The organism is Burkholderia sp. SIMBA_062, from assembly GCF_046534765.1.
Taxonomy (GTDB): Bacteria; Pseudomonadota; Gammaproteobacteria; order Burkholderiales; family Burkholderiaceae; genus Burkholderia; species Burkholderia ambifaria.
This window is the reverse complement of the sequence record NZ_JAWRYD010000001.1, coordinates 1-57,671: the sequence shown is the minus strand read 5'-3', so window position 1 is coordinate 57,671 and position 57,671 is coordinate 1. Positions and strand designations below refer to the sequence as shown.

Below are 57,671 nucleotides of genomic sequence, written 5' to 3'. Positions count from 1 at the left end.
AAAACCCCAAGAACCTTCCGATTCTTGGGGTTGGAACTGCTGGTGGCCTGGGACGGAATCGAACCATCGACACGCGGATTTTCAATCCGCTGCTCTACCAACTGAGCTACCGGGCCAACGAAGAAGGCAAAGTATATCCAGCCCTGTTACTTTGCGCAAGTAGTTTTCGCAAAATATTTTACGCGGCGCCTTCCGACGGCTTCTTGCCGAGCTCGACGCCCAGCTGCTTGAGCTTGCGATACAGGTGCGTGCGCTCGAGGCCCGTCTTCTCCGCGACGCGCGTCATGCTGCCGTTCTCGCGCGCGAGGTGATATTCGAAGTACGCGCGCTCGAACGCATCGCGCGCTTCGCGCAACGGGATGTCGAACGGAATCGCGGCCGTCTGGCCCGCGAGGCCCAACGCCGCGGCCATGTCGTCGCCGAGCGTCGGCAGCGCGGCCGCGGACGCGACCGCCGCCGGGCCCGAAGCCTGGCCGGCGCCGGCCTTCGCCGCCGAGTTGACGGACACCGGCGCCGCGCCGCGCACGAGACCGTGCTCGACCGACTTCAGCAGCTTCTGCAGCGCGATCGGCTTCTCGAGGAAATCGAGCGCGCCGATCTTCGTTGCTTCGACAGCCGTGTCGATCGTCGCGTGCCCGGACATCATGATCACGGGCATCGTCAACAAGCCCTGCGCCGCCCATTCCTTGAGCAGCGTGACGCCGTCGGTATCGGGCATCCAGATATCGAGCAGCACGAGATCGGGCGCCTGATTCAGACGGTATTCCCGCGCGGCCTGCGCGTTCTCCGCCGCCTCGACGACATGTCCTTCATCGCTGAGGATTTCCGAGAGCAATTCCCGGATGCCCATTTCATCATCTACCACCAGGATGGTTGCCATTTACGCTGCCTTTGTCTGCACACTTGCTTTTGTCTTAGCGGGGGCCGTCCCGACCTGCGCGCCGGGTTCGGCGCCTGGCGTATCGCTCGCCATCTGCAGGAACAGGATCGACACCTGCGCACCCTCGACGGTCTCGCCGTGCATGCGATTGCGCAGATCGATCCGCGCGCCGTGCTCGTCGACGATTTTCTTGACCATGGCCAATCCGAGCCCCGTGCCCTTCGCTTTCGTCGTCACGTAAGGCTCGAACGCACGGGTCAGGATGCGTGCCGGAAAACCGGGCCCGTTGTCGGACACGGTAAGACGTACCGCGACGCGCGTTTTGCCCTCGGCGTCGGGATCGCCATATTCTACTGTCTTGGTTTCGATCAACACACGCGGATGCGCGACTTCCGCAACCGAATCCTGCGCATTCTGCAGCAGGTTGTGAATCACCTGGCGCAGTTGCGTCGCGTCGCCGCGAATCACCGGCAGCGACGGCGCGAGTTCGGCGACGATCGCGCTCTTGCCTTCGCCGACACCATACAGCCCGAGCACCTCGCTCGCCAGTTCGTTCAACTGCAGGTTGCCGAGCACCGCCGGCGGCGTGCGCGCATATTCGCGGAAGTCGTCGACCATCCGCTTCATCGCGGCCACCTGGTTGACGATCATCGTCGCGCCGCGCTTGAGCACGTCCGCATCGGGCGGCGCGAGCTTGTCGGACAGCTTCATCTGCAGCCGCTCTGCCGACAGCTGGATCGGCGTCAGCGGGTTCTTGATCTCGTGCGCGAGCCGCCGCGCGACCTCGCCCCACGCGACCGAACGCTGCGCGGAAATCACGTCGGAGATGTCGTCGAACACGATGACGTAGCCGGACGTCTGCGGGTCGTCGGCCTCCCCCTCGACCGTCGACACGAGGCGCGTGCCGCGCACGAGCAAGGTCAGCGGATCGGATTCGCCCGGCACGTCGACCGCGAACTGCTGCTGCCAGTGGCCGCGATCGCCACTGGCGCCGTCGGAAGCCGCCTCGCGATCGGCGAATGCCTTGCGCACCATCGCGCCGAATTCCGCGACGACGTCGATCCGGTCGAGCGCCGTGCCGATCATCGCGCCGAACGGCTGCCGGAAGATCCGCTCGGCGCCGCGGTTGGCCGTCGTCAGCCGGAACTGGCGGTCGAGCACGAACACGCCGGCGGTCAGGTTCGCGAGGATGCTCTCGAGATACGTCTTCGAATGCTCGAGCGCGATCCGGTTCTTCTCGACCGCGAGCCGCGCCTCGGACAGCTGGCGCGTCATCGCGTTGAACGACTGCGTGAGGAAGCCGAGCTCGTCGCGCGACTTGATCTCGCGCTTCGGCGTGTAGTCGCCTTCGGTGATCTCCTTCGTGCCCTGCGCGAGCAGGAACAGCGGCCGCGCGAGCTGCTGGCCGAGCGCGAGCGCGAGCATCATCGCGATGAAGGTCGCGAGGAACAGCGCGAGCGTCAGCGTGCCGATGTACATCTTGCGCAGCCCGGTGCGGCCGAGCGCTTTTTCCTGGTACTCGCGATAGGCGCGCTGCACCGCGTCGGCGTTGTGCGCGAGCGTGGGCGGCACCGGCTGCGTGAGCTGCAGGAACCGCTCCGCCGGCTGCAGCAGCGACGTCGACGCGTCGGGAATCGGCCGCACGACGCGCAGCCGCAACGCGCCCTTCGCGCCGTGTGCGCGCGGGTCGCCGTCGACTTCGCCCTCGATCGCCGCGTATGCGCCATGTTCGCGCGCCTGGCTCAGCATCAGCGGCGTGGGCAGGTCGTCCGGAATCAGCACGGCGAAATTGCCCGATGCCTGCGCAACGATGTGCAGGTCGGGCGCCGCACCCGAGCCGCCGCGGCTCGGCTCGACGATCGTCGCGTCCTGCACGCCGAACTGGTCGCGCAGGCGCAAGAGCGTGAGCGTCGTGCCGTTGGTGTTCGCATCGACGCTCGCGAGCTGGTCGGACATCATGCGCGCCTTCGTCTGCAGGTCGGACAGCGATGCGTCGAGCATCCCGCGGCCGAGGTTCAGGCCGGCCGTCAACGCGGTCTCGACGTTCACGTCGAACCACGACTCGATGCTGCGCGACACGAACTGGTACGACACGATGTAGATGATCCCGCCCGGCACCACGCCGACGAGCGCGAAGAACACCGCGAGCTTCGCGAGCAGCCGCGTGCCGAACTTGCCCTTCCTCAGGCGCACGACGATCATCCCGATCAGCCCGAGCACCACCAGCAGGAACACGAGCGCGACGATGATGTTCATCGCGTACAGCCACGAGTAGTAGCGGTCGAAGAACTCGGTGTTCGCGCTCGCGGCCGCGAGCAGCACGAGCAGCAGCAGCGCGGTGAGCGCGACGGTCGCCACGATGACGCGAACAAGGAGGCTCTTCCCGCTGGCCGCGCGGCGCACTTTATTTAGCACGTTCGGTCACCGTGAAGTTGAAGCGCTTCCAGTCCGAGCCGAGCGTCCAGTCGCGGTTGTTCACCGCGTCGACCTGGAACGGCTTCGGCATCAGCGCCGTATCGAGCTGCATACGCACCGAGGCCACGTAGGTTTCGCCGGCCCGCACCTGATTGCGATCGATCACGTGCCACGACGTGATGTGCCGGACGACCGCGAGCGCGTCCTTCAGCGACGGGAAGCCGAGTTGCAGCCCGCCCGTCGACACGCGGTATTCGCGCGTGAGCGGCTGGAACGACAGGCGGATCGTCTGCGACACCGACACCGGTTGCTCGTCGAACCAGTACCAGCGCGCGCGGCTCAGTTCGAAGTCGGTCGTGAAGTAGAGCGGGATGCCCTTGTTGACGGCATCATCGAGGTTCGGGTTCAGCTCGAAATCGAAGCGGGCATCGAGGCTCCAGCCGCTCCCGTCAGCCTGCAGCGATGCGCGCTGCACGGCGATCGACTCGGCGGCGCGCGCCGGCCGAACGACAGCCAGGCACAGCGCCAATGCGACCAACAGGACGGCCGCGAGCCGAAGTGGAAAAAGGTGTTTGATTGTCACCGTTTCTGAAACCGCGCGTAGAAAAATCCGTCGTGATCGGTGTTCTGGTCGAGTGCGCCGGCCGCTCCGGCGGGCACGCCGCCCGGCAGCAGTTGGCCGGGCGCGTCCAATCGTACCGCATCTTCACAGGCCGCTTCAAACCAGCGGGCCTGCAATTCGCCCTCCTCGGGAAAGATCGAACAGGTCACGTAGAGCAATTCGCCGCCCGGCTTCACGAGCGGCCACAACGCCGTCAGGATGCGGCGCTGTTCCGCGACGAGTGCCGCGATGTCGGCTTCGCGGCGCAGCCAGCGGATGTCGGGATGACGGCGCACGATGCCCGACGCCGAGCACGGCACGTCGGCGAGGATGCGGTCGAACGGCCGGCCGTCGTACCACGCATCCGGCGCGCCGGCATCGGCGACGCGCACGTCCGCCGCGAGCGACAGGCGCGCGAGGTTCTCGCCGATGCGCGCCGCGCGGGTCGCGTCGCTCTCGAGCGCGACGACGTCCGCGGCGGCCAGCTCGAGGATATGGCCGGTCTTGCCGCCCGGTGCCGCGCATGCGTCGAGCACGCGCATGCCGTCACGCGCGCCGAGCCATTCGGCGGCAAGCTGCGCGCCGGCATCCTGCACCGACACGACGCCGTCCGCGAAGCCCGGAATGCGATCGACCGGCAGCGCCGATGCGAGCCGCACCGCATGGCGGCCGATCGCGGTCGCGTCGATCCCGTTCGCGCGCAGCGTGTCGAGATACGCGTCGACGCTCGCGCGGCGCGCATTCACGCGCAGCGTCAGCGGCCCCTGGCGCTCGCCGGCCGCGAGGATCGCCTGCCATGCGTCCGGCCACGCGCGCTTCACCGCATCGATCCACCACGGACGGTAGTTCCAGCGGGCGACCGGATCGTCCTGCAGCGCCGCGACGAGCGCGTCGCGCTCACGCTGGAAACGGCGTAGCACCGCGTTCACCAGCCCCTTCGCGAACGCGAATTCGCGCCGCGCGCCGATCACGGTCACGGCCTGGTCGACGATCGTGAACGCCGGATACGCGGCCGTCTCCTCCGGATCGAGCAGCAGCGCGAGCGCGCCGGCAAGTACCGCCTGCACGTGCGCGGGCGGCGCCTTGCTGACGAGCCGGCCGATCAGCCAGTCCACGCTGCCGAGGCGACGCATCGTCCGGTATGCGACGTCCTGCGTCGCGCCGCGCGCCAGCGCCTGCGCGCCGGCCGGCATCTGCGCGAACACCGTGGCCAATGCCGCCGGCAGCGCGGTGCCGCGCCGCACCGCATCGACTGCCTGCGCGGCCGCGCCGAGCGCGAAGCCCAGCGAATCGGGCGCGAGACGCAGCGCGGACAGGCGCGCGGGGCGGCCGGAGGAAGACGGAGCGGAGGAACGGGTTCGTGTCATCGGAGCAAAATCGGCAAACGGGCGCCGCGAGCGGCGGGAACCGTGCGGCGCGTGCGGCCGCTGCGATTCCAAACCGCGCATTGTAGCGTGAGGCCATGCGGCCCCTTTACGGGACGCAAAATGAAACGCCCCGCAGCGCGAGGCGTGCGGGGCGAGTTGTCGAGCGCGACGCGACTTAGTCGAAGCGGCCGGTGCGCGCCATCTCCATCAGGCGCGCGATGCGCTCCTCGGTCGCCGGGTGCGTGGAGAACAGGTTCTGCAGGCCGCCGCCGTGCAACGGGTTCATGATCATCATCTGCGCGGTGGCCGGGTGCGCTTCGGCCGCCTGGAACGGGATGCCCGCCGCATAGCGATGGATTTTGTCGAGCGCGGTGGCGAGCGACTGCGGATCGCCGGAGATCTGCGCGCCGCCGCGGTCGGCCTCGAATTCGCGCGCCCGCGAGATCGCCATCTGGATCAGCGCGCCGGCGATCGGCGCGAGCAGCGCGACCGCAATCCCCGCGATCGGGTTGGCCGGACGGCCGTTTTCATCGCGGCCGCCGAAGAACATCGCGAAGTTGGCGAGCGCCGAAATCGCGCCCGCCATCGTCGCGGTGATCGTCGAGATCAGGATGTCGCGGTGCTTCACGTGCGCGAGCTCGTGCGCCATGACGCCGCGCATTTCGCGCTCGGACAGCACGCGCAGGATGCCCGTCGTCGCGGCGACCGCCGCGTGTTCCGGGTTGCGGCCCGTGGCGAACGCGTTCGGCGCGTCCTCGTTGATCAGGTAGACGCGCGGCATCGGCAGGTTCGCGCGCGTGGCGAGCTCGCGCACCATCCGGTAGAACTGCGGCGCCGTGTTCTCGTCGACTTCCTGCGCGTTGTACATGCGCAGCACCATCTTGTCGGAGAACCAGTACGAGAAGAAATTCATGCCGAGCGCGAACAGCAGCGCGATCGTCATGCCGCGGGTGCCACCGATCATGCCGCCGATCACGATGAACAGGGCCGTGATCCCGGCCATCAGCATCGCCGTTTTGACCCAATTGAACATACCCACTCCTTATCCGTCAGGGGACCCGCCGCATTACAGTGCGCGGCGGAAAATTGTAAGCGATTTGTTAGATAAGGTCTTGCGCGAAAAATTCAATCTCAGCGTTGCGATGTGGCAAGACGAAGGCCCAGGCCAACGAAAGCGCTGCCGACCGTACGGTCGAGCCACTTCTTGACGCCCGGCTTGCCGGAAAAGCGCTGCGTGACGCTGCCCGCGACCCAGGCGACGAGACTGGTCCAGACCGTGCTCATCGCGACGAATACCGCGCCGAGGGTCAGGAACGCCCAAGCCTTGTGCGGACTGTCGGCCGACACGAACTGCGGGAAGAACGACACGAAGAACAGCACGACTTTCGGATTCAGCACGTTGGTCCAGAAGCCCTGCATGAACAACTGGCGCAGCGGCTTTGCGGCCGTGCCGTGCGCGGCTTCGGCGCCCGACGGCTCGGCGGCGTGCCTCGCGATGATCATCCGCACGCCGAGGTAGATCAGGTAGGCGGCGCCGACCAGCTTGATCACCGTGAACGCGGTTGCCGATGCCGCCAGCAGCGCGGTCAGGCCGAACGCGCATGCGAGCGCGTGAACGCAGCAGCCGGCCGAAATGCCGAACGCCGACATCAGCCCCGCGCCGCGCCCCTGGGCGACGCTGCGGCCGACGATGTAGGCCGTGTCGGGGCCGGGCGTGATGTTCAGCAGGAACACCGCGAACACGAAGAAGCCGAAATGGGTGATGCCAAGCATGAAGACCTCGAAACCGAACAGCGCAGGGAAATTCTACGCGCGCCTGCCGCGCCGTGCGACTCGGCCGTTCGGCCAATTGCGCGCGGCCGGCAGGTCGGGTCGAATGACGCTCAGGCCGCGTCGGGCAACGCGAAGCGCTGGCCTGCGGCGAGCGGCGAGCCGGCCAGGAACTCGCGCGCGGGCAACCGCTTGCCGCCCGGCTTCTGCAGTTGCGTGACGCGCAGCGCGCCGCTGCCGCACGCGACGATCACGCCTTCCGGCGCAGCGTCGACGATCGTGCCGGGCGCCGCATCGCCGCGCGCCGCCACGGGCTCGGCCGCCCAAAGCTTGATGGCCGCGCCGTCGAGCGTCGCGACGCCGCCCGGAAACGGGTCGAACGCGCGCACCTGGCGCGCGAGCACGTCGGCCGGTTTGCGCCAGTCGAGCGCCGCTTCGTGCTTGCCGATCTTTTCCGCATAGGTCACGCCGTCGGCCGGCTGCGGGGTGGCGGGCAGCGCGCCGTCGCGCTCGAGCCGCACCAGCGCGTCGACGATCAGCCGCGCGCCGTCGGCGGCCAGCCGGTCGTGCAGGGTGGCGGTCGTATCGTCAGGCGCGATCGCGACGCGCGCTTCGTCGATCATCGCGCCGGTGTCGAGGCCGACGTCCATCTGCATCAGCGTGACGCCCGTCTCGGCGTCACCGGCCTCGATCGCGCGGTGAATCGGCGCGGCGCCGCGCCAGCGCGGCAGCAGCGACGCATGGATGTTGATGCAGCCGGCGCGCGGAATGTCGAGCACCTCCTGCGGCAGCAGCAGGCCGTACGCGGCGACCACCATCACGTCGTGCGGGGTCGTGCGCAGCAGTTCGATCGCGTCGGCCGCCTCCGCCGGGTACTTGCCCGCGCGGCGCAGCGACGGCGGCTGCGCGACGGACATCCCGAGCTCGACGGCATAGCGCTTCACGGCGCTCGCCTGCAGTTTCATCCCGCGCCCGGCAGGGCGATCGGGCTGGGTGAGCACGAGCGGCACCGGGAAACCGGCCTCGTGGATCGCGGCGAGTGCGGCCGCGGCGAATTCCGGCGTGCCGGCAAAAATCACGCGCAACGTATGGGTCATGAAAGCGTTCGGGAGCGGGGCTTGGCGAACGCGCGTCACATCGCGCGTTCGAGTTTCTTCATCTTCGTCTTGATGCGGGTCTGCTTCAGCGGCGACAGGTATTCGACGAACACGCGCCCCATCAGGTGATCCATCTCGTGCTGCACGCACACGGCCAGCAGGCCCTCGCAGTCGAGCTCGAAGGCCTCGCCCTGCTCGTTGAGCGCACGCACGCGCACGTGGTCCGGGCGCTCGACCTCGTCGTAGATCCCGGGCACCGACAGGCAGCCCTCCTCGTAGATCTGCTTCTCGTCGCTCGACCAGATGATCTCGGGATTGATGAACGCGCGCAGCTCGTTCTTCTCCTCGGAGATGTCGATCACGATCACGCGCTCGTGCACGTCGACCTGCGTCGCCGCGAGGCCGATGCCCGGCGCTGCGTACATGGTTTCGGCCATGTCGGCGACGAGCTTGCGAATCCGGTCGTCGACCTTGTCGACGGGTTTGGCGACCTTGTGCAGCCGCTTGTCGGGGTAATGAAGAATGTTCAGCAATGCCATGGTGTGCGGTATTCGGTGGAGCGGCGGGCCGCATCGGCCATCCGGCCGGCTGGCGCCACTGCCGGGATGCAATGAAGATGAGGCGGACGCGCGGCATATCAACGCCGCAGGTCATGCCTCCTGCAAATGGCCGGACGCCCGTGGCGCGCGGCCCTGTCGAGTATTTCGGATGATGAAAATTTTATCATGGCGCCACGCTGTCCGCTGGCCGTCGCATTCGAGGGGAACCTCATGTCGCCGCAAGCGTTGACCCCTTCCGCGCTGCGCGCGTGGCTGCAGCTCGCGCATGCACCGGGCCTCGCGCCCGCCGTGCTGCACGCGCTGCTCGAGGCATTCGGCTCGCCGGCGGCGCTGCTGCGCGCATCCGACCAGGCCATCTGCGCGGCGAGCAGCGCGGCCGTCGCGCGGGCGGTGCGCGCCAGCGAGCGGCACGACCTCGACGCGCGCACCGATGCCGCGCTCGCGTGGCTCGACGCACCGGGCAACGCGATCGTCACGCTCAACGATCCCGTCTATCCGCGTCGGCTGCGCGACCTCCACGATCCGCCGCCGCTGCTATATGTAAAGGGCAGGCTCGACCTGCTGCACGCACAGGGGCTCGCCGTCGTCGGCAGCCGCCACGCGACGCCGCAAGGGCTCGCCGATGCAACGCGCTTTGCGCATGCGCTGTCCGATGCGGGGCTCGCGATCGTCTCGGGCCTCGCGCTCGGCATCGACGGCGCCGCGCATCGCGGCGGGCTCGACGGCCGCGCCAGCACGATCGCGGTGATCGCGACGGGCGCCGACCTCGTCTATCCGGCGCGGCACCGCACGCTCGCGCACGAGATCGCCGCGCGCGGCGCGATCGTGTCCGAATGGCCGCTCGGCACGCCCGCGCGGGCGTCACATTTCCCGCAGCGCAACCGGCTGATCGCCGCGCTCGCCCTCGGCGCGCTCGTCATCGAAGCCGCGCCGCGCTCCGGCTCGCTGATCACCGCCCGGCTCGCGAACGAGCTGGGCCGCGACGTGTTCGCGATGCCGGGCTCGATCCACGCGCCGCTCGCGCAGGGCTGCCACGCGCTGATCCGTGACGGCGCGAAGCTCACCGCTACGCCGCTCGACGTGCTCGAGGAATACGGGCTGGGCGAACCGACCACCCCCGCCATCCCCGCCATGGCGCACTCGGGATCGAGCCCCGATAATGCCGAAGCAGCCGGCACCGCGGGGCAACGCGCGGGCGAATCCGCCGCGATAACTGACTGCGGCGTTCCGGCCACCGCATCCGCCGAAATCGAGGACACGCCCGATACCCCAGCCGAACGATCCGTGCTGGCCGCACTGGGATACGGCCCCGTTACCTACGAGTGGCTCGCCGAGCACAGCGGCCTGTCCGACGACGTGCTGCACCGCGCGCTGCTCGCGCTCGAACTGGCCGGCCGCGTCGCGAGCGTGCCCGGCGGACGCTTCGCGCGGCTTGACGCGGCCCCCACCCCGCCTCGGTGTGGCGTGCTACATTCCCCCAAATAGGAGCGGCCGTGCCGCCGACGTTACCCAAGGAATTCCATGCCCGCGCTGAATCTCGACACCGATGCCGATCGGATCGCCGAGCGCCTCGCCGATCCCGACACGCTCCTCGTCGCCTGCCTGTGCGCCGAGTGGTGCGGCACCTGCCGCGACTACCGGACGGCCTTCGACCAGCTCGCCGACGCCCATCCCGACGCCTGCTTCGCGTGGATCGACATCGAAACCCATGCCGACCGGCTCGACGATCTCGACGTGGAGAATTTCCCGACGATCCTGATCGAGGATGCGAACACCGCGCGCTTCTTCGGCACGGTGCTGCCGCACGCGGCGATCGTCGAACGGATGCTGTCCGACCTGAGCGCGGTACCCGGCGCGCCGCACGCACCGAAATTGCGCAATATCCTGAACGTCGAGGCGTAAATCGCGCCCCCGCCGGGCGGCTTCTCGCGACGTTGCGCGTGCCGTCGGGCCGGGCGCTTGCCGCCATTGCGGCCCCCCTCTATGATGAGCCGCTTTTCACACGCCGCGCCGCCGTCGCCGCGGCGTGTGCTATAAAGCCGTCGTAAAAGGGACCCACGCCGGCGAACCCGGTCTACCAACACACACTTGTCATGTCCAAAGCTCTGATCATTGCGGAAAAGCCTTCTGTCGCGAACGACATCGCGCGCGCTTTGGGCGGCTTTACCAAGCATGACGAATACTTCGAAAGTGACGAATTCGTCCTTTCGTCCGCGGTCGGCCACCTGCTGGAAATCGCCGCCCCGGAAGAGTACGAGGTCAAGCGCGGCAAATGGAGCTTCGCTCATCTGCCCGTCATCCCCCCGCATTTCGATCTCAACCCGATCGCAAAAAGCGAATCGCGCCTGAAGGTCCTTACCAAGCTGATGAAGCGCAAGGACGTCGACCGCCTGATCAACGCATGTGACGCGGGGCGCGAGGGCGAACTGATTTTCCGCCTGATCGTGCAGCATGCGAAGGCGAAACAGCCGGTCCAGCGCCTGTGGCTGCAGTCGATGACGCAGCAGGCGATTCGCGACGGTTTCGCGCACCTGCGCAGCGACACCGACATGCAGCCGCTCGCCGATGCCGCACGCTGCCGCTCGGAAGCCGACTGGCTCGTCGGGATCAACGGCACCCGCGCGATGACGGCTTTCAACAGCAAGGGCGGCGGCTTCTTCCTCACCACCGTCGGTCGCGTTCAGACGCCAACGCTGTCGATCGTCGTCGAACGTGAAGAGAAAATCCGCCGCTTCATCCCGCGCGACTACTGGGAAGTGAAGGCCGCGTTCGCCTGCGCGGGCGGCTTCTACGAAGGCAAGTGGTACGACCCGAAATTCAAGCGGGACGAGTTCGATCCGGAAAGGCGCGACTCCCGCCTATGGAGCCTGCCGGCCGCCGAAACCATCGTCGCCGCATGCCGGGACCAGATCGGTACGGTATCCGAGGAATCGAAGCCGTCGACCCAGCTGTCGCCGCTGCTGTTCGACCTGACGAGCCTGCAGCGCGAGGCGAACAGCCGCTTCGGCTTCTCCGCGAAGAACACGCTCGGTCTCGCGCAGGCGCTGTATGAAAAGCACAAGGTGCTGACGTACCCGCGTACCGACGCGCGCGCGCTGCCGGAAGACTACATTCCGACGGTGCAGTCCACGCTCGAGATGCTCAAGGAGAGCCACAACTACCTGCCGCATGCGAAGCGGGTGCTCGACCAGGGCTGGGTGAAGCCGAACAAGCGGATCTTCGACAACTCGAAGATCAGCGACCACTTCGCCATCATCCCGACGCTGCAGGCGCCGAAGTCGCTGTCCGAGCCGGAGCAGAAGCTGTACGACATGGTCGTGAAGCGCTTCCTCGCGGTGTTCTTCCCGGCGGCCGAATTCCGTGTCACGACGCGGATCACCGAAGTGGCCGGCCATCACTTCAAGACCGAAGGCAAGGTGCTCGTCGAGCCGGGCTGGCTGCAGGTGTACGGCCGCGACGCCGAAGGCGCGGACGCGAACCTCGTGCCGGTGCAGAAGGACGAGAAGGTGAAGACGGACGAGATCGCCGCCGTCGCGCTCGTGACCAAGCCGCCCGCACGCTACTCGGAAGCGACGCTGCTGTCCGCGATGGAAGGCGCCGGCAAGCTCGTCGAGGACGACGAGCTGCGCGAGGCGATGGCCGCGAAGGGCCTCGGCACGCCGGCAACGCGCGCGGCGATCATCGAAGGCCTTCTGGGCGAAAAATATCTCGTCCGTGAAGGCCGCGAGCTGATTCCAACCGCGAAGGCATTCCAGCTGATGACGCTGCTGCGCGGGCTCGGCGTGAAGGAACTGACCGCGCCCGAACTTACCGGCGAATGGGAATACAAGCTGTCGCAGATGGAGCGCGGCAACCTTGGGCGCGACGCGTTCATGCAGGAAATCGCCCGCATGACGCAGCAGATCGTCAAGCGCGCGAAGGAATACGATTCCGACACGATCCCCGGCGATTACGCGACGCTCGAGACGCCATGCCCGAACTGCGGCGGCCAGGTGAAGGAAAACTACCGCCGCTTCGCGTGCACGAAGTGCGAGTTCTCGATCTCGAAGATTCCGGGCAGCCGGCAATTCGAGATCGCCGAGGTCGAGGAACTGCTGCAGCAGAAGACCATCGGTCCGCTGTCCGGTTTCCGCAGCAAGATGGGCCGTCCGTTCTCGGCGATCCTGAAGCTCTCGTTCGACGACGAAACGAAGAACTACAAGCTCGAGTTCGACTTCGGCCAGGACCAGGGCGGCGAGGAAGGCGAGGCGCCCGACTTCTCCGAGCAGGAACCGGTCGGCGCGTGCCCGAAATGCAACGGCCGCGTGTTCGAGCACGGGATGAGCTATGTGTGCGAGCACTCGGTCGCGAATCCGAAGACCTGCGACTTCCGTTCGGGCAAGGTGATCCTGCAGCAGGAAATCACGCGCGACCAGATGGCCAAGCTGCTCGCCGACGGTCGCACGGATCTGCTGCCGAACTTCAAGTCATCGCGCACGGGCCGCAACTTCAAGGCGTTCCTCGTGAAGCAGCCGGACGGCAAGATCGGTTTCGAGTTCGAAAAGAAGGAGCCGAAGGCGGCTGCCGCGAAGAAGACGGCAAAATCGGCGACGAAGGATGCCGAAACCGTGACGGAAGGCGCCGACGAGAAACCGGCACCGGCCCGCAAGACCGCCGCCCGCAAGACGACGGTGCGCAAGACGGGCTCGTAAGGACTCGGCCGCCGGGCGCTCCCCGGCGCATTGCACGCCGGTCAAACGGCGATAAAAAACGCGGATCGATCGCTCGATCCGCGTTTTTTCTTTTGGTGCCGCCGCGTCAGTGCGCGGCCGCCGCGCGTTACAGCGGCGACGGCACCGCGACACGCGGGCGCGCCGAGCGCGCGAGGCGAGGCTGCAGGTTCGGGTCGGTCGATTCGGGCTGCTCGGCACGCATCTCGACGCCGATCGGCGCAGGCATCGCACTCTGTGCGGCCCACTGTTCGCCAATCACCGCGTCGGTCGCGTGGCTGAAATATTCGACGAGGTGGTCGATGAACGTGCGCACCTTCGCGGGCAGATGGCGCCGGCTCGGGTATGCAATGTTGATTTCGACCTGCGGCAGCCGGAAATCCGGCAGCAACCGCACCAGCGCGCCGCGCGCGATGTCGCCGCCGATCAGGTAGCTCGGCAGGATCGCGACGCCCATCCCGAGCAGCGCGAACTGGCGCAGCATCGCGGTGTTGTTCGCGACGATCACGTTGGTCGGGCGCACGCGCACCTCTCCGTCGGGCCCCGTGAACACGCGCTCGTCGCCCCAGTATTCGGTCGGCAGGCTCAGCGCCGGGTGCTCGGCGAGTTGTTCCGGATGCGTCGGTACACCATGCTTTTCCAGGTAGCTCGGCGTCGCGCACACGGTCATGCAGCCTGTGGTCAGCCGCCGCGTGACGATGCTCGCGCTGCGCATCTGGCGCGTGACGACGATGCCGACGTCGAAACCTTCCTCGACGAGATCGACCTGGCGGTCGACCAGCGTCAGATCCGGCACCACTTTCGGGAAATTCTCCGTGTACGACTGCAGGACGGGAGCAAGGTTATGCAGGCCGAACACGACCGGCGCGACGATGCGCAACGTGCCGACCGGCTCGTGGTTGCGCGCGACGACCATCTGTTCGACATCCTCGAGCTCATCGAGAATCTGGCGCGCCCGCTCCAGATAGACCTGGCCCGACTCCGTCAGCGAAAGGCTGCGGGTGGTGCGGTTCAGCAACCGCGTGCCGAGCCGGCCCTCCAGATCGGCGACGTGGCGCGTCGCGACTGCGTTGGAGATATCCATTGCACTCGCGGCCCGCGCGAAACTGCCGAGATCCGCAACCTTGACGAACACGCGCATCGACTGCAAATGATCCATAAACGACTCCTGCCGCTGTTACAACTTCAAAAAGTTGAAGCCTATGCGTAATTCTCCTACGACAACGGAAATGATGCAGAGTTGCTCAACAAGGCACGGGTTGACGATAAAAATAGTCAAAAATCCTCACTCATCGCGAACGGATGATCCAATTATTCTGATCGAAGCAACAATTGGGTGAACCTCGGCGCGTAAACGGTCGAATCAGAAAGGACGTATTTGGTGCGACACAACAGCGCACCCCGCCTCCAGGCACGGGAGGCGCGCCGCATCGGGCCGGCGCGATTGCGGCGGAGCGTAACAACCTGTTAAAAAGACACCACGGCGGACACCGGCGTAGCATCATGTCGGCCCCGGCCGGGCGGGACGGGTGCGCCCCACGTGTGCCGCCGCCACCGCCGCCGCTTCCAACGCGCGACTCCCGCTGATCATGAAAATTGCCATCCTCGACGACTACCAGGACGCCGTCCGCAAGCTGAACTGCTTCGAGATGCTCGCCGAGCACGACGTAAAGGTCTTCAACAACACGGTGCGCGGCCTGGGGCAGCTCGCGAGCCGTCTCGCGGAAGTCGAGGCGCTCGTGCTGATTCGCGAACGCACGCCCATTTCGTCGCAACTGCTCGCCAAGCTGCCGAACCTGCGCATGATCAGCCAGACCGGCCGTATCTCGAGCCACATCGACCTCGAAGCGTGTACCGACCGCGGCATCGCGGTGCTCGAGGGCACGGGTTCGCCGGTCGCGCCGGCCGAACTGACCTGGGCACTCGTGATGGCCGCCCAGCGCCGCATTCCGCAATACGTCGCGAACCTGAAGCAGGGTGCGTGGCAGCAGTCGGGCCTGAAGACGTCGGCAATGCCGCCGAATTTCGGCCTGGGCCAGGTGCTGCGCGGCCAGACGCTCGGCATCTGGGGCTACGGAAAGATCGGCCGGCTCGTCGCCGGCTATGGCAAGGCGTTCGGGATGAACGTGCTGATCTGGGGCCGCGAGCATTCACTCGAGGCCGCGCGCGCCGACGGCTACACGGCCGCCGAGAGCCGCGAAGCGCTGTTCGAACAGAGCGACGTGCTGTCGCTGCACTTGCGCATGCACGACGACACGCGCGGGATCGTCAAGCAGGAAGACCTGATGCGGATGAAGCCGACGTCGCTGCTCGTCAACACGAGCCGCGCGGAACTGCTCGAGGAAAACGCGCTCGTGAACGCGCTGTCGCACAACCGTCCGGGGATGGTCGCGATCGACGTGTTCGAAAGCGAGCCGATCCTGCAAGGCTATAGCCTGCTGCGGATGGAAAACGTGATCTGCACACCGCACATCGGCTACGTCGAACGCGAAAGCTACGAGCTCTATTTCAGCGCGGCGTTCCGGAACATCCTCGCGTTCGACCAGGGCGACATGTCCAGCGTGGTCAACCCGGAAGCGCTGACGCCGCGCCGCGTGCGCTGACCGGCGCGGGCCGCGCTCGCCGCGCGGCGCCGTTTCCCCTTCCCGCCTTCAGGCGGCCGCGCGGCCGCCTGTCATCGCGTCGACGCGCGTGAGGAAATGCTCGCCGTCGCGCCGCCCGAGGTCGTACGCATGCCGCATCTGCGACGGACTCGTGTAATCCCAGCTCGAAATCGGCACCTTGCTCGACGGTTGTACATATAGCCGCCGCTGTTCGCCGTGCGCGACCGTGAACATCTGCGGGCGCGGATACAGCCGCGTGACGAGCACCAGCACGTCGCCCGGCGCTGGGTCGAGCGCGCCGACCGGCACGTTGTCGACCATGCCGCCGTCGAGCACCGGCCGGCCGCCGCGACGCAGCACCGGCGTAAACGGCGGCGTGCACGACGACTGCAGGATCAGGTCGGCGAGTTCGTCGACGCTCGTGCAGGCCTGCGCGCGCACGAACTCGGGCCGGAAGCCGAGCGTGCGCCCGAGCGTCGGGTGCAGCGTCTTGCGCACGTACTTTTCGATGTTGTACGCGACGAGGCCGGCGGCGACCGCGCTGCGCGCGCCGAGCCAGCGGGGCACGTGCGACACGCCGATGCGGATCTCCGGCGCGTCGGCGAGTTGCGCGAACGGCTCGCCGTAGATGTCGAGCAGCGCCTGGCGGTAAATTCGGTAATGCGGAAACACGGGCTCGCGCCCGAACAGGTTGCCCCAGTATGCGTTCTTGCGGTTGTGGCGCAGCGCTTCCTCGTAATAGCGCATCACCCACGCGGCGTCGCGCGTATACAGCATGCAGGCGGTAGCCGCGCCGGCCGAGATGCCGGCGATCACGCGCGGGCGCAAGCCGAGCGCCGGCTGTGCGACGTCCCAGAAGCCGGCCTGCCACCAGCAGCGATTGCCGCCTCCCGCGAAGACGATCTGGTCGAACATCGCGCCGCTCAGCTGACGAGCGCGTAGGTCGACGTCGCGTGGACAGCCATCTTGCCGTCCTCGTCGAACAGTTCGACTTCGCCGAATACCAGGTTGCGGCCCATCCGCAGCACGCGCGCGGTGACGAGCACGTCACCCTTGCGCACCGGACGCATGAAGTTCGTGTTCAGCGATACGGTCGTCATCGGCCGGAATTCGCCGAGCGCGACCGAGATCGCGACCACCATCGCGGTGTCCGCGGCGGCCGTGAACACCTGGCCGCAGATGATGCCGCCCGAATGACGGAATTCGCCGGAAAACGGCAGGCGCATCGTGACGCTGTCATCGCCGATCGCTACGGGGACCAGACCGAGCGAGCGGACCCACGGGGCCAGCAGGCGATCCAGCAATTCGCGGACTGCGTTTTCGTCCATCTTCGAATGTCCAGAAAACGTTGCGCGACCGCCGCGCAACAAGTGTGGACGTCATCATACCGGGAGCGCGCCAACTGCGATGGCTCGCCACCGCGCCGACAGCCGCCGTCCGGGCGACGAAATATTTTCAGGAAATTTGCAGAAAGGTGTTGCAAAGATCGAAATACCCGTGCATAATCTTTCTTCTGTTGGGGGCGTTAGCTCAGTTGGTAGAGCAGCGGACTCTTAATCCGTAGGTCGAGTGTTCGAGTCACTCACGCCCCACCAGGAATTCCGAAGCCCGGTTAGCGAAAGCTAACCGGGCTTTTTCCATTTCCGGCGCCGCCCGGCTCTCCCGCGTCACGGCATGCACAAGACATACATGCCTGGCTCATGCGCTTTCCGCTAGAATCGTCCGACAAATATCACACGACCGGCCCGGTGATCGCCGTATCGCCGCCGGCACTGAGAGAGCATGGGACGTCGAACATGGAATCATGGGAGCGAGACGCGACCATTCAGAGGGCATGGTCACGCCGATATCGGTGCGCACGTCGAGTCGCACCCTCCTCCCGATCGCATCCGGACGCATCGCACGACGCACGCAGCGGATCCGGTCATGCTGCGTAAGGACGCACTCGTCGCGTTCGCGCTCGGCATTGCGCTGCTCGTGGTCGCAGCCGCGCTCGCCGTCATCGCGGGCGGCGCGGTCGGCCATCTGGTCCGCACGCCGGGCACGGTCGTGCGCATCGTGCAGGACAGCGACGCGATGCGTGCATACCGCCCGATCGTCGCCTATCTCGCGAACGACGGCCGGCGCCTCGAAGTCGCCGGCAATACCGCATCGACGGTCCCGGCTTACGACATCGGCGAAAGCGTCGACGTCCTGGTCGACCCGGACCATCCGAACCGTCCCGCGCTGATCGACGATTTCGCGCAACGCTGGTTTCCCGTCGCGGTGCCCGCCCTGCTCGCCCTCGCGTCGCTTGCGGTCGGCAGCCTGCTGTACGTGAACGAGCGCCGCAACCGGCAAGCCGACGCGCTTTCCGCACCGGCCGACCGCAAGACGATCCGGCGCCGCTGGAACATCGCGATCGTGCTCATCCCGATCGCGATCGGCACCGGTTTCCTGGCCGGCGCCGGCGCGGTCGGGCTGCGCCAGTGGCAGATCGACCGCCATTACGCGCGCTCGACCGGCCATGTCGTCGAGATTGCCGAAACGGCACGCTCGTCCCGCGCCCGCACGTCGCTCTACTCGGTGAGCGTCGTGTTCACGACCGACAGCGGCCGCCAGGTCACGTTCGCGCAAGGCTCGGCGTCATCGCAACCCGGGCTGTACGAAGGCGAGATCGTCAACGTGCTGTACGACCCTGTCACGCCCGAACGCGCGGTCGTCGACCAGTTTTGGGACCGGTGGGCGCTCACGGCGATCCTGTTCTCGATCGGCGCGCCGTTCCTGGTAGCCGGGTTGTTCGTTGCCGGCACCCTGTGGCCCGAGCATCGGCCGCACGAAATCGCCGAATGACCAACAACGAACCGTGCCGGCGACACCGCGCCCCCCGCCTCACCGCTCCCTGAACGCCTCCACCTTCGCGCGGTTCCCGCACGTACGCATGTCGCACCAGCGTCGCCCGACGCCGCGGCCGCGATCGACGAAGAACCACGTACAGCGGCCGCACTGCCGCACGCGCGCGAAGTCGTCACCGCGCAGCAGATGCTCGAACGCGAGCGCGGCCGCGTCGATCCAGCGCGACGCGGCGCGCGCATCGGGGCGCCACGCGAAGCGGCCATCGACGGCGTCGAATGTGCTGCGCCCGATCGCATCGCGAATCGCCACGGCGAGGCGGTCCGCCGCTCGCGCGCCGGCGCTGCCGCCGTCGCCGGCCGTCAGGTACGCGAGCGCCGCATACGCATCCTCGCGAAAGCCGTGCAGCGCAGCCAGTTCGTCGGCGCCGTCCTGCCGGGGATGACGCAGGAACCGCGTCAGGTCGGCCGCCGCCAGCACCCCGGATTTCCCGACCCACGCACGCACGGACGGCCAGTCGACGAGCTTGTCCTCGTCGCGCGTCTTGCCCGTGTCGGCCACCGTGTTCAGGAAGTCGAGCGCCGGATGGCCGCCGACGAAATCAGCCGCGCTCCATGCGTACGCCCGTCGCGCAGGCGCGTATCGAGTAACCATTTATTTTCACCTATCGGTTTCACATCCGGACGAACCGGCGTAACCTGTTAACAACTAATACAGGTTAGCACGGAGGTACCGATGCTCGATCTCGCCAATCGCTTCATGTTCGAAGATCGCCGGATCGCGTGGGGCACGCTCGGCGAAGGGCCGCCGCTCGTGCTCGTGCACGGCACGCCGTTTTCATCGCAGGTGTGGCGCCGGATCGCGCCGTGGCTCGCGCGGCGCCATCGGGTGTTCTTCTACGACCTGCTCGGCTACGGTCAGTCAGACATGCCCGACGCGGACGTATCGCTCGGCCGGCAGAACGTGCTGTTCGGCGCGCTCCTCGACGAATGGAATATTTCGCGCCCGCGCGTGCTTGCGCACGACTACGGCGGCGCGACGGTGCTGCGCGCGCATTTCCTCGACGGCATCGCCTATTCGGACCTGACGCTCGTGAACCCGGTCGCGATTGCGCCGCAGGGCTCGCCGTTCGTGCGGCATGTCGCGCAGCACGAGGCCGCGTTCACCGGGTTGCCGGCCTATGCGCATCACGCGCTCGTGTCGGCCTATATCGGCAAAGCGGTCGCGCAGCCGTTGAGCGACGACGTGCTGTCGATCTACCGCGCGCCATGGCTCACGGCCGCCGGCCAGGCCGCGTTCTATCGGCAAATCGCGCAGATGCGCCAGCGCTACATCGAGGAAGCGGAGGCGCGCTACGCGCCGCCGGACTTTCCGGTGCGCATCGTCTGGGGCGAGGACGACGGTTGGATTCCGCTCGAACAGGGGCAGGCGCTTGCCGATCGCATCGCGAACGGCAAGCTGATCAGGGTGCCGCGCGCGGGTCATCTGGTCCAGGAAGATGCGCCGGAAGCGATCGTCGCCGCCGTGCTCGACCGGTAGGCGGACCAGCGCGGGTAGAACGTGCAGTGCTGCTTACCAGGGCAGCGAATAGGTCTTCGTATTCGTGAAACTCTTCATCGCTTCCTGCACGCCTTCCTTGTAGCCGAGGCCAGAATCCTTCACGCCGCCGAACGGCGTCAGTTCGAGCCGGTAGCCCGGCACCTCGCGCACGTTCACGCTGCCGACCTCGAGCTCCGTGATGAAGCGCGTGATGCTGTCGAAGCGGTTCGTGCAGACCGATGACGACAACGCATAGTCCGTGCTGTTCGACATCCGGATCGCCTCGTCGATGTCGCGAAAGCGCATGATCGGCGATACGGGGCCGAACGTTTCGTACTTCACGACCGGCATGTCGGGCGTCACGCGATCGATGACGGTCGGCGAGTACAGCGCACCGTCGCGCACGTTGCCGACCAGCAACCGCGCCCCGCGCGCAATCGCGTCGTTCACCTGCTGCTCGCAGAACTTCGCGGCCGCTTCGTCGATCACCGTGCCCATGTCGACCGACGGATCGGCCGGGTTCCCATACGTCCACGCACGGGTTTTCTCGACCACCAGCTCGGTGAAGCGATCGGCCACCGCCTCGTGCACGAGCATTCGCTTGATCGCGGTGCAGCGCTGCCCCGAGTTCTTGTACGAACCCGACACGGCGAGCGTGCTCGCCTCGTCGAGATCGGCATCCTCCATCACGATGATCGGATCGTTGCCGCCGAGCTCGAGCACCGCGCGCCGGTAGCCCATCCGCGACGCGATCGACTTGCCGATCGACACGCCGCCGGTAAACGTGATCAGGTCGATCGCCGGGTTCGTGATCAGTTCGTCCGCGATTTCCTTCGGGTCGCCGGTCAGCACCTGCAGCATCTGCGGCGGCAGGCCGGCTTCATACAGGATGTCCGCGAACAGGTAGCACGACAGCGGCACCTTCTCCGACGGCTTCACGACGATCCGGTTGTTGGTCGCGACCGCCGGCACGACCTTGTGCGCGACCTGGTTCATCGGATGGTTGAACGGCGTGATCGCGGAAATCACGCCCAGCAGGGGCTCGCGCTGCGTGTACACGCGGCGCTTCTTGCCGTGCGGCGTCAGATCGCACGAGAAGATCTGTCCGTCGTCCTTCAGCACTTCGCCCGCGCCGAACGTGAGCACGTCGGCGACGCGTCCGGCTTCATACGTCGAATCCTTCAGACACAACCCGGCCTCGGCCGTGATCAGCGCCGCGATCTCGGCAGTGCGCGAGCGCACGATGTCGGCCGCGCGGCGCAGGATCGCCGCGCGCTCGTGGCGCGTGAGCGACGGCCGGTACGCACGCGCGACCGCAAACGCGCGCCGCACGTCGTCGAGCGTCGCCCTCGGCACGGTGCCGACGAGCGAGCCGTCGTACGGGTTGCGCACCTCGATCACCGCGTCACGATGGATCCTTTCACCGTCGATTCGCAATGCTTCACGATGAAGCTCGCGGACATCCGTCGATCCTGCAATGGCGTTCATGAGTATCTCCCCGGCGGATACGTCCGCGTCACTGCAGATGGTTGAGCGCGATGTCGATGATGTCGAAGTTGCGCAGCCGCGCGCGGCCCGTGACGGCAGTCGCGACCGGCTTGCTGAAGATCAGCGGCACGATCTGCTCGGAGATCCCGCCGTGCGAGCGCAGCGGCACGTCGAGCCCCGACAGGTCGTGCTTGCTGCGGCGCGTGCCGAGCACGACGTCCTGCTTCGAGATCACGATCAGGTCGCCCATCCGCTCTGGCGGCAGCTCGAAGCGCGCACAGCCTTCGGCGCCAGTCAGCACGACCTCGATGCCGTCCACCGCGGCGAGCCGCGCACGCAGCGTGTCGAGCTGGGCGGAATCCGGCACGTAGACGGTCGCGAACGAGCCGAGCGCACCGTGATGCACGACGTACGGGTCGGTGATCGGCAGGATCACGCGCGCCGCGTCGTGGCCGAGCCACGCGTCGAACAGCTCCTGCAGGTAGATCACGTTCGGCTCGCCGGTCTCGCCGTCGTGCTTCGCGTTCATCCCGTGGTCGGCCGTGATCGCGACGATCGCGCCGAGCGCGTCGAGCCGCTTCAGATACGTGTCCATCATCTGGTAGAACGCGTTCGCGCCGTCGGTGCCGGGCGCGCACTTGTGCTGCACGTAGTCGGTCGTCGACAGGTACATCAGGTCGATCGGCCGCGTCTCCAGCAGGCGCACGCCGGCCGCGAACACGAATTCCGACAGGTCGGCGCTGTACACGCTCGGCACCGGCTTGCCGACCAGCTCGAGCACGTTGTCGATGCCGTTTTCCTCGATGCTTGCCTCGTCGGCCTTCTCCGACGAGAAGCAGATGCCCTTGAGCCCCTTGCCGAGCAGGCGGCGCAGCTTGTCCTTCGCGGTGACGACCGCGACGCGCGCGCCCCGCTCGGCGAAGGCGGCGAGCACGGTGGGCGCGACGAGGTACTTCGGATCGTTCATCAGCACCTCGGCGCCGGTGTCGCGATCGTAGAAGTAGTTGCCGCTGATCCCGTGGATCGCCGGCGGCACGCCGGTAACGATCGACAGGTTGTTCGGGTTCGTGAAGCTCGGCACCACGCACTCGCCCTTGAGCGCCGTGCCCGGCTTCAGCAACGTGCGCAGGAACGGCGCGACGCCGGCCTCGGCCGCCATCTCGAGATATTCATAGGCGCAGCCGTCGACGCAGACCACCACCACGGGGCGGCTCATCCAGTTGTAGCGACGGCCGTTCACTTCCACGGATACAGGCGTTTCAGTCATGACGTTCATTCCATTCGGTTCGAAGAGGGGTTGCGCCGCGCCGCGGGGGTTGTTTTCCATGCTTGACATTAAAGTTGATGATTTGTAGATTGTCAACAATAGGCAGAGAACAGACGGCAGAATGGGAAAGCACGACGATCTGTACGAGCAGTGGGCGTACATGCAGCGCACGACGCGATGGCGCTTCACGGCGCCGACGCAGGTGGTCGCGGCGCTCGACGCGGCCGTCGCGCAATACGTCGACGAAGGCGGGCTCACCGCGCGCGGCGGCCGCTACCCGCGCAACTATCGCGCGCTGATCGACGGGATGCTCGTGTTCGGCTTCCGGGCGTTCCACGCGCCGGACGATCCGAACGACGACTTCAAGCGGTTTTATCAGGAGGTCAAAAAGCGCGGCTACATTCCGTATTCGGGCAAGCGGCCCGAAGTCGACACGTTCCGCGTCGGCTGCATCGGCCACTTCGGCGAAGCCGGCATTCCGGGCGCGGTCGCTGCGATCGCCGACACGCTGAAGGCAATGGGCGTGCGCCGCGTGTCCGCCGAAGCGTCGGCCTGACGCGACGCGCCCGGCCGCATCGCGGCGCGCTGCCGACCGCCGCGCGTCGCCGTGCGCCGGTTTCGCTTTCGTTTTCCCGCCGTGCGCGGCACGGCAACCCGACTCTTACCGGCACGACACCCAATGCGACCCTTCTGGATCGAACAAGCACTGTTCAACGACGGCGACCTCGCCCCCCCGCTGCAGGGCGCGACGCAGGCCGACGTCTGTATCGTCGGCGGCGGCTTCACCGGGCTCTGGACCGCGATCCAGGCGAAGCAGCAGAACCCGGCGCTCGACATCGCGATACTCGAAGCCGACCTGTGCGGCGCCGGCGCGAGCGGGCGCAACGGCGGGTGCCTGCTCACGTGGTCCGCGAAATTCCTGACGCTGCGCCGGCTGTTCGGCGAAGCGGAAGCGATCCGGCTCGTGAAGGCGTCGGAGGCGGCCGTCCAGCACATCGCCGACTTCTGCCGAGCGCATCGCATCGATGCCGAACTGCGGCTCGACGGCACGCTGTACACGGCGACGTCGCGCGCGCAGATCGGCACGCTCGCGCCGGTGCTCGACGCGCTCGCCGCGTGCGGCATCCACAGCTACGAACCGCTGCCGGCCGCCGAAGTCGCGCGCCGCTCGGGCTCGGCCCGCAATCTCGACGGCGTGTACTCGCCGATCGCCGCGACCGTGCATCCGGGCAAGCTGGTGCGCGGGCTGCGCCGCGTCGCGCTCGACATGGGGATCCGGATCCACGAGCGCACGCCGCTCGTCGACTTCACGCCGGGGCAGCCGGCCGTCGTGCGCACGCCGTCGGGCAGCGTGCGCGCGGGCAAGCTGGTCTTCGCGATCAACGCGTGGATGGCGAGCCGCTTCCCGCAGTTCGAACGCACGATCGCGGTCGTGTCGAGCGACATGGTCATCACCGAGAAATGCCCGGAACTGCTCGAGAAGACCGGGCTCGTGGACGGCGTGTCGGTGCTCGATTCGCGGATCTTCGTGTACTACTACCGCACGACGGCCGACGGTCGGCTGATGCTTGGCAAGGGCGGCAATACGTTCTCCTGGCGCAGCCGCATCGCGCCGGTGTTCGACCAGCGCTCGCCGTACGAGGCGCAGCTCACGCGGAGCCTGCGCGAATTCTTCCCGTCGCTCGCGGGCGTGCCGGTCACTGCAAGCTGGAACGGTCCGTCGGACCGCTCGGTGACGGGCCTCCCGTTCTTCGGCCGCCTCGACGACGCGCCGAACGTGTTCTACGGCTTCGGCTATTCGGGCAATGGCGTCGGGCCGACCTACATGGGCGGGCAGATCCTGTCGTCGCTGGTGCTCGGCCTTGACAACGCGTGGACGCGCAGCCCGATCGTGCGCGGCCCGCTCGGCCATTTCCCGCCGGAGCCGATCCGCTATGTCGGCGCGCACGTCGTGCGCAATGCGATCCGCCGCAAGGAGCGTGCGGAAGACGAGAACCGGCGGCCGGCGGCCGTCGACACGTGGCTTGCGAAGTTTGCGAGCGCCGCGGGGAAGGCCGACAAGGGGTGACCGACGGGCGCAATGCGATGGGGGGAAAAACGGGAGCGCCTCGCAAGACCAGTGCACCGACGACTCGCGCGCCCAACTCCGCCTTTCTCAAAAATATGCAAGCCCATCTCTGAATAATTGAAAATCGACAAAACACGCCCCATTTCAATTTCGATCGGAATAGATACTCGCTTCGAGGTATTTTTCTCATTTCCCCAATCAAGCATCTCGATTTTACAGCGCTCAATGACTTGATAGGATGTTGCGCCCTCGATAAAAAAGCACATCTGCCACATCCCAATGCATACGTCGCCAACTATTGAAATTTTGATTAGTGACGCTCGATCAATCTCCAGGGGATCCCAGTTCGGACATGCCGCGATCGCAATCGACGGCATCGTGTACGGCAAAGCGCATCCGGGATGGGACGTCGATAACCTCTCGCGTTATCTTGATCGCCAGCAGACCAAGATGCGTCGCGACACGATCGGTTATCTCATCAACACCACCGAGAGTGAAAAGGCAATCATCACTTCCGAGATAAAAAAGAGGCGCCTGGAAAACAGGCACTACTCCCTAGTCGACAATAACTGCTCATCGAATATTGCTGAAATCCTTGGCAAGGCAGGCATTCTGGCTTACGACCCGAGATGGCAGCTGCCGGGTATCATAGCGCCTGCAGATTTGATGATCGGCTTGCGCCATTCGAAGCGATTGATTGGAATTCGACGATATCCGAAGAAATGATGCGCTTTTTTCTATTAGCCGCACTCGCCGTAATGGTCAGCGCGTGCTCGAAATATAGAGACGAGAACTGGACGGCGCTTCAGGACATGCCGGCCTTCGCCGAACCAAACGACGACAGAACCCATCCGATCTTTACGGTCAGGAAAGGTGAGTCCTGCGTCCCCGTGACGGATCGGGTTGCAAAGGTTTATGCATACACCCAGGTGCGTTGCAAATCCGGAACGGGCTGGGTACTGGACGATTTCTTCGATAAACAGCGCGGCAAGTGATCAGCGGTGACAAATAACACGGCCGCTCACGCGCGAGCTTTCTCGCGCGCCGCCGTGCCCGTCGCGGGCAGCCCCTGCTCATGCGTGCGGCGCATCCGCGCGAGGCCGTGCGCGACGTGCTCGCGCACGAGCGCAACCGCCTTCTCCTCGTCGCCGCTCGCGAGCGCCTGCACGATCTTGTCGTGCTCGGCCGCGGACACCGCGATCGCATCCTCTTCCGCCTCGATCGCGGCCTGGCGCAGCAGCCCGAGCTGGCGCACGAGCCGGCGATAGGTATCGGTGAGGTGCGTATTGCCGACGCCGACCACCATCGCGTCGTGGAACTGCACGTTCAGCTCGGTGTAGCGCGTGACGTCGTGCGCCTTCGCGGCTTGCTTCATCGACTGGATGATGCCCTTCAGCACCTTCAGCGTGTCGGGTGAAATGCGCTTCGCGAGCGCACGCGCGACCGACTCGTCGAGCATCGCGCGCACTTCATAGATTTCCTCGGCCTCGCGCAGCGGCACGACCCGCACCGTCACGCCGCGGTTCTTCTCGTTGCGCAGCAACCCGGCCTGCTCGAGCGCGCGGAACGCTTCGCGCACGGGGCCACGCGACACGTTCAGCCTGGTCGCGATATCGACTTCGTTGAGCTTCTCGCCCGGCGCGTATTCGCCGGACACGATCGCGCGCTCGAGCATGTCCTGCACGATCATCGCGAGCGACTGGCTTTGCAGGAGTTCGATGGCGTTGAGGGCGGTCGGGGCGGTCATGGTCGGGCAGGCAGCGCAGCTGCGGGGAGAACGAGGGCGCCATATCGGCGAACGATCGTTATATACCCTCGGTCCGAAATATTGTCAACAGTTTTCAGTTTCCAAAAGCCAACCGCGCGGCCGGCATGAATGCACCGAACCGCGCGCGCCCCAAGCCCCGCCGTCAGGCCGTCTGCTTCACCGGCCCCGGGTCGCTCTGGCTCGGCCGGCCCGTCTCGACGTGGCCCGCGAAGCGGCGCACGACCTTGTCGTCGCCGCCGCGCAGCGTCGTCGCGGTCATCGTCAGATCGTACCAACCGTGACTCGACGACAGCTCGAAGTGATCCTCGACGCGCGCGCCCGGCTCCAGCGTGTAGGTGCGCGCATGCGCATGGCTGTACGCGTTGTCGACGACCACCCGGCACGCCGCGCGGCCGCTGTTGCGCAACTGCAGATACACGTGGCGATTGCGCACGTCGTAGCCGATTTTCGCCTCGGGGTTCGCGTGGCTGCCGTCCGCGGCCAGCCGCGTGTTGCCCTGGAACTCGCACAGATAGCCGTTCGGGCCATACGCGGCGAGATGGTAGTCGCCGCGCGCGGCCGACGTGCTCCAGGTATCGGCGAAGCGGTCGTGCGACGACACCGCGTAGCGGCGCGGCGGCGTCGCCGGATTGCGGCGGTCGTACACGTAGAACGCGGCGCCCGCGTCACCCGAGTTCGCGAAATCGAGCGACACGCTGTCGTCGCGGCCGTTCACGCGGGCATGCACGAACAGCTCGTACGGCAGCGCGCGCGCCGGACGCGTGCCAGGCTCCTGCGCCGGCATCGACTGTTGCGCGGGCACTTGATACGCGTGGCCGGCGGTGGCGATGTGCTGCGGCACCGTGAAGCTCACCGTGCGCGTATCGGGGCGCGCGGAGAAATCGAACGCCGACGTGAGGTCGCCGCAGACCGACCGGCGCCACGCGCTGATGTTCGGCTCCTTCACGCCGAAGCGCGCTTCGAGGAAACGCAGCACCGACGTGTGATCGAACGTCTCCGAGCAGACCCAGCCGCCCTTCGTCCACGGCGAAATGATGATCAGCGGCACGCGCGGCCCGAGGCCAATCGGCTGGAGGCCGCCCGGGTCCGCGCCCGGCACCAGCGGGCTCATCTCGCCCGGATACTTGTTCAGGTCGAGCAGTTCGTCGCCGAGGTTCGACAGCAGATTCGATGACACGATGCCCTGGCCGCCCACGCCGCTCGTGACCGGCGGCACCGGCGGCACGACGTGGTCGAACAGCCCGTCGTTCTCGTCGTAGTTGAGGATGAACACCGTCTTCGCCCACACCTCGGGGTTCGACGTCAGCGCCTCGAGCACCATGTTGATGTAGAACGCGCCGTCGGTCGGCGACGCCTGCGGGTGCTCACTGTACTTGTACGGCGACACGATCCACGATACCTGCGGCAGCCGGTTCGCCTGCACGTCGGCCTTCAGCTCGGCGAGCGTGTGGTCCGACGCGCCCTTGTCGACCAGCGGGCCGCTCGCGCCTTCCTTCACCTGGAAGCGCTTGAAGAACATCAGCGAATTGTCGGTGTAGTTGTCGGTCGGATCGCCCGGAATGCCGGTGCCGCCCTGGTACACCTTCCAGCTGATCTTCGCGTCCTCGAGGCGCTCGGCGTAGGTCGTCCACGTGTAGCCGTTGACGTTGTTGCGCTCGCCGATGCCCGGGCCGTTCGACGCGTTGCCGTAGATGTTGCGCGGGTCGACCGTGCCGGTCCACAGGTAGATGCGGTTCGGCGCGGTGTCCGCGTGCGCGGAGCAGAAGTACGAGTCGCAGATCGTGAATGCGTCGGCGAGCGCGTAGTGGTACGTGAGGTCCTGACGCTTCAGGTAGCCCATCGTCAGCACGTCCTGCTTCTGGTTCACCCACTGGTCCCACTGGCCGTTGTTCCAGGACAGGTGGCCGCTGCTCCAGCCGTGGTTGGTGCCCGGCTGGAATTCGGTCGTCTGCTTCGGGTCGAGGTAGAACGGCAGCACGTACGGCGCGGCGGGGTCGAGCCCGCGCGAATGGTAGTTCTTCGTGAACACCGACGCCGGCGGCTGCTGCCACACCGGCGCACCGCTCGGCAGCAGGTGCGGACGCGGGTCGTTGAAGCCGCGCACGCCGCGCAGCCCGCCGAAGTAGTGGTCGAACGAGCGGTTCTCCTGCATGAAGATCACGACGTGTTCGACGTCGCGGATCGTGCCGGTGCGATACGCGGCCGGCATGGCCAGCGCCTTGCGGATCGCGGGCGGGAAGCCGGCGTAGGCGGCCATCGCGCCGGCCGACTGGGCGGCGAGGCGCAGGAAATCGCGTCGATTGGTGGCGGACATGAAGAGGATCCTGTGGGTCGGTAAGGGTGGCGCCGGTCGAACTGGGCCGGCGGTCGTGCGTTGCCGTTATTAGTCCGCACCGGCATGTCCCGGCCGTGACCGGTTCCAGCAGGTTTCTTGCGCTTACCCCCAGCTTTTTTTCGAAGCGGCGCACGACGCGCCTTTCATCCGGCCGACACATGCGTACGCTACGCTGACGCGCGATGAAGAGGGGGGAGAAGCCGAGTCGTGTTCGATCAGCTGAAGGCGTTCCACGCGACCGTCCGGCAGGGCAGCATCACGCGCGCCGCGCGCCATCTGGGCGTGAGCCAGCCGACGATCGCCGCGCAGATCCGGCAGGTCGAGCAGGTGTACGGCGTCGAGCTGTTCTACCGCAGCGGCCGCAAGCTCGAGGTCACCGAGACCGGGATCGAGCTGCTGCCGCTCGTCGAGAAGATGATCGCGCTCGAGGCGCAGGCCGACATCATGCTGCGCAACGTCGGCGGCCTGTTCGAAGGCCATCTGCGGATCGGCGCGACGGGGCCGTACTACATCATGGACGCGGTCGGCCGCTTCTCGCACGCGCATCCGTCGATCGCGCTCACGTGCCGGATCGGCAATTCCGAGGAAATCCTGCAGGCGCTGCAGGAATTCCGCATCGACCTCGCGGTGTCGTCGCAGCGCAATGACGCGGACGGCCTCGAACGCAAGGTGATCTCCACCGATCCGCTCGTGCTCGTCGTGCATCGCGATCACCCCCTCGCGCGCTTCGACGCGATCGACGCCGCGCAGCTCGCCGACGTGCGGCTGCTGATCCGCGAGGAAGGGTCGGTCACGCGCCGCTGCACGGAGACAATCCTCGCGGCGGCCGGCGTCGCGGCCACGTCGGTCGCCGAGATCGGCAGCCGCGAAGCGATCCGCGAGGCGATCCTGCATGGCGTGGGCGGGAGCCTGTTTCCACGCGGCGAGGCCGAGCGCCATCCGGACCTGCGCGTCGTCGCGCTGCGAGGCGTCGACACGACGATCGACGAATACGTGTACTACCTGAAGGCGCGCCGCCAGAGCCCCGCGATCGATGCGTTCCTCGCGTGCATCCTGCGGACACAGCCGGCCACGCACGACGCGACGCTCGCGGCGCGGCCCGTGAACGCGCGCTGAGCCGCCGCGCGTTCACCGGTTTCGCGTATTGCCCGTCGCACTTCCGTGCCCTTTCCGGTGCTTTTCCCGCGCCTCCCCTCGTTGTCGAGCTCGTGCCTTGTTGCTTCCCGACGCGCGTTATTTCGGCAGCGCGGGGATCATCCACGTCAGCACGTGCTGCTGCAGGAACACCAGCACGCCGAGCAGCAGCGTGAGAATCACGCTGTGCCAGAAGGTGCGCGCGAACACGACGCCTTCCTGCCCCTTCAGGTCGGTCGTCGACACGCCCGTCGCGATGTTCTGCGGCGAGATCATCTTGCCCATCACGCCGCCCGACGAGTTGGTCGCGGCCATCAGCACCGGATCGAGGCCGAGCTGGCGGGCGGCGACGACCTGCAGGTTGCCGAACAGCGCATTGCCCGACGTGTCGCTGCCGGACAGGAACACCGCGATCCAGCCGAGCGATGCCGACACGAGCGGGAACAACGCGCCGGTCGACGCGACGCCGGTGCCGAGCGTGTAGCTGATCCCCGAGTAGTTCAGCAGGTATGCGAGCCCGACGATCATCATCACCGTGACGATCGCGATCCATGTTTGCCGCCACGTCTTGATCACGCATTCGAAGAACGCGCCGACGCCGGTGCGCGTCAACACGGCCGTGATGATGGCCGACAGCAGGATCGCGGTGCCGGTGCCGAGCGGCTGGAAGTCCCAGATCGCCGCATACGGCTTGTGGTACAGCGACACGAATACCGCGTTGTGCAGGCCCGGCCACTTGATCTTCACGTCGCCGATCGCCGCGATGTTCGCGTGCACCCAGACGATCACGACCACCGACACGACGAGCCACGGCAGCCAGCCACCGAAGCCCGCGCGCGCGGCGCCGGCCGTGGCCGGCACGCTGCGCGCGAGCGCGTACTGCGGATCGGGCTGCGGCTTCCACACTTGCAGGAAGCCGATCGTGACGATCAGCGACGTGAGCGACGACAGCACGTCGGTGAGCTGGTCGCCGAGGAAGTTCGACGTGACGAACTGCGCGATCGCGAAGCTGGCGCCCGACACGAGCAGCGCGGGCCACAGCTTCGAGATCGAGCGCAGGCCGCCGTACGCGCCGACCACGTAGAACGGCAGCAGCAGCGCGAAGAACGGCAGTTGCCGCCCGACCATCGCTCCGAGCGTCGCGGGCGGCAGCGACGTGACCGCGCCGAGCACGGTGATCGGCACGCCGAGCGCGCCGAACGCGACCGGGGCCGTGTTGAACAGCAGCGTGTAGGTGAGCGCTTCGAGCGCGGGGAAGCCGAGCGCGATCAGCAGCGCGCTGGTGATCGCGACCGGCGTGCCGAAGCCGGAGATCCCTTCGAGCAGACAGCCGAACGAGAACGCGACGACGAGCAGCACGAGGCGGCGGTCGTCGGGCAGGTTGTCGAGCATCCACTGCCGGAACTGGTCGAAGCGGCCCGACTTCACCGCGATGTTGTACAGCAGCAACGCGTTGAACACGATCCACATCACGGGCACGAGCGCGAGCGCCATGCCGGCGCCGACCGCGTTGAACGCGAGGCCGGCCGGCATGCCCCACGCACCGATCGCGACCGCGAGGCCGGCGACGAGCCCGGCCAGCGACGCCTGCCACGCCGGCCGGCGCAGCACGCCGAGCGCGATCAGCGCGACCGCGATCGGGATCACCGCGACGAGGAACGACAGGAGCAGCGAGTTGGCGACGGGCGTCAACGGCTGCGCGAACAGGATGCCGGGCGGTAGGGCTGCGGTGGGATTCATCGTGTCTCGTGTCTCCGTGTCGGCAGGAGTTAGCGCTTTGGCGCTTGCTCCTGTCCCATGCTTCGCGGTCGGCGGGAGTCGGCGCTTTAGCGCTTACTCCTGTCCCATGCTTCGCGGTCGGCGGGAGTTAGCGCTTCAGCGCTTACTCCCCCGCCATGCATTTCGGTCCACCGAAGTAGGCGCCCTGGCGCCTAAGCACACCCCGGCCCGTATCAAACGTCCGTTCCACGGCGGCGAAAACCGTCCGACGCTTGCGCATGCAACCATGCCGCGGCGCCGACCGATCGGTCGCTTAAAAGAGGTTAGGAGGCGCATCGCGCTTGTACAAGGAGGGCAAGCCCGATGCGCGTGGCGCCGATACACGGCGCCCCCCCGCATGCTGACCGGCGGCCGGCGGCCCGCTGACACGTGCGCCAGCAAGCCGCCCGCCGCAATGTTGCTCAACCGGCAAAGGTGACTGATGGCGGGCGGGGTGTTTCGTTTGGCGTCCGAAGCCTAGACTCGCTGCATCGATTCCGCCCGTGCCGACGACGGCGCGGCTCCGGAGACTCACGGAGCAAACACGATGAAAACCATGAAGCTTGCGGCCTGCACGTTGCTGCTGGTCGGCTCGACTATCGCCGCCCAGGCCCAGGCCCACGCCGCGTCCACATTGACGCGCGGGGAAGTACGCCAGGAACTCGTGGAATTGCAGGCCGCCGGCTACCGGACGAGTCTCGCCAGCAGTCCCGACTTCCCGCAAAACATGCAGGCGATCATGCAGCGTGCCGCACAGGCGCGCGGCGACGCGGCCGGCTACGGCAGCGACGGCCATGCGAACGTGGAATCGGGGAAGCCGGCGCTGCCGCACGCGGTCGATCGCGACACGTACGCGCATCACTGAAGCGGGTGAACCGGGCCGGGCGCGTGAATACGCGACCAGCCGGCCCGCAGCCGGCTACCCGCCGCGCGACGCGCAGCGGGTTGCCGCCATCAAACGCTGAAGCGGTTCAGCGTATACGCGCGATAGGCCGCGACGAACGCGTCGAATGATCCGGCCTCCTTCGCTTCCAGCTCGGCCTGCTCGGCCAGCGACTTCGCCGCCAGCGCCTGCTCGGCGCGCATCGTCTCCGCCGACGGCGGGTTCGCACGGAAATGCGCGGCATGCGCTTCGCTGTGCGCGAGCGCGAACGCGAGGAACGACTGCCCGTTCTCGCGCATCTCCCGCAGCACGCGCGCCGACGGCGTGCGCTCCGGATCGGCAAGCTTCTCGCGCTGCGCGGCGATCGCACGTGCATGCTCGTCGCCGCCGCGGATCTCGTCGAGACGGCGCCCGACGGTTTCGATATCGGCCATCAGGTCGTCCGCCCATGCCTGCAGCGTGACCGCCTCGCCGTCGCGCATCAGCGTGAGCCCCGGCTTGCGGCCGTCCATCGTCACGCTCGCGAAGTTCGCATTTGCTTCCTTGTACGCGTCGCAGTCGAGCGCGGAGCTCTCGTCGAGCGCGCACGCGAGCAGGAACGCATCGATGAAGCGGGCGGTCTCGAGCGCGATGCCGGTCGGCTCGAACGGATCGATGTCGAGGCAGCGCACTTCGATGTACTGCACGCCGCGCGACGCGAGCGCATGCAGCGGACGCTCGCCCGAATACGTGATGCGCTTCGGACGGATCGTCGAATAGAACTCGTTCTCGATCTGCAACACGTTCGTGTTGATCTGGATCCATTCGCCGTCGCGATGCGTGCCAATCGCCTCGTACGGCGGATACGGCTCGCTCACGGCCGTCGACAGCGCGTCGAGATAGCCGGACAGCGTGTTGTAGTCGACGTGCAGCGCGGCCTGCGCGGTCGTGTTCGAGTAACCGAGGTCGCTCATCCGCAGGCTCGTCGCATACGGCCGGTACAGCGTGTCGGCATCGAACGTGTCGAGCTTGTGCGGCTTGCCGCGCAGGAATCTCGTGTCGAGCGCGGGCGACGCGCCGAACAGGTACATCAGCAGCCAGCTGCGACGGCGGAAGTTGCGGATCTGCGCGAGATAGCGCTCCGATTGGTAGTCGACGAGCGTGGCCGTCGAGCCTTCGTCCGCATGCAGGCGCCGCCACACTTCCTCGTGCAGCGAGTAGTTGTAGTGGATGCCGGCGATGCACTGCATCGTGCGGCCGTAGCGATGCGCGAGGCCGCGGCGGTACACCGTCTTCAGGCGGCCGATGTTCGACGTGCCGTAGTCGGCGATCGGGATTTCATCGTCGGCCGGCAACAGGCCCGGCATCGATTCGTTCCACAGCATCTCGTCGCCGAGCGACGCATACACGTAGCGGTGCAGATCGTCGAGGCGTTCGAGCGTGAGCGACGCATCGGGCTCCGCCGGCGTGATCAGTTCGATCAGCGCTTCGGAATAGTCGGTGGTCAATGACGGATGCGTGAGGGCCGAGCCGAGCGCGCGCGGATGCGGCGTAAACGCGATCATCCCGTCGCGCGTCACGCGCAGGCTTTCCTTTTCGATGCCGCGCAGGCCGTCGGGCAGATGCTGCCGCGTCGGGCCCGAGCTCAGCGCTTCGAGACGATTCAGCAGCAGTTCGGACTGGCGGTGAGTCATGGTGTTCGACATGGAGACGCAAGTGCGTGACGGACGCGCGCGGAACGCCGCGCGCGGCCGGCTGGATTATTGGTCGCTTCGTTGGTAGCGGGCACTTTAACATCTCGCCGAAACACGCGCTTGAGGTAGCTTTGCGCGGTGCGCGCCCGCCGCAGCGGGCCGCCGGGCGGGCCGATGGCGACGATCGCAGCGGGCGTGCCCGACGGTCGTCGGCACCACCGGACGCGGCGATCATGTGAAATTCGTCGGACGGAACGCGAACGGTTCGAACGGTGTGCGAGGCAGCGCCGACAGGTGCAACCCCCGCAGCCGAACCCGCCTGCGATATCGTCGACGCTCAGTCGACCGTACGCCGCGGGTGACCGGCGGCGTTGCGGCTTGATCTCCGTCAGCCGTCGCAACCGTGAGGACGCCCGACCGATCGCTGTCGGACCCGCGCCCGCCGCGGGTTGCATCGCGGCGTTGCCCGCTCGCGCTGCGGGCGGCCCGCCGCCCCGACCGTCATCCGCCGCGCGCGCCGCCTGCCCGGTCCGCCACGTCGTTCCACAGATGAAGCGCCGCATACGCGCGCCACGGACGCCAGCCTTCGGTACGGTGCTTCTGGCTCGCGAGCCGGTCGAGCGACGGATCGCGCGCGGCGATCGACTGCATCAGCACGAGATCCGACGCGGGCCACGCGTCGGGGTCGCGCCACGCACGCATCGCGATGTATTCGACGGTCCACGGGCCGATGCCGGGCAGATCGAGCCACGCGCGGCGCAAGGTCCCGAGGTCGGCCTGCGCGGGATCGAGCGGCACGTGGCCGCCCGCCACCGCGCGCGCCATGCCCGTCAGCGCCGCGGCCCGCTTGCCGGGCATCCCGATCTTCTCGAGATCGCATGCGGCGAGCGCGTCCGGCGTCGGGAAACGCCAGGCTGGCGCGCCATCCGGCGCCGGCATGCCGTCGTCGTCCACGACGCGCTCGCCGGCCCGCTGGACGAGCCGTCCGACGATCGTCGTGGCCGCCTTCACACTCACCTGCTGGCCGACGATCGCGCGCACCGCGAGCTCGAACCCCGACCAGGCGCCCGGCACGCGCAGCCCCGGCGCGGCCTCGACGAGCGGCGCGAACCACGGGTCGCGCGCCAGGCCGCCGCCGATCGCGGCCGGATCGGCGCCGAGATCGAACATCGACGCGACGCGACGCGCGAATGCGTCGTCGACATGGCGCGCGGCCGCCCCTTCGACCGTCGCGATCAGGCAATGCCGGCGCGGATGCTTCGTGACGGTGAGGCGGCCCGCGTCGCCGTTCAGATCGACGATGCGGCGATACACGCCGTCGACGACCTGTTCGACACCCGGAATCGCACGTCCGCTGAAGAAGCGCAGCACGCGCGCCCAGTCGTACGGCGCCTTGAAGCGCAGCGCCATCTGCGCGGACGGCGGCACCTGACCCCCGCTCGCGATCGACGTAATCGTGGTTATTTCGATGCTCAAACTGCGTTGCCCTCCGCAACGGCTTCGGTTTCATCGTCGCGCACACGGCGCGCCTCGGACGCGAGCAGCGTCGCCTTGCGGCGCACGCCCCAGCGATATCCGGCGAGCGCGCCGCCCTTCTGCACGACACGATGGCACGGAATCGCGAGCGCGACCGGGTTCGACGCGCAGGCCGATGCGACGGCGCGCACCGCACCCGGCGAGCCGAGCGCCTCGGCGATCTCCGAGTAGCTGCGCGTTTCGCCGTACGGGATGTGCGTCAGCGCTTCCCACACGCGCTGCTGGAACGCGGTCGGCGCGATGTCGAGCGGCAGGTCGAACGCGTGCCGCGTGCCGTCGAGGTACGCGCGGATCTGCGCGACGAACGGCGCGAGCCGCGACGGCGCTTCGACCAGCTCGGCGCGCGCAAACGCGTCCTTCAGTTCGTCGACGAGCGGCGCCGGTTCGTCGCCGAACGCGATCCGGCAGATGCCCTGTTCGGTCGCGGCGACGAGCACCGTGCCGAGCGGCGTCGATGCGGTCGCATAGTCGATCCGCAGGCCGGCGCCCTGGCGACGGAACGCGGACGGCGCCATCCCCAGCTCGCGCGGCACCGATGCGTAGAGCCGCGACGGCGAATTGAAACCCGCGTCGACCGCCGCCTGCGTGACCGGTTGCCCGCTTTGCAGCGCCTCGCGCAGCGCAGCGCCGCGCTGCGCGGCCTGGTACTGCCGCGGCGACACGCCGACCACGCGCTTGAACAGCCGCTGCAGGTGGAACGGGCTCACGTGCACGGCATCGCTCAACTGCTGCAGCGTGAGCCGCTCCGGATGCGCGTCGAGCGCCGCGCATGCGCGATTGACGATGTCGAGCTCGCGCGGCAGCCCCTCCGGCTGGCAGCGCTTGCACGGACGAAAGCCTGCCGCGCGCGCCGCGGCCGGATCGGCGAAGAAGGACACATGCTCGCGCCGCGGCAGCCGCGACGCGCAGCTCGGGCGGCAGAACACGCCGGTCGTGCGCACGCCATAGAAGAACGCGCCGTCCGCATGCGGATCGCGGGCGGTCACGGCGCCCCAGCGGGTATCGTCGGTCGGATAGGCGGTTTTCATCTGAACCTCGCACTCTCTAGTGTAGATGGTGCCTACTCTAGACATCGGCATGGGCCGTCGCGCCCTGAATCTTGCTCTGTGATTCGCATTGGCAAAACGGGGGACGCATCCAAATCGGTCGATCGGACGAAAAGCGGCGCGAGCGCGGCCCGGACGCCACTTTCGTCATCTTCCCGTCACCCTTTTGCTGCAGTGCGGCTGCGACAAATCCAGGGCAATCGCATGAAGGGGCTTACCAGCCAAGGAGTTGGGCGCGATAGTTATCGCTGGTGGCGGCCTTGAGCCGGCGGATTTTGAGCCCCGCTTTGGTTTGCGTATCCTTGCGCAGCAGGTTCATCGTGATGCGACGCAGAATGGCAAAGTTCTGCGCCGCATGTTCGACCCGCACCCTGCATTGATCTTCGCCGAACGCCACGTCGAGCACCCAGTGCATCGAGTTCTCGATCCGCCAGTGCGAGCGCACCGAATGCGCGATCCGCCCCGCATCGGGCGGTAGACTGCTCACGTAATACCGACGCTCGACGGATACCGTATCGCCGATCTCGCGTGTGGCCTCGACCATCGCGATCGAACGCATGCCCGGCCAGAGGGCGGCCGCGCGCCATGTGTTCATCACGTCACTGACCAGGCAACGACGCGTTTCGATCCGGCCGTGGTCCTTCTCGACTTCCCGATATTCGCTCGAACAGTCCCATCGATCAGCGCGATGGAGGCGATCGATGGCTTCAAGCGTCGAGCGAATTTCCACCAGCAGCGTCGGCTGGTTCTCTTTGACCGCCAACACATAATCGGCACCATTCGTGACCAGTTGCCGGGCAATCGCTTGCTGGCAACCCATCGCGTCGATCGTCACGATCGCGCCCTTGAGCAGCAGCGCATCGAGCAACTCCGGAATGGCCGTGATCTCGTTACTTTTGTCGGCCGTGCGCACCTGCCCCAATACAACGCCCAAGCCGCTTCCAAAGGCCGAAACAAGGTGGATGGCACGCTCGCCATTGCGATGCGAGCCGCGCACCGTCTTGCCGTCGATCGCAATGACCTCACCGGACAGGGTTGGAAACGCACGGCTCATCCAGCGTGTGAAGCACGCCTCGAACTGACGCGGGTTCAGAGCAGCGAACACCCGGCCAAACGTGTCGTGAGACGGGATGCCGTTGCGCAGCGTCACGTAGCCGCGTAGCCACTCCAGCTTCTCTTCCCCCCAGATCTGAATGGCCACCCAGCTATCGGCCCCCGACAGAATCGCGCACAGCGCCACGACCAGCATCTCTGACAAGTCGTGGGAGGGCGTTCGACTTCGCGGATCGCGCAACTCGCCGAACGCGTCTTCGATGCTCAGGGCTTGCGTTTCCTCCATCCGGTGCCTCCGCAAAAGATAGTAGTAAACGCTTGATTCGCTTCGGTTTACAACCCCGTCTGTAACTCCTTGATTGTTAACGCCCCTTCATGCGATTGCCCTGGCGACAAATCGCCGTCCTGACCATTTTTTACACTCGGAATATTGCAACGCACCATCGCCGTGTGTATAGTTGGAACTGTCTCCTCCATGTCTCCTCCTGATATGGATTAAGCCCGTTCCGCTCTGCGTGAACGGGCTTTTTTTCGTCCGTCGATCGGTGCGCGTTCCGGCATCCAGCGCCGGCGCGGTCTACACTCGGTGCACGCCATCCGTGAAGGAGTGCCTGCTCATGAAACCGACCATCCGCGCGATCGATCACGTCGTGCTGCGCGTGACCGACATGGCTGCGATGACGCGCTTTTACTGCGACGCCGTCGGCTGCCACGTGGAGAAGGAACAACCCGACCTGGGCCTCGTGCAACTGCGCGCCGGCGACGCGCTGATCGACCTGCTGTCGGTCGGCGGCCCGATCGACCGTCCCGACAGCGGCCCGCCCGGCACCGGCCGCAATCTCGACCATCTCTGCCTGCGCGTCGAGCCGTTCGACCCCGACGCGCTGATCGAGCATTTCGCCGCGCACGGCGCGCGCCCGGGCGCCCCCGCCGAGCGCTACGGCGCCGGCGGCTACGGGCCGTCGATCTATCTGTTCGATCCCGAAGGGAACATGCTGGAATTCAAGGGGCCGCCCGCCGCGGTCGGCTGAGCGCCGGCCGTCACGCGCCGGCGCGCGCCTTCAGCACGGTCCATTCGACCGCAACCGGATCGTGGTCGGCGCTCGAGATCCACGCAGCGCCGTCCTGCACCGTGCATTGAAGACGCATCGTGCGCTCGGCGAGGCGCCCGAGCGCGGCCGCGACGCCGTCGGCCAGCGACAGCACCTGCACGTTGCGCAACCGCTCCACCTTGCTGCGCACGCCCTGCCACCAGATGTCCGAGGCCTTGCCGCCGTATGCGATCACCGTGACCTGCCCGGCGCGGCCCGCCGCCTTCGAGATGCGCCGTTCGTCGGGCTGGCCGGCCTCGATCCATACGTCGATCGCGCCCGTCAGGTCCTTTTGCCACAGATCCGGCTCGTCGACGTCCGACAGCCCCTTGGAGAATTCGAGACGCTCGTGCGCGAACAGCGCGAACGCGACGATGCGCACCATCATCCGGTCGTCGGTTTCCGACGGGTGACGGGCGACCGTCAATGCGTGATCGGCGTAGTAGTGCCGATCCATGTCGGCGATTTGCAGCTCGGCTTTGTAGATCGTGGATTTCAGCGCCATGCGGATACGGCCCGGGCGGGCATTCGGTTCGGTGGGTCGTGATGATACCGAATGCACGCCGCCCGGCACGCGACGGGCGCGCCACAGCACGACGGCCCGGCATCGGCCGGGCCGCGTTTTGGCCGCGCCGCCGGCGCATCAGGCCGGCCTGCGGGGGGCGCGAGAGGTGTGCGTGCGGTTACTGCTTGACGAAGCGCGAATCGGTCCAAAGACCTTGCTGGTCGCTGTTGTCGGCGCTGACGAACTGAACGTCGCCCTGGTCGACCGACACCACGCGGAAGCGCTGGCCTTCCGGCACCGACAGGCAACGGTAGTCGTCGAAGTACTGCTGCTTCGCCTGCGACTTGCCGTCACGCTCGTGGTTCAGTACGGAGTCCAGATTGTCCTTCGACAGACAACCCCATGCATTCTTCGTCAGCTGGATTTCCTGCTTCGGCTGGACAGCCGCATCGCCGCCCGCCTGGGCGATCGACACCACGGAAAATGCACCGACGAGGGCAAAAAGGACACCGGTTCGCTTCATCATGTTTTTTGTCTCCAGGCTTGCGGGCACCAGGCTGGGTTAGCTATGTGTTTAAAGGTGATCGTGAACCCGCGCTTTTCACTTTAGAAGACCGGCAAGCGATATCAAGCACATTTGTTGTGCGATCGCAATAGCGGCGAATTGTCGCACCCGGTGCGCACCCGGTTTTTCGCGTGTCGCGCATGTGCGCCGATGTCGCCCGGCTCGCGGACCGGCGCTCCTCGCCGGTTGCAAAGCATTGTGCAGCAACGCTTTCAGCAAAGTTACAATCGGGCGATTGAACGGTTTGGATAATTCATTTCAATATCGGGATTATTTTGGTGCGCCGCACACAAAGTCGTCCGAAACAATATGAATTTACCGCAGTGCGGGATCACATTTACCTGATACAAGAAAAATGCCAGGTAAAGCGCGTTCGTATTTACCCGTATTTTTGGAGTGAACCGCGCACCCGCGGCAGCGGGGCCGCGGGGCCGCGGGCTTTTTCGTCGTGTTTTTTACCCGGCTTTATTCACGCCGCTTGTGGCCCCTCGAAATAATCGCGCTGGAAAATGCACATGCGATACGCGTTGTGATACGCGCCGTTTCCGAAAAATTCTTCCTTCAATTCCGCCTCGTGCTGGAATCCGCATTTTTCGTACACGTGGATGGCCGCCGCATTCGACGTATCGACGATCAGGTACAGCTTGCGCATGTTCAGCACCTTGAACGCATATTGGATCGCGAGGCGCGTCGCCTGCCCGGCATAGCCGCGCCCCTGGCATTGGGGCGCGATGATGATCTGGAACTCACCGCGACGGTGGATGTAGTCGAGCTCGATCAGCTCGACGAGGCCGACGAGTTCGTCCTGCGGATCGACCGCGACGAAGCGGCGCTCACGCTGGTCGTGCACGTGGCGGTCATACAGTTGCGACAGCTCGGAGAAGGTTTCGTACGGCTCCTCGAACCAGTAGCGCATGATCTTCGCGTCGTTGTTCAGTTCGTGAACGAAGCGCAGGTCCTGGCGCTCCAGCGGCCGCAATGCAAGCGTGTGTTTGTCGTTCTGGAGTTGCATGTTCGTGTCCTTTTTGGATACCCGCGGTGCGTGAAACACCCGTGACGCGCTACCGCGAACGGGAGCGTTCCGCGCTGCAAGAAGTTGACCGCGGGCGAAGTTCAGAGCCTAGAATGAGAGCAAGGGTTCCTGCCGCCGCAAGGAGGCTATTGTGATCGAGCAAGTCATACTCGGCATCTTTCTCGTGCTGCCACTCGTGATCGTGGCTGCGCTGTTCTCCGACGAACTGTGGCAGGAACATCGGCGCCAGCATCCGCGCGACGAAAACGCACCGCATATCGACTGGAAGCATCCGTGGCGTCGCGTGCGGCGCGGGCACTGAGTCGATCGCCTTCCCCGCGGTGCATCCGTCCGGGCCGGTCGCCCCGAACGGTGCCGCCTTCCGCTACGAACCGATTCCCGCTCAACCAGCGAGACGCCGACGTGAACGACAAACCCGCTCTCCCTCCGCACGATATCCCCGGCGAAGCGATCGACCTGCAGATCGCCGACGTGCTGGCCGCCGTCCGCTACCCCGCGAACAAGGATTCGATCGTCGACGCCGCGCGCGATGCCGGCGCGAGCAACGAAGTGCTGTCGATGCTCGACGGCCTGCCCGAACAGGACTATGCGGACGTCGATGCCGTCACGCGCTGGGTCGCCGGCAACTTCGGCCCCGGCCTCGGTATTTGAGCGCGCACCAATAACGAGATAGGATCGGGCCGCACCGATCGCGTCGCGGCCGGATGCATGCCGCCCGGCGCCAAGACCGGGCGTTTCCGCACAAGCGCCCGGGGGAATCCATGGAAGGAATTCTGATCCAGCACACGACGCGTCGTCAGCTGTGGTTCGGCGCGCTGACGGCGCTCGTCATCGTGCTCGCGCTCGGGATCGCCGCGCCACACGCGAACGTCGCGCTGCCGGCCGTCGAGCCGTTCATGCCGATGTGCGCGCTGACCGTATTCACCACCGCGAGCATCGCCGCATTCTTTCTTGGCGCGCAGTTCACCGTGACGCGCCAGCCCGTGCTCGGTGCGCTCGGCGGCGCCTATGCGTTCACCGCGCTCGCCGTCGCGCTCCAGCTGCTGACCTTTCCCGGCGTGTTCGCGCCGCATGGGCTGTTCGGCGCACAACCGCAAAGCGCCGCGTGGATGTGGATCTTCTGGCACGCGGGCTTCCCCGGTTTCGTCATGGTCGCGCTGCTCGCGCGCGCTCGGCTGGCGCGCGCGCCGATCGGCGCTCGGCAGACGCGCTGGTGGACGCTCGCGCTGGTCGGCGGGCCCGCTGTCGCCGCCGGGCTGCTGTGCCTGTTCGCGCTGAACGTATCGCTGCCGCCCGCGTTTCATCCGCCAGGCAATGCGGCCGTGCTGCCTGTGAACGGCGTCGCGCTCGTCGTGTGGATGCTCAATGCGCTGGCGCTCGTCGCCGTGCTGGTCTCCGGCCGGCTGCGCACGACCCTCGACCTCTGGCTCGCGATCGCGGTGCTCGCGTGCCTTACCGATACGACGCTGAACCTGTTGAGCACCCATCGTTTCACGATCGGCTGGTATCTCGCGCGCGTGTTCAGCATGTTCACGCCGGGCATACTCGTGTGTGTGCTCGCATGGGAAGTGACGATGCTGTATCAGCGGCTGTTCGAGGCGCACACGATGCTGATCCGCTCCTCCGCACGCGACGGGCTGACGGGCGCGTTCAACCGCAGCCACTTCAACGATCACTTCCACACGCTGTTCCTGCAGGCACGGCGACAGGGCGAACCGCTGTCGCTGCTGATGGTCGACGTCGATCACTTCAAGGCATACAACGACGCGTTCGGTCACGTGAAGGGCGATGCGTGCCTGATCGCGGTCGCGAATGCGCTGGCCGGTGCGGTCCGGCGGCCGGCGGATATCGTCGCGCGCTACGGCGGCGAGGAGTTTGCGATCGTGCTGCCGAACACCGGCGCGCGCGGTGCGCGGCTCGTTGCCGAGGAAGCACGCGACGCCGTGCTGCGGCTCGATCTCGCGATGCCTTCGTCGCCGGCAGGACGCGTGAGCGTCAGTGTCGGCTGCGCGACCGTGTCGGTCGACGAGCTGTCGACGCCCGATGCATTGATCGAAGCCGCCGATGCCGCGCTGTATCACGCGAAGGATGCGGGGAGAAACCGCGTCGTCGCGGCGTGAAATCGTCTGCTGATTCGCGATTTGTTACGGTCATTGTGACCGGAATAATCCGCCGTTACGCATTCCAGCGCGGGGAAACGATCGCTTACACGCCGTGTTGAGCGCGCTCGCTATGCTCGGTTCATGTCGAATCCGAGCAGGTGAACGCGATGAAGAAAACCCTTTTGCTGATTGCCGGTGTGGCCGTGCTGTTGAGCGGCTGCATCGTGGTGCCGGATGGCGGCGGGTATTACGGTGGTGGCGGGTATTACCATCATCATCGGCATTGGGATTGATGACGGGAAAGGGTTCGGACGCGTCGACATGCAGGTGTAGCGGCAGCATCGACGGTCCGGGCCCCAACCCGATCAAGCCGGCCTGACCGGCTCCGCATGCATCAGAAATCCCCGCACCTGTAACGCAGGGAGCGTCTCGCCATGAAGATGTTCGAGCCGCGCATCCTTGCTCCCGTCCTTGACGGGATTACCGGGCGAACACGGAATGTCCGCACCGTGGGGGCCATCGTGAGAGCATGCGCTCACTTCCCGATACAGAACCGGCTAAAGATCACCCCCAGCAGATCATCGGAAGTGAACTCCCCGGTAATCGCATTGAGTTGTTCCTGCGCGAGCCGCAGCTCCTCCGCGAACAGATCGAGCGACTGCGCCCGCTGCTCCGCATGATCCGCCGCCTGCGCGAGATGCTCCTGCGCGGCCCGCAGCGCGATCAGATGCCGCTCGCGCGCGAGATATACCCCTTCGGCCCCCGCCTGCCACCCGGCGATCCGCAGCAGTTCCGCGCGCAGCATGTCGATCCCGTCGCCGCGCTTCGCCGACAGATGCACCTCGGTCAGATCGCCTTCCGCGGCCGGATGCTCGACGCGCGCCGCCATGCCGGTGAGGTCCGTCTTGTTCAGCACGCGCACCACCGGCACGCCGCCCGGAAACCGCGCGGCGATCACCTCGTCGTCCGCCGTCATCCCCGTGCGCGAATCGAGCAGATGCAGCACAACGTCCGCGCGCTCGATCTCGCTCCAGGTGCGCGCAATCCCGATCCGCTCGACTTCGTCCTCCGTCTCGCGCAGCCCGGCCGTATCGATGATGTGCAACGGAATCCCCTCGACCTGGATCGTCTGCGCGACCTTGTCGCGCGTCGTGCCCGCGATCGGCGTGACGATCGCCAGCTCCGCGCCGGCGAGCGCATTCAGCAGCGACGACTTGCCGACGTTCGGCTGCCCCGCCAGCACGATCGACAGCCCCTCGCGCAGCAGCGCACCCTGCCGCGCGTCGCCGAGCACGTGCACGAGTTGCTCGCGGATCTTCGCGAGCTTGCCGCGCGCATCGGCCGCTTCCAGGAAGTCGATTTCCTCTTCCGGGAAATCGAGCGTCGCCTCGACCAGCATCCGCAGCGTGATCACGTCCTCGACCAACGCATGAATCTGCCGCGAGAACGCGCCGTCGAGCGAGCGCCCGGCGGAGCGCGCCGCCGCTTCGGTGCTCGCCTCGATCAGGTCGGCGACAGCCTCGGCCTGCGCGAGATCGAGCTTGTCGTTCAGGAACGCGCGCCGCGTGAACTCGCCCGGCTGCGCGAGCCGCAGCCCGAAGCCGCGGCCTGCATCCAGGCAGCGTTGCAGCAGCAGCTGCATCACGATCGGCCCACCATGCCCCTGCAGTTCCAGCACGTGCTCGCCGGTGTACGAATGCGGCGCGGGGAAATACAGCGCGATCCCGCGGTCGAGCGGCGCGCCGTGCTCGTCGAGGAACGGCACGTAGCTCGCATGGCGCGGCGCGAGCCGCTGCCCGCACAACGCGTCGATCAGCGGGAGCGCGGCCGCCTCGCCGCCGCGCCCGAACGACACGCGGACGACGCCGATGCCGCCCCGGCCGGCAGCGGTGGCAATGGCGACGATCGGATCGGAATCGGTAGCGAGCATGAGAATCGGACGAATCGGGTAAGCGGACAGTGAATGGGGCGCCCGCACAACAGTCGGGCATCGGGACGCCGGCATTGTAGCGTGCCGGCCCGCACGCCACCGGATGCCACCTCGGTTTCGAACTCGGCCGAATTTATCCCGATAGAGCTAAGTCAAGTATCAATTCCGGCCAGCCGCATACTGTCCATTTCGGACTAATATGCCTGTCGGAGTGGCTCGACGCTGGGGCCCCCAAATCCGCCGCACACTCCGCGACGGGTTGGGATTCATCCGAACAAGCTATCTTTAGCTTATATGGTTGTCTGAGACGCGTCGGTAGAATTGCACAATCACCCCCATGCCGACACCCGAAGAAAAAGCAGCGTTCTCGGAACGCCTGAAATTCGCCTTGCGGCGCAGCCCGGAGAAGATCACCGGTGCGACGGAACTCGCGAACCGGTTCAATCTGCGTCACCGCGGTGCGCAGCCGGTTTCGCCGCAAACCGCGCACAAATGGCTGACGGGCCGCACGATTCCGACGCCGGACAAACTCGAAACGCTCGCCAGCTGGTTGCGCGTGGAACTGCACTGGTTGCACTACGGCCCGTCGCCGAGCGTGATCGAGCACACGACGCCGCAACCGCTGCCGCGTGACGAGCGCTATCCGCCGACGCCCGAGACGATCGAACTCGCGTCGAAGATCGAGGCGCTCCCGCCGCATCAGCGTTACCTCGTTCAGGAATTGATCGAGCAGTTCTACGGCGGCGAACCGAAAATCGAAGCGAAGAAGGCCTGAACGGCAGCGGCCGGCGTACACGCGCCCCCGCGCCGCTTCCCGGAAACAAAAAAGCCGCATGGTTCGCACCATGCGGCTTTTTCACTTGCATCGCGGGCGGCTGGCCGCCCGCGTGTGCCACGGGCGTCAGGCCGGCTTCTTCTTGACCCCGCCGAGCTTGCGCGTGATGTAGTACTGCTGCGCGATCGACAGCACGTTGTTCACGACGTAGTACAGCACCAGGCCAGCCGGGAAGAAGAAGAACATCACCGAGAACGCGATCGGCATGAACTTCATCATCTTCGCCTGGACCGGGTCCGGCGGCGTCGGGTTCAGGCTCGTCTGCACGAACATCGAGACGGCCATCAGCACCGGCAGGATGAAGAACGGATCGCGCTGCGACAGGTCGTGAATCCACAGAATCCACGGCGCGCCGCGCATCTCGACCGACGCGAGCAGCACCCAGTACAGCGAGATGAACACCGGGATCTGGATCACGACCGGCAGGCAGCCGCCGAACGGATTGACCTTCTCGGTCTTGTACAGCTCCATCAGCGCCGAATTCATCTTCTGCGGATCGCTCTTGAAGCGTTCGCGCAGCGCCTGCATGCGCGGCGTGATTTCCTTCATGCGTGCCATCGACTTGTAGCTCGCGGCCGACAGCGGGAAGAACACGGCCTTGATCAGCACCGTCAGCAGCACGATCGCCCAGCCCCAGTTGCCGACATAGCCGTGGATCTTCTCGAGCAGCCAGAACAGCGGCTTCGCGATGATCGTCACCCAGCCGTAGTCCTTCACGAGTTCCAGGCCCGGCGCGATGCCTTCGAGCATGCGCTCTTCTTCCGGACCGGCGAACAGGCGCGCCTGCACGTCGGCCGACTGGCCCGGAGCGATCGCGGCGACCGGCTGCTTCACGCCGACGCGATACAGCGTCGGATCGATCTTTTCAGCGTAGATGTCGCGCTTCGCGCCCTGCTGCGGAATCCAGGCCGACGCGAAGTAGTGCTGCACCATCGCGACCCAGCCGTTGTCGGCGGCCTTCTCGAAGTTCGCCTTGTTCTTGTCGAGGTCGCTGAAGTCGATCTTCTGGAAGTGCTTCGCGTCCGTGTAGACCGCCGGCCCGAGGAACGTGTGCGAGAACATCGGCGTTTCGACGGCCGTGTTGTCGCGCACCAACTCCATGTAGACCGTCGGCGTGACAGGCGCCGTGCCGACGTTGTCGATCTTGGTGTCGACGCCGATCACGTAGCTGCCGCGCGTGAACGTGTAGGTCTTCACGACCTTCACGCCGCCCTTCACCGGCGATTCGAACGACAGCTTCAGCGCGTTCTGGTCGCCCGTCAGCGACGTCGGGCCCGCATTGACCTGCGTGTAGACGTCGTTGTGATTCGGGAAGTCGCCGCCGAGCAGGCCCGTGCGCGCGAGATACGTGTGGCCGGCCGTGTGGTCGAACAGCGTGATGTACAGGTCCGGCTGCTTGCCGTCGCCCTGCTTCTTCAGCGTCAGCTTCGCGAGCGTGCCGCCGCGCGTGTCGATTTCGCCGTCATATACGTCGGTCGAGAACTTCACGAGCTGCGCCTGCGCGGCCGGTGCCGTCGTCGACGGTGCGGTGCCCGCCGCGGCGGCAGGCACTTCACCTGCGGTCGTCGTCGTCGCGCCCGTGCCCGATGCGCCGCCGGCAGCGGCGGGGGCCGTCTGCGTGGCGCTCGGGAAGAACATCGACGGGCGTCCATGGTCCCGCTGCCAGTTGTCGTACAGCATGACAGCTGACATGAAGAAGATCACCCATAGGACGGTGCGTTTGATATCCATGCGTTGTCTCAGAGTCGATGGGACCGCGCGTCGGCTTCGCCGCGAGCGCGAGTGTCGGAGTTGGGCGGCGGGACGAGGTCGACGCCGCCCGCGGAAAACGGGTGGCATCGGCACACGCGCCTGACGGCGAGATACGTGCCGCGCGCGGCGCCATGATACTGGATTGCCTCGCGCGCGTAATCCGAACAGGAAGGATAAAAACGGCAACGGTTGCCGAGCATCGGGCTCACGGCAACCTTGTAGAAGCGCAGCAAGGCGATCAATACCGTTTCCATACCTTGGGCGGCGCCGTTCGACGCCGCGTCAAAACCGGCCGGGCGGGCGCGAACGCCGCACCGGGCACAGATGCGTCACTCGGACGCGGGCTTCGACGCCCGGCGCGCGATCTCCCGGACTGCCCTGTCGAGCAGTTCGCGGATTTCGGCCGCGCACATCGCCGCGAGCGGGGCGGAAGCCGCGCTCGGCAGCGCTTTCTTGTCGAAGCGCGTGTGCTGCCGCAGCAGCAGGTCGTAACCGGCGAATTCGGCCCGGCGCAAGCGAAACGCATCGCGCGCCAGCCGCTTCACGAGGTTACGCGTTACTGCACGCGGCGCATACTTCTTGCCGACGACGAGCCCCAGACGGGCAGGCTGACCGGTCGGCTTGCCGTAGATCACAAAGTGCGCGGAGCGCCGCCAGGGGCGCAAACGAAAAACGGATGAAAATTCATCCGTTTTCAGAAGTCGTGCAGCTTTCGGGAAGGCGGCTTTCGTCTGCGACGGATTCGCACCCGGCTCGACGGTACCTTCCGCAGGACTGCGGACGGCGGACACAGCGCGCAACCTGCCTTAGATGGCGAGGCGCTTGCGGCCCTTCGCGCGGCGAGCGTTGATGACCTTGCGGCCACCTGCCGTCTTCATGCGGACACGGAAGCCATGGGTGCGCTTGCGGCGCGTCACGGACGGTTGGTAAGTACGTTTCATGATGTTCTCACTTGTTCGAGAATGTCGAAATTCAGGGGACCGCGTGCCCTTAACCGGAGGCATTCGGGCGAACGCAATCGCCGGGAATACAGGATTGGTTTTCGCGGAACCCGCTATTTAAACCGTTTTTCTCTTGGCGGTCAATACTTTAGGAGTCGCACGCCTGTGCCGGCCCCGCCCGATCCGGCCCCGCGCCCCACAACCGCAGCCTGTGGATAAGTCCCGCTGTGGCCGCGTTTGGCGTTAGAATCTCGCCTTATCTCCAAGAATCCCGCACGCCGCTTCGGCCCGCGCCTGCCCCTCCACACTGTGACGCAGGCGTCCGACGCACGCTCGCACGACCGCTTCGGGCCTTGTTGCGCCACCGCGACAAGGGCGCCGGCGAGCCGCGCTGTGCATGCAAAAAACGACAGCTACTTGATGAACGATTTCTGGCAACACTGTTCCGCACTGCTGGAGCGCGAGCTGACGCCCCAGCAGTACGTGACGTGGATCAAACCCTTGGCCCCGGTGGCCTTCGATGCGTCGGCGAACACGCTGTCCATCGCCGCGCCGAACCGCTTCAAGCTGGACTGGGTCAAGAGCCAGTTTTCGGGCCGGATCTCCGATCTGGCCCGGGATTTCTGGAATGCGCCGGTCGAAGTCCAGTTCGTCCTCGATCCGAAAGCCGGCATGCGCAGCGCCGCCGCGCACGCCGCGCCGGCCGCCCAGCGCGCGCCGCTGACACCGAACGGCCCCGCCGCGACGGTCGCCGCGATCGCCGCCAACCTGGCCGCGAATGCCGGTGCCGCGCCCAGCGCGCCGGCCGACGTGCCGATGACGGCGTCGGCGGCCGCCGCGCACCACCTGAACGCCGACGACGCCGACATCGACCTGCCGAGCCTGCCCGCGCACGAAGCGGCCGCCGGGCGCCGTACCTGGCGTCCGGGCCCGGGCGCCGCGCCCGCGAACGGCGGTGAAGCCGATTCGATGTACGAACGTTCGAAGCTGAACCCGGTGCTCACGTTCGACAACTTCGTGACCGGTAAGGCGAACCAGCTCGCACGCGCCGCCGCGATCCAGGTCGCGGACAACCCCGGCATCTCGTACAACCCGCTGTTCCTGTATGGCGGCGTCGGCCTCGGCAAGACCCACCTGATCCACGCGATCGGCAACCAGCTGCTGCTCGACAAGGCCGGCGCGCGGATCCGCTACATCCACGCCGAGCAATACGTGTCCGACGTGGTGAAGGCATACCAGCGCAAGGCGTTCGACGACTTCAAGCGCTACTACCACTCGCTCGACCTGCTGCTGATCGACGATATCCAGTTCTTCTCCGGCAAGTCGCGCACGCAAGAGGAATTCTTCTACGCGTTCGAGGCGCTCGTCGCGAACAAGGCGCAGGTGATCATCACCAGCGACACGTATCCGAAGGAGATCTCGGGCATCGACGATCGCCTGATCTCGCGCTTCGACTCGGGCCTCACCGTCGCGATCGAGCCGCCCGAGCTCGAGATGCGCGTGGCGATCCTGATGCGCAAGGCGCAGTCGGAAGGCGTGAACCTGTCGGAGGACGTCGCGTTCTTCGTCGCGAAGCACCTGCGCTCGAACGTGCGCGAACTCGAAGGCGCGCTGCGCAAGATCCTCGCGTATTCGAAGTTCCACGGCCGCGAGATCTCGATCGAGCTGACCAAGGAAGCGCTGAAGGACCTGCTGACCGTGCAGAACCGGCAGATTTCGGTCGAGAACATCCAGAAGACCGTCGCCGACTTCTACAACATCAAGGTCGCCGACATGTATTCGAAGAAGCGTCCCGCGAACATCGCGCGGCCGCGGCAGATCGCGATGTACCTGGCGAAGGAACTCACGCAGAAGAGCCTGCCCGAGATCGGCGAGCTGTTCGGCGGGCGCGACCACACCACCGTGCTGCACGCCGTGCGCAAGATCGCCGACGAGCGCAGCAAGGACGCGCAGCTCAACCACGAGCTGCACGTGCTGGAACAGACGCTGAAGGGCTGAGCGCGCGGGCGCCCTTGATAATTCGGCATCCGCCCCAAATTAAGGGGGGCGGTTCGGTTTTGAGGCACAATACAGGTTTGACCGCCCCGGCGGCGGCCGGCCAAGAGCCCGGCTGGCGGGGCGCTGCGTGGCTGCTGCGCTGCAGGCCGTTACTCAACGAAGGAACTCTATGCAACTGGTCAAGACCGAACGAGACACACTCCTCAGGCCGCTGCAAACGGTCAGCGGCATCGTCGAACGCCGCCATACGTTGCCGATCCTCGCCAACCTGCTGATCACCAAGAACGGCCCGGACGTTTCTTTCCTGTCGACCGACCTGGAGCTGCAGATCACCACGCGCGCCGATTTCGGCGTCGGCGGCGACCAGGTGGCCACCACCGTCGCGGCCCGCAAGCTGCTTGACATCCTGCGCGCGATGCCTGACGGCCAGGTCACGCTGTCGCTCGCCGACAAGCGCCTCACCGTTCAATCGGGCAAGAGCCGCTTCGCACTGCAGACGCTCGCGGCCGACGAGTTCCCGACCGTCGCGCAGGCGAAGGATTTCGGCGCGACCCTGACCGTCCCGCAGAAGTCGTTCCGCCAACTGCTCGGCATGGTGCACTTCGCGATGGCGCAGCAGGACATCCGCTACTACCTGAACGGCATGCTGCTCGTCGTCGACGGCGATCAGCTGATGGCCGTGGCCACCGACGGCCACCGCCTCGCGTTCTCGTCGATGAAGCTCGAAGGCGGCACGTTCGGCCGCCAGGAAGTCATCGTGCCGCGCAAGACGATTCTCGAGCTGCAGCGCCTGCTCGAAGACATCGACGACACCGTCACCATCGACATCGCGCAAACCCAGGCCAAGTTCACGTTCGGCCAGGTCGAGCTCGTGTCGAAGCTGGTCGAGGGCAAGTTCCCCGACTTCCAGCGCGTGATCCCGAAGGCGCACAAGAACACGTTCGAGATCGGCCGCGAAGAGCTGCAGCGTTCGCTGCAACGCGCGGCAATCTTGACGTCCGACAAATTCAAGGGCGTGCGCTGCATCATCGCGCCGGGCCAGTTGAAGATCATGTCGACCAACGCCGATCAGGAAGAGGCGCAGGAAGAACTGGAAATCGCGTACCAGGGCGATACCGTCGACATCGGCTTCAACGTCACGTATCTGCTCGACGTGCTCGCGAACCTGAAGGTCGACACCGTGCAGGTGAGCCTCGGCGACGCCAGCTCGAGCGCGCTGATCACCGTGCCCGAGAACGACGAATTCAAGTATGTCGTGATGCCGATGCGCATCTGACGCGCTCGACATCGCGACACACACCAGGGGGCGGCAAGCCCCTTTGGCGTTTTTATGGCGAACCGACAACCCGTCCCTTTGGTGCCTTTTCGGCGCCCCGACGGGCCAGGAAACTGGAGCGGCCGGCCTGGGCGGCCCCGCGCTTTCCCTCGCTGAAACGCACCGCGCCGCCACGAGAGTGGCCTCGCAGAACCGGAAGATATCCATGAGTGAACAGCACAATTCGCAACCCGATAACAGCAGCTACGGCGCTTCGTCGATCCAGATCCTCGAAGGTCTGGAAGCGGTGCGCAAGCGGCCCGGGATGTACATCGGCGACACGTCGGATGGCACCGGTCTGCACCACCTCGTGTTCGAGGTGCTCGACAACTCGATCGACGAAGCGCTGGCCGGGTACTGCAACGACATCCACGTGACGATTCACGCCGACAACTCGATTTCCGTGACCGACAACGGCCGCGGGATTCCGACCGACGTGAAGATGAACGACAAGCACGAGCCGAAGCGCAGCGCCGCCGAGATCGTGATGACCGAGCTGCACGCCGGCGGCAAGTTCGACCAGAACAGCTACAAGGTGTCCGGCGGCCTGCACGGCGTGGGCGTGTCGTGCGTGAACGCGCTGTCGAGCTGGCTGCGCCTGACCGTGCGCCGCAACGGCAAGAAGCATTTCATGGAGTTCCATCGCGGCGTCGCGCAGGAGCGCGTGCTCGAGAAGGTGGACGGCGTGGAAGTGTCGCCGATGCTGGTGACCGGCGACACCGAGAACCGCGGCACCGAAGTGCACTTCATGGCCGATCCGACGATCTTCGGCACGGTTGAATACCACTACGACATCCTCGCGAAGCGGATGCGCGAGCTCTCGTTCCTGAACAACGGCGTGAGGATTCGCCTGACCGACCTGCGTTCGGGCAAGGAAGACGACTTCGCGTTCGCCGGCGGGGTGAAGGGTTTCGTCGAGTACATCAACAAGACGAAGACCAACCTGCACCCGACCATTTTCCACGCCAACGGCGAGAAGGATGGCGTCGGCGTCGAAGTGGCGATGCAGTGGAACGACAGCTACAACGAGAACGTGCTGTGCTTCACGAACAACATTCCGCAGCGCGACGGCGGCACGCACCTGACCGGCCTGCGGGCCGCGATGACGCGCGTCATCAACAAGTACATCACCGACAACGAAATCGCGAAGAAGGCGAAGGTCGAGACGACCGGCGACGACATGCGTGAAGGGTTGTCGTGCGTGCTGTCGGTGAAGGTGCCGGAGCCGAAGTTCAGTTCGCAGACGAAGGACAAGCTGGTGTCGTCCGAAGTGCGGGCGCCGGTTGAAGAAGTCGTCGCGAAGGCGCTGGAAGAGTTCCTGCTCGAAACGCCGCTCGATGCGAAGATCATCTGCGGGAAGATCGTCGAAGCCGCGCGTGCGCGCGATGCGGCGCGCAAGGCGCGCGAAATGACGCGCCGCAAGGGCGTGCTCGATGGCGTCGGCCTGCCGGGCAAGCTCGCGGATTGCCAGGAGAAAGACCCGGCCAAGTGCGAAATCTACATCGTCGAGGGCGATTCGGCAGGTGGGTCGGCGAAGCAAGGGCGTGACCGGAAGTTCCAGGCGATCCTGCCGCTGCGCGGCAAGGTGCTGAACGTCGAGAAGGCGCGCTACGACAAGCTGCTGTCGTCGGAGCAGATCGTCACGCTCGTGACCGCGCTCGGGTGCGGCATCGGCAAGGACGATTACAACCTCGACAAGCTGCGCTATCACCGCATCATCATCATGACCGACGCGGACGTCGACGGTGCGCACATCCGCACGCTGCTGCTCACGTTCCTCTATCGCCAGATGCCGGACATGATCGAGCGCGGGTATGTGTATATCGCGCAGCCGCCGCTTTACAAGATCAAGGCGGGCAAGGACGAGCGGTATCTGAAGGACGATACGGAGCTGAACGCGCATATGCTGCGGTTGGCGCTGCAAGGGTCGGAGCTGGTGCCTGGCGAGAATGCAGCGGCGATTTCCGGCGATGCGCTTGGCGAGCTGGCGCGGTCGTACCTGCTGTCGAAGAGCGTGATCGAGCGGTTGAGCCGGTTGTATGACCCGGCCGCGCTGGAAGCGGTCATGGATGGGGTGGCGATCGATCTTTCCAACGAGGCTTCGACGGAGGCTTCGGCGAAGGCTCTGCATGCCGCGCTGCATGATGATGCGCTGAAGAACGAAGTTCGTGTGGTGCCTTCGTATGACCCGGTTCGTGAACAACGGTCGCTGCATATCGAGCGGACGCATCACGGGAATGTGCGGGTTTCGGTCATCGATCAGGAGTTCCAGCACACGGCGGATTATCAGCAGCTTGTGGCTACCGCGAATACGTTCACGGGGCTTATTGGGGAAGGGGCGGTCATCAAGCGTGGTGAGCGCAGCATGGCTGTGAACGACTTCAAGAGCGCGATGAAGTGGCTGCTCGCGGATGCTGAACGCAACGTCTCCAAACAACGCTATAAGGGGCTCGGCGAGATGAACCCCGGGCAGCTGTGGGAAACGACGATGGATCCGGCGGTGCGGCGGTTGCTGCGTGTGCAGATCGAGGATGCGATTGCGGCGGATGGGATCTTTACTACCCTCATGGGGGATGATGTCGAGCCGCGGCGGGCGTTTATTGAGAGCAATGCGTTGCGGGCGGGGAATATTGACGTTTGATTAAGATAACGTAGATATCCACCAACAACTCGCATATTTAAACAAAGCCGACGTTCGTCGGCTTTTTAAATACTATTGGCAAGATGGATGTGAAATTTATGCGCAACGAAGCCTGCTCACAAATTCACTTTCGGCCAACCGACGATTCGATCATCAATCAGCTTCCATCTCACCAACAGCCAATACAGCAATTCAAGACATACAACAATCACTGAAATTAACCGAGGTCGCCACATGAGCAAGAATGACTATTCTAGTCGTGAAAGTTGCGCCGATCCTCTATCAGTAGTGCGTGGCTGGCCCATCAAGAAAATCCCCTTAAACAAAATAAAATCAAAAGAAAATTTCGCATCTGACGAAATATTTCAAAACAAATACATTGGATATTTAAGAGGAAAGCTAATTGCCTATGCCACTCGCGAACCGATAATCAATATAAAGCCCGGCTTTTTCAAACCCAAAAAGCTAGACGGCGGATTCGATTACATCATAGACGAAATCGATTCCAGTCACATTTCCGCCATGTCATATTTAATTCAGCGAGGTGATCGGCAACCGCTCTATATTTACAAAAATCCAAACAAGTCAGATTCACATCACTATGTTTGCCCAGACGACGTCTCCACCTACTTTGCCTATCAAAATCTCGGAATCGAGATCGTTCCAGTAGTTTTACTCGACAATCCTAGCGACATCAAAGAATCCGCAATTGGAATAAAAACTATAATCTCATCGAAAATTGGACCAATATCCTACATGAGCAACACCGTTGGCGTGACTCATGACTTGGTGCCATCCTTTTTTGAACTAGACCGCCCAGAAGATGCAACATCAATTGACAGAATAATCGAAGCCGTTGATTTTGCGAGAAATAAAGTCAGAAATTTCCATCGCGACGGCGATGAGGTAATGCACTACCATCATACGCTGCATTCCGTTTTGCTTAGGGTCAGGGAGTCCCTAGTTTCAATAAAAATTCTATTTGAGAATGGGCTTCACCTAAATTCCATCTCCATCCTAAGAAGTCTATATGAACTCGCCCTGACTTTTTACGTGGATTGGCTGGCCCCCACGGAGATGTATCGATACTTGCAACTTGCGGCAGTTGAAAATCAAAAGAAATGGGAGGAGCGCTGCAAGAACATGTACAAAGACGAAGTAAAAAGAAGGGAGCTCTCAGAGCAAGATGCGAAACTACTTACTGACGGTCACATTCGCGCGTACAGACTTGCCAGTGTAATCAGCGAGAAAGCGAGGATTTTTCCATTTGGCATCGATCATCACCGAGATATTTACGAATTTCTTTCGGACATAACTCATCACGACTTTAGTATGATCGCACGCTACACATACACACTCGAACACGGAGACAGCGTCGTGTTTGCCGAAGATGCAAAACGAACAGTAATCCATTTTGCCGACTTACTGTCTGCCTCAATCGTAACAAGAATACTTGGAGATACTGGAGTCATCGATAATCCATCGCCTTAATGGCGATTAACTTGACCCTGACCCAAGAAATAGTCCGGTTCAAAAGTAGAGAAATTCGGCATGATGTGTCCAAGCGGACACGAAGGCCATGCCATGAAGACGAGCAAGTTCACAGAAGAGCAGATGGCATTTGCACTGAAGCAAGCCGAGTTGGGGACGAAGGTCGAAGAGATCTGCCGCAAGCTCGGAATCAGCGAGGCGACTTTCTACAACTGGAAGAAGAAATTCGGAGGTCTGGGGCCTTCTGAGTTGCGCCGCTTGCGCCAGCTCGAACAGGAAAACGCGAAGTTGAAGCGGCTCGTAGCAGACCTGAGCCTGGACAAGGCCATGCTGCAGGACGTACTCGCAAAAAAGCTCTGAAGCCTTCCCGTCGGCGCATGTTGATCGATGAGTTGCGTGATCGCTATCGAACCAGCCTGACGAAGACGTGCGCGTTGTTTGGCATGTCTCGTTCGCTGTATCGGTATCAGTCGGTTGCGCGCGATTCGTCGGCGCTGCTCATGCGTATCAAGGAAATCACCGCCACGCGCGTGCACTACGGGTATCGACGCGTTCACGTGGTCCTGCGACGGGAAGGCTGGCGAGATAATTGCAAGCGCGTCTACAGGCTGTATCGTGCGGAGGGCCTGTCACTGCGGCATAAGCGACCACGACGTAACAAATCGGCTCGGCTGCGACAGCCCAAGCACATCGTGACCGCGATCAACGAAATCTGGAGCATGGATTTCGTTGCAGATGCACTGTTCGATGGGCGACGCCTTCGGACTCTGACCGTCGTCGACAACTACACACGGGAATGTTTGGCCATCGAGGTCGGACAAAGTCTGAAGGGGGAGCATGTGGTCGAAGCGCTGATGCGTATTACTGCCACGCGTGGGCACCTCGCCACGATCAAGGTCGACAATGGCAGCGAGTTCATCTCGAAGGCAATGGATCGCTGTGACCTGCTCCCCGCGTTTAGTACGGTGACGGTGTAGAGTCCGTTCGAGAGAGGAACGGCAATGAAAAAGCGATTCACCGAAGAACAAATCATCGGCATCTTGAAGGAAGCCGAAGCTGGCTTGAAGCCGGCGGAGCTGTGCCGCAAGTA

51 protein-coding genes, 2 tRNA genes and 2 pseudogenes are annotated in these 57,671 nt (G+C 65.5%); 25 read left to right on the top strand and 30 right to left on the bottom strand.

Annotation, left to right across the window (positions count from 1 at the left end; genetic code table 11):
* Positions 1-40 precede the first annotated feature (40 nt).
* From SB786_RS00275 to def, 9 genes are all read right to left on the bottom strand, one after another.
* A tRNA-Phe gene (locus SB786_RS00275) sits at positions 41-116 on the bottom strand.
* Positions 117-178: 62 nt separating this feature from the next.
* Entirely contained in the window at positions 179-880 is a 702-nt protein-coding gene (gene esaR / locus SB786_RS00270) for a response regulator transcription factor EsaR (protein ID WP_006759755.1), read from the bottom strand.
* Entirely contained in the window at positions 881-3,295 is a 2,415-nt protein-coding gene (esaS, locus tag SB786_RS00265; RefSeq protein WP_410725671.1) for a sensor histidine kinase EsaS, read from the bottom strand. It lies immediately after the preceding gene.
* Positions 3,285-3,878, bottom strand: a complete 594-nt coding sequence (locus tag SB786_RS00260; protein ID WP_410725670.1) for a DUF4390 domain-containing protein — start codon at positions 3,876-3,878, stop codon at positions 3,285-3,287. Before SB786_RS00260 ends, esaS begins: the two co-directional genes overlap by 11 nt.
* Positions 3,875-5,263, bottom strand: coding sequence for a 16S rRNA (cytosine(967)-C(5))-methyltransferase RsmB (gene rsmB / locus SB786_RS00255; RefSeq protein WP_410725669.1), 1,389 nt, complete (start codon positions 5,261-5,263; stop codon positions 3,875-3,877). The genes SB786_RS00260 and rsmB overlap by 4 nt, the downstream gene beginning before the upstream one ends.
* A gap of 175 nt (positions 5,264-5,438) precedes the next feature.
* A complete protein-coding gene (htpX, locus tag SB786_RS00250; protein ID WP_006759751.1) occupies positions 5,439-6,296 on the bottom strand; it encodes a zinc metalloprotease HtpX in 858 nt (285 codons plus the stop codon).
* 98 nt (positions 6,297-6,394) lie between these two features.
* Complete coding sequence (locus SB786_RS00245; protein ID WP_410725668.1) at positions 6,395-7,036, bottom strand: LysE family translocator; 642 nt, start codon at positions 7,034-7,036, stop codon at positions 6,395-6,397.
* 110 nt (positions 7,037-7,146) lie between these two features.
* Entirely contained in the window at positions 7,147-8,130 is a 984-nt protein-coding gene (gene fmt / locus SB786_RS00240) for a methionyl-tRNA formyltransferase (RefSeq protein ID WP_410725667.1), read from the bottom strand.
* Positions 8,131-8,165: 35 nt separating this feature from the next.
* Positions 8,166-8,669: a peptide deformylase gene (gene def, locus SB786_RS00235; protein ID WP_126228742.1), complete on the bottom strand. Its 504-nt coding sequence runs from the start codon at positions 8,667-8,669 to the stop codon at positions 8,166-8,168.
* A gap of 186 nt (positions 8,670-8,855) precedes the next feature.
* Here def and dprA point away from each other — a divergent pair, with 186 nt between their 5' ends.
* From dprA to SB786_RS00220, 3 genes are all read left to right on the top strand, one after another.
* A complete protein-coding gene (dprA, locus tag SB786_RS00230) occupies positions 8,856-10,175 on the top strand; it encodes a DNA-processing protein DprA (protein WP_410725666.1) in 1,320 nt (439 codons plus the stop codon).
* A 36-nt stretch (positions 10,176-10,211) separates the two neighbouring features.
* Positions 10,212-10,592, top strand: a complete 381-nt coding sequence (locus SB786_RS00225; RefSeq protein WP_006750078.1) for a thioredoxin family protein — start codon at positions 10,212-10,214, stop codon at positions 10,590-10,592.
* A gap of 191 nt (positions 10,593-10,783) precedes the next feature.
* Positions 10,784-13,381, top strand: coding sequence for a DNA topoisomerase III (locus tag SB786_RS00220; RefSeq protein WP_410725665.1), 2,598 nt, complete (start codon positions 10,784-10,786; stop codon positions 13,379-13,381).
* 127 nt (positions 13,382-13,508) lie between these two features.
* Here the strand turns inward: SB786_RS00220 and SB786_RS00215 are convergent, their stop codons facing one another.
* Complete coding sequence (locus tag SB786_RS00215) at positions 13,509-14,558, bottom strand: LysR family transcriptional regulator (protein WP_166724473.1); 1,050 nt, start codon at positions 14,556-14,558, stop codon at positions 13,509-13,511.
* Between the two features lie 430 nt (positions 14,559-14,988).
* Here SB786_RS00215 and SB786_RS00210 point away from each other — a divergent pair, with 430 nt between their 5' ends.
* Positions 14,989-16,002: a D-2-hydroxyacid dehydrogenase family protein gene (locus SB786_RS00210; protein ID WP_006750081.1), complete on the top strand. Its 1,014-nt coding sequence runs from the start codon at positions 14,989-14,991 to the stop codon at positions 16,000-16,002.
* 48 nt (positions 16,003-16,050) lie between these two features.
* On the opposite strand, the gene SB786_RS00205 is transcribed toward SB786_RS00210, so the two are convergent.
* Positions 16,051-16,917 carry a patatin-like phospholipase family protein gene (locus SB786_RS00205; RefSeq protein ID WP_410725664.1) on the bottom strand — a complete coding sequence of 289 codons (867 nt, stop codon included), beginning with the start codon at positions 16,915-16,917 and terminating at the stop codon, positions 16,051-16,053.
* A gap of 8 nt (positions 16,918-16,925) precedes the next feature.
* Positions 16,926-17,330, bottom strand: coding sequence for a PaaI family thioesterase (locus tag SB786_RS00200; RefSeq protein WP_006756963.1), 405 nt, complete (start codon positions 17,328-17,330; stop codon positions 16,926-16,928).
* Between the two features lie 191 nt (positions 17,331-17,521).
* Between SB786_RS00200 and SB786_RS00195 the strand changes: the two genes are divergently transcribed.
* Both SB786_RS00195 and SB786_RS00190 read left to right on the top strand, forming a co-directional pair.
* A tRNA-Lys gene (locus SB786_RS00195) sits at positions 17,522-17,597 on the top strand.
* 187 nt (positions 17,598-17,784) lie between these two features.
* Positions 17,785-18,834 carry a DUF3592 domain-containing protein gene (locus tag SB786_RS00190; protein WP_410725663.1) on the top strand — a complete coding sequence of 350 codons (1,050 nt, stop codon included), beginning with the start codon at positions 17,785-17,787 and terminating at the stop codon, positions 18,832-18,834.
* A 39-nt stretch (positions 18,835-18,873) separates the two neighbouring features.
* On the opposite strand, the gene SB786_RS00185 is transcribed toward SB786_RS00190, so the two are convergent.
* The gene (locus SB786_RS00185; RefSeq protein WP_410725662.1) at positions 18,874-19,488 is read right to left on the bottom strand and encodes a CGNR zinc finger domain-containing protein; all 615 of its coding nucleotides are present in this window, start codon (positions 19,486-19,488) and stop codon (positions 18,874-18,876) included.
* A gap of 81 nt (positions 19,489-19,569) precedes the next feature.
* On the opposite strand from SB786_RS00185, the gene SB786_RS00180 reads away from it, so the two are divergent.
* Positions 19,570-20,373 carry an alpha/beta fold hydrolase gene (locus SB786_RS00180; protein WP_410725661.1) on the top strand — a complete coding sequence of 268 codons (804 nt, stop codon included), beginning with the start codon at positions 19,570-19,572 and terminating at the stop codon, positions 20,371-20,373.
* Between the two features lie 33 nt (positions 20,374-20,406).
* Here SB786_RS00180 and phnY read toward each other — a convergent pair whose 3' ends face one another.
* Positions 20,407-21,861: a phosphonoacetaldehyde dehydrogenase gene (gene phnY, locus SB786_RS00175; RefSeq protein ID WP_410725660.1), complete on the bottom strand. Its 1,455-nt coding sequence runs from the start codon at positions 21,859-21,861 to the stop codon at positions 20,407-20,409.
* Between the two features lie 28 nt (positions 21,862-21,889).
* Entirely contained in the window at positions 21,890-23,128 is a 1,239-nt protein-coding gene (gene phnA, locus SB786_RS00170; RefSeq protein WP_410725659.1) for a phosphonoacetate hydrolase, read from the bottom strand.
* A gap of 136 nt (positions 23,129-23,264) precedes the next feature.
* Here phnA and SB786_RS00165 point away from each other — a divergent pair.
* The 4 genes and pseudogenes from SB786_RS00165 to SB786_RS00150 form a co-directional block, all read left to right on the top strand.
* Positions 23,265-23,684, top strand: a pseudogene (locus SB786_RS00165) (2-aminoethylphosphonate--pyruvate transaminase); the annotation flags it as partial.
* 123 nt (positions 23,685-23,807) lie between these two features.
* Positions 23,808-25,196: an FAD-dependent oxidoreductase gene (locus SB786_RS00160; protein ID WP_410725658.1), complete on the top strand. Its 1,389-nt coding sequence runs from the start codon at positions 23,808-23,810 to the stop codon at positions 25,194-25,196.
* A 279-nt stretch (positions 25,197-25,475) separates the two neighbouring features.
* Positions 25,476-25,922: a hypothetical protein gene (locus SB786_RS00155; RefSeq protein ID WP_410725657.1), complete on the top strand. Its 447-nt coding sequence runs from the start codon at positions 25,476-25,478 to the stop codon at positions 25,920-25,922.
* Positions 25,919-26,191, top strand: a complete 273-nt coding sequence (locus SB786_RS00150) for a hypothetical protein (RefSeq protein WP_410725656.1) — start codon at positions 25,919-25,921, stop codon at positions 26,189-26,191. The genes SB786_RS00155 and SB786_RS00150 overlap by 4 nt, the downstream gene beginning before the upstream one ends.
* Before the next feature lie 26 nt (positions 26,192-26,217).
* Here the strand turns inward: SB786_RS00150 and SB786_RS00145 are convergent, their stop codons facing one another.
* A complete protein-coding gene (locus SB786_RS00145; protein ID WP_410725655.1) occupies positions 26,218-26,943 on the bottom strand; it encodes a phosphonate utilization associated transcriptional regulator in 726 nt (241 codons plus the stop codon).
* Between the two features lie 163 nt (positions 26,944-27,106).
* Positions 27,107-29,278, bottom strand: a complete 2,172-nt coding sequence (locus SB786_RS00140; RefSeq protein ID WP_410725654.1) for a phosphocholine-specific phospholipase C — start codon at positions 29,276-29,278, stop codon at positions 27,107-27,109.
* A 228-nt stretch (positions 29,279-29,506) separates the two neighbouring features.
* Here SB786_RS00140 and SB786_RS00135 point away from each other — a divergent pair, with 228 nt between their 5' ends.
* Entirely contained in the window at positions 29,507-30,415 is a 909-nt protein-coding gene (locus tag SB786_RS00135) for a LysR family transcriptional regulator (protein WP_410725653.1), read from the top strand.
* Between the two features lie 117 nt (positions 30,416-30,532).
* Here the strand turns inward: SB786_RS00135 and SB786_RS00130 are convergent, their stop codons facing one another.
* Positions 30,533-32,173 (bottom strand): L-lactate permease, encoded by a 1,641-nt coding sequence (locus SB786_RS00130; protein ID WP_410725652.1) that lies wholly within the window; start codon positions 32,171-32,173, stop codon positions 30,533-30,535.
* A gap of 565 nt (positions 32,174-32,738) precedes the next feature.
* Between SB786_RS00130 and SB786_RS00125 the strand changes: the two genes are divergently transcribed.
* Positions 32,739-33,056, top strand: coding sequence for a DUF4148 domain-containing protein (locus SB786_RS00125; RefSeq protein ID WP_410725651.1), 318 nt, complete (start codon positions 32,739-32,741; stop codon positions 33,054-33,056).
* A gap of 89 nt (positions 33,057-33,145) precedes the next feature.
* On the opposite strand, the gene gshA is transcribed toward SB786_RS00125, so the two are convergent.
* The 4 genes from gshA to SB786_RS00105 all read right to left on the bottom strand — a co-directional run bounded on the left by gshA (position 33,146) and on the right by SB786_RS00105 (position 38,668).
* The gene (gene gshA, locus SB786_RS00120; RefSeq protein ID WP_410725650.1) at positions 33,146-34,759 is read right to left on the bottom strand and encodes a glutamate--cysteine ligase; all 1,614 of its coding nucleotides are present in this window, start codon (positions 34,757-34,759) and stop codon (positions 33,146-33,148) included.
* A gap of 489 nt (positions 34,760-35,248) precedes the next feature.
* Entirely contained in the window at positions 35,249-36,223 is a 975-nt protein-coding gene (locus SB786_RS00115) for a DNA-3-methyladenine glycosylase family protein (RefSeq protein ID WP_410725649.1), read from the bottom strand.
* Entirely contained in the window at positions 36,220-37,311 is a 1,092-nt protein-coding gene (gene ada, locus SB786_RS00110) for a bifunctional DNA-binding transcriptional regulator/O6-methylguanine-DNA methyltransferase Ada (RefSeq protein ID WP_410725648.1), read from the bottom strand. The genes SB786_RS00115 and ada overlap by 4 nt, the downstream gene beginning before the upstream one ends.
* Positions 37,312-37,543: 232 nt before the next feature.
* On the bottom strand, positions 37,544-38,668 hold the full coding sequence (locus tag SB786_RS00105; protein WP_410725647.1) for an ISAs1 family transposase: 1,125 nt from the start codon (positions 38,666-38,668) through the stop codon (positions 37,544-37,546).
* 331 nt (positions 38,669-38,999) lie between these two features.
* On the opposite strand from SB786_RS00105, the gene SB786_RS00100 reads away from it, so the two are divergent.
* A complete protein-coding gene (locus SB786_RS00100) occupies positions 39,000-39,413 on the top strand; it encodes a VOC family protein (RefSeq protein ID WP_410725646.1) in 414 nt (137 codons plus the stop codon).
* Positions 39,414-39,423: 10 nt separating this feature from the next.
* Here SB786_RS00100 and SB786_RS00095 read toward each other — a convergent pair whose 3' ends face one another.
* The 3 genes from SB786_RS00095 to speG form a co-directional block, all read right to left on the bottom strand.
* Positions 39,424-39,978, bottom strand: coding sequence for a YaeQ family protein (locus SB786_RS00095; protein ID WP_006756945.1), 555 nt, complete (start codon positions 39,976-39,978; stop codon positions 39,424-39,426).
* Between the two features lie 178 nt (positions 39,979-40,156).
* A complete protein-coding gene (gene sap1 / locus SB786_RS00090; protein WP_175657142.1) occupies positions 40,157-40,504 on the bottom strand; it encodes a surface attachment protein Sap1 in 348 nt (115 codons plus the stop codon).
* Between the two features lie 508 nt (positions 40,505-41,012).
* Positions 41,013-41,555, bottom strand: a complete 543-nt coding sequence (gene speG / locus SB786_RS00085; protein WP_410725645.1) for a spermidine N1-acetyltransferase — start codon at positions 41,553-41,555, stop codon at positions 41,013-41,015.
* A gap of 151 nt (positions 41,556-41,706) precedes the next feature.
* Between speG and SB786_RS00080 the strand changes: the two genes are divergently transcribed.
* The 4 genes from SB786_RS00080 (at position 41,707) to SB786_RS00065 (ending at position 43,971) form a co-directional block, all read left to right on the top strand.
* A complete protein-coding gene (locus SB786_RS00080) occupies positions 41,707-41,877 on the top strand; it encodes a hypothetical protein (protein ID WP_006489933.1) in 171 nt (56 codons plus the stop codon).
* A 101-nt stretch (positions 41,878-41,978) separates the two neighbouring features.
* Positions 41,979-42,227, top strand: coding sequence for a DUF2795 domain-containing protein (locus tag SB786_RS00075; RefSeq protein WP_410725644.1), 249 nt, complete (start codon positions 41,979-41,981; stop codon positions 42,225-42,227).
* Between the two features lie 110 nt (positions 42,228-42,337).
* Positions 42,338-43,696, top strand: a complete 1,359-nt coding sequence (locus SB786_RS00070) for a diguanylate cyclase (RefSeq protein ID WP_410725643.1) — start codon at positions 42,338-42,340, stop codon at positions 43,694-43,696.
* A gap of 149 nt (positions 43,697-43,845) precedes the next feature.
* A complete protein-coding gene (locus SB786_RS00065; RefSeq protein WP_006750105.1) occupies positions 43,846-43,971 on the top strand; it encodes a hypothetical protein in 126 nt (41 codons plus the stop codon).
* A 242-nt stretch (positions 43,972-44,213) separates the two neighbouring features.
* Here SB786_RS00065 and mnmE read toward each other — a convergent pair whose 3' ends face one another.
* Positions 44,214-45,608: a tRNA uridine-5-carboxymethylaminomethyl(34) synthesis GTPase MnmE gene (gene mnmE, locus SB786_RS00060; RefSeq protein WP_410725642.1), complete on the bottom strand. Its 1,395-nt coding sequence runs from the start codon at positions 45,606-45,608 to the stop codon at positions 44,214-44,216.
* Between the two features lie 337 nt (positions 45,609-45,945).
* Between mnmE and SB786_RS00055 the strand changes: the two genes are divergently transcribed.
* Positions 45,946-46,383 (top strand): helix-turn-helix domain-containing protein, encoded by a 438-nt coding sequence (locus SB786_RS00055; protein WP_006750108.1) that lies wholly within the window; start codon positions 45,946-45,948, stop codon positions 46,381-46,383.
* 126 nt (positions 46,384-46,509) lie between these two features.
* Here SB786_RS00055 and yidC read toward each other — a convergent pair whose 3' ends face one another.
* The 4 genes from yidC to rpmH all read right to left on the bottom strand — a co-directional run bounded on the left by yidC (position 46,510) and on the right by rpmH (position 49,136).
* Positions 46,510-48,174 (bottom strand): membrane protein insertase YidC, encoded by a 1,665-nt coding sequence (gene yidC, locus SB786_RS00050; protein WP_410725641.1) that lies wholly within the window; start codon positions 48,172-48,174, stop codon positions 46,510-46,512.
* 8 nt (positions 48,175-48,182) lie between these two features.
* Positions 48,183-48,449 carry a membrane protein insertion efficiency factor YidD gene (gene yidD, locus SB786_RS00045; protein WP_040142602.1) on the bottom strand — a complete coding sequence of 89 codons (267 nt, stop codon included), beginning with the start codon at positions 48,447-48,449 and terminating at the stop codon, positions 48,183-48,185.
* A gap of 75 nt (positions 48,450-48,524) precedes the next feature.
* Positions 48,525-48,986, bottom strand: coding sequence for a ribonuclease P protein component (gene rnpA / locus SB786_RS00040; RefSeq protein WP_006756936.1), 462 nt, complete (start codon positions 48,984-48,986; stop codon positions 48,525-48,527).
* A gap of 15 nt (positions 48,987-49,001) precedes the next feature.
* Positions 49,002-49,136, bottom strand: a complete 135-nt coding sequence (gene rpmH, locus SB786_RS00035; RefSeq protein ID WP_004198824.1) for a 50S ribosomal protein L34 — start codon at positions 49,134-49,136, stop codon at positions 49,002-49,004.
* A 420-nt stretch (positions 49,137-49,556) separates the two neighbouring features.
* On the opposite strand from rpmH, the gene dnaA reads away from it, so the two are divergent.
* From dnaA to SB786_RS00005, 6 genes and pseudogenes are all read left to right on the top strand, one after another.
* The gene (gene dnaA / locus SB786_RS00030; RefSeq protein ID WP_244097666.1) at positions 49,557-51,134 is read left to right on the top strand and encodes a chromosomal replication initiator protein DnaA; all 1,578 of its coding nucleotides are present in this window, start codon (positions 49,557-49,559) and stop codon (positions 51,132-51,134) included.
* Between the two features lie 169 nt (positions 51,135-51,303).
* Entirely contained in the window at positions 51,304-52,410 is a 1,107-nt protein-coding gene (gene dnaN / locus SB786_RS00025) for a DNA polymerase III subunit beta (RefSeq protein ID WP_006756934.1), read from the top strand.
* Positions 52,411-52,615: 205 nt separating this feature from the next.
* On the top strand, positions 52,616-55,090 hold the full coding sequence (gene gyrB, locus SB786_RS00020; protein WP_175761265.1) for a DNA topoisomerase (ATP-hydrolyzing) subunit B: 2,475 nt from the start codon (positions 52,616-52,618) through the stop codon (positions 55,088-55,090).
* Positions 55,091-55,324: 234 nt separating this feature from the next.
* On the top strand, positions 55,325-56,581 hold the full coding sequence (locus SB786_RS00015) for a DUF5677 domain-containing protein (protein WP_410725640.1): 1,257 nt from the start codon (positions 55,325-55,327) through the stop codon (positions 56,579-56,581).
* A gap of 93 nt (positions 56,582-56,674) precedes the next feature.
* A pseudogene (locus tag SB786_RS00010) lies at positions 56,675-57,519 on the top strand (IS3 family transposase); the annotation flags it as partial.
* 63 nt (positions 57,520-57,582) lie between these two features.
* A partial coding sequence (locus SB786_RS00005) for a transposase (RefSeq protein WP_287772346.1) occupies positions 57,583-57,671 on the top strand: 89 nt, incomplete at its 3' end.

Bases quoted from the DNA above. Each gene is read 5' to 3' on its own strand.
- esaR (WP_006759755.1), bottom strand. From the start codon at position 880: ATGGCAACCATCCTGGTGGTAGATGATGAAATGGGCATCCGGGAATTG.
- rsmB (WP_410725669.1), bottom strand. From the start codon at position 5,263: ATGACACGAACCCGTTCCTCCGCTCCGTCTTCCTCCGGCCGCCCCGCG.
- htpX (WP_006759751.1), bottom strand. From the start codon at position 6,296: ATGTTCAATTGGGTCAAAACGGCGATGCTGATGGCCGGGATCACGGCC.
- SB786_RS00245 (WP_410725668.1), bottom strand. From the start codon at position 7,036: ATGCTTGGCATCACCCATTTCGGCTTCTTCGTGTTCGCGGTGTTCCTG.
- fmt (WP_410725667.1), bottom strand. From the start codon at position 8,130: ATGACCCATACGTTGCGCGTGATTTTTGCCGGCACGCCGGAATTCGCC.
- def (WP_126228742.1), bottom strand. From the start codon at position 8,669: ATGGCATTGCTGAACATTCTTCATTACCCCGACAAGCGGCTGCACAAG.
- dprA (WP_410725666.1), top strand. From the start codon at position 8,856: ATGGCGCCACGCTGTCCGCTGGCCGTCGCATTCGAGGGGAACCTCATG.
- SB786_RS00225 (WP_006750078.1), top strand. From the start codon at position 10,212: ATGCCCGCGCTGAATCTCGACACCGATGCCGATCGGATCGCCGAGCGC.
- SB786_RS00220 (WP_410725665.1), top strand. From the start codon at position 10,784: ATGTCCAAAGCTCTGATCATTGCGGAAAAGCCTTCTGTCGCGAACGAC.
- SB786_RS00215 (WP_166724473.1), bottom strand. From the start codon at position 14,558: ATGGATCATTTGCAGTCGATGCGCGTGTTCGTCAAGGTTGCGGATCTC.
- SB786_RS00210 (WP_006750081.1), top strand. From the start codon at position 14,989: ATGAAAATTGCCATCCTCGACGACTACCAGGACGCCGTCCGCAAGCTG.
- SB786_RS00205 (WP_410725664.1), bottom strand. From the start codon at position 16,917: ATGTTCGACCAGATCGTCTTCGCGGGAGGCGGCAATCGCTGCTGGTGG.
- SB786_RS00200 (WP_006756963.1), bottom strand. From the start codon at position 17,330: ATGGACGAAAACGCAGTCCGCGAATTGCTGGATCGCCTGCTGGCCCCG.
- SB786_RS00190 (WP_410725663.1), top strand. From the start codon at position 17,785: ATGGGACGTCGAACATGGAATCATGGGAGCGAGACGCGACCATTCAGA.
- SB786_RS00185 (WP_410725662.1), bottom strand. From the start codon at position 19,488: ATGGTTACTCGATACGCGCCTGCGCGACGGGCGTACGCATGGAGCGCG.
- SB786_RS00180 (WP_410725661.1), top strand. From the start codon at position 19,570: ATGCTCGATCTCGCCAATCGCTTCATGTTCGAAGATCGCCGGATCGCG.
- phnY (WP_410725660.1), bottom strand. From the start codon at position 21,861: ATGAACGCCATTGCAGGATCGACGGATGTCCGCGAGCTTCATCGTGAA.
- phnA (WP_410725659.1), bottom strand. From the start codon at position 23,128: ATGACTGAAACGCCTGTATCCGTGGAAGTGAACGGCCGTCGCTACAAC.
- SB786_RS00160 (WP_410725658.1), top strand. From the start codon at position 23,808: ATGCGACCCTTCTGGATCGAACAAGCACTGTTCAACGACGGCGACCTC.
- SB786_RS00155 (WP_410725657.1), top strand. From the start codon at position 25,476: ATGCATACGTCGCCAACTATTGAAATTTTGATTAGTGACGCTCGATCA.
- SB786_RS00150 (WP_410725656.1), top strand. From the start codon at position 25,919: ATGATGCGCTTTTTTCTATTAGCCGCACTCGCCGTAATGGTCAGCGCG.
- SB786_RS00145 (WP_410725655.1), bottom strand. From the start codon at position 26,943: ATGACCGCCCCGACCGCCCTCAACGCCATCGAACTCCTGCAAAGCCAG.
- SB786_RS00140 (WP_410725654.1), bottom strand. From the start codon at position 29,278: ATGTCCGCCACCAATCGACGCGATTTCCTGCGCCTCGCCGCCCAGTCG.
- SB786_RS00130 (WP_410725652.1), bottom strand. From the start codon at position 32,173: ATGAATCCCACCGCAGCCCTACCGCCCGGCATCCTGTTCGCGCAGCCG.
- SB786_RS00125 (WP_410725651.1), top strand. From the start codon at position 32,739: ATGAAAACCATGAAGCTTGCGGCCTGCACGTTGCTGCTGGTCGGCTCG.
- gshA (WP_410725650.1), bottom strand. From the start codon at position 34,759: ATGTCGAACACCATGACTCACCGCCAGTCCGAACTGCTGCTGAATCGT.
- ada (WP_410725648.1), bottom strand. From the start codon at position 37,311: ATGAAAACCGCCTATCCGACCGACGATACCCGCTGGGGCGCCGTGACC.
- SB786_RS00105 (WP_410725647.1), bottom strand. From the start codon at position 38,668: ATGGAGGAAACGCAAGCCCTGAGCATCGAAGACGCGTTCGGCGAGTTG.
- SB786_RS00100 (WP_410725646.1), top strand. From the start codon at position 39,000: ATGAAACCGACCATCCGCGCGATCGATCACGTCGTGCTGCGCGTGACC.
- SB786_RS00095 (WP_006756945.1), bottom strand. From the start codon at position 39,978: ATGGCGCTGAAATCCACGATCTACAAAGCCGAGCTGCAAATCGCCGAC.
- sap1 (WP_175657142.1), bottom strand. From the start codon at position 40,504: ATGATGAAGCGAACCGGTGTCCTTTTTGCCCTCGTCGGTGCATTTTCC.
- speG (WP_410725645.1), bottom strand. From the start codon at position 41,555: ATGCAACTCCAGAACGACAAACACACGCTTGCATTGCGGCCGCTGGAG.
- SB786_RS00070 (WP_410725643.1), top strand. From the start codon at position 42,338: ATGGAAGGAATTCTGATCCAGCACACGACGCGTCGTCAGCTGTGGTTC.
- SB786_RS00065 (WP_006750105.1), top strand. From the start codon at position 43,846: ATGAAGAAAACCCTTTTGCTGATTGCCGGTGTGGCCGTGCTGTTGAGC.
- mnmE (WP_410725642.1), bottom strand. From the start codon at position 45,608: ATGCTCGCTACCGATTCCGATCCGATCGTCGCCATTGCCACCGCTGCC.
- SB786_RS00055 (WP_006750108.1), top strand. From the start codon at position 45,946: ATGCCGACACCCGAAGAAAAAGCAGCGTTCTCGGAACGCCTGAAATTC.
- yidC (WP_410725641.1), bottom strand. From the start codon at position 48,174: ATGGATATCAAACGCACCGTCCTATGGGTGATCTTCTTCATGTCAGCT.
- yidD (WP_040142602.1), bottom strand. From the start codon at position 48,449: ATGGAAACGGTATTGATCGCCTTGCTGCGCTTCTACAAGGTTGCCGTG.
- rpmH (WP_004198824.1), bottom strand. From the start codon at position 49,136: ATGAAACGTACTTACCAACCGTCCGTGACGCGCCGCAAGCGCACCCAT.
- dnaA (WP_244097666.1), top strand. From the start codon at position 49,557: ATGAACGATTTCTGGCAACACTGTTCCGCACTGCTGGAGCGCGAGCTG.
- dnaN (WP_006756934.1), top strand. From the start codon at position 51,304: ATGCAACTGGTCAAGACCGAACGAGACACACTCCTCAGGCCGCTGCAA.
- gyrB (WP_175761265.1), top strand. From the start codon at position 52,616: ATGAGTGAACAGCACAATTCGCAACCCGATAACAGCAGCTACGGCGCT.
- SB786_RS00015 (WP_410725640.1), top strand. From the start codon at position 55,325: ATGAGCAAGAATGACTATTCTAGTCGTGAAAGTTGCGCCGATCCTCTA.